General features: G+C 73.2%; 47 protein-coding genes and 1 riboswitch (2 of these 48 running past the window's edge). Of the genes, 33 read left to right on the top strand and 14 right to left on the bottom strand.

Going from position 1 to position 57671, the window contains the following annotated elements:
* Positions 1–1153, top strand: partial view of a cation acetate symporter gene (locus ACIP5O_RS23675; protein WP_401296423.1) — the 3' portion only. 440 nt of this gene lie to the left of the window's left edge; 1153 of the gene's 1593 nt are visible here — the last part of the coding sequence; the start codon falls outside the window, past its left edge; its stop codon occupies positions 1151–1153.
* A gap of 37 nt (positions 1154–1190) precedes the next feature.
* Here ACIP5O_RS23675 and ACIP5O_RS23670 read toward each other — a convergent pair whose 3' ends face one another.
* Positions 1191–1892 (bottom strand): response regulator, encoded by a 702-nt coding sequence (locus tag ACIP5O_RS23670; RefSeq protein WP_401296421.1) that lies wholly within the window; start codon positions 1890–1892, stop codon positions 1191–1193.
* Positions 1889–3607 carry an ATP-binding protein gene (locus ACIP5O_RS23665; RefSeq protein WP_401296420.1) on the bottom strand — a complete coding sequence of 573 codons (1719 nt, stop codon included), beginning with the start codon at positions 3605–3607 and terminating at the stop codon, positions 1889–1891. The genes ACIP5O_RS23670 and ACIP5O_RS23665 overlap by 4 nt, the downstream gene beginning before the upstream one ends.
* Before the next feature lie 317 nt (positions 3608–3924).
* Between ACIP5O_RS23665 and ACIP5O_RS23660 the strand changes: the two genes are divergently transcribed.
* Complete coding sequence (locus ACIP5O_RS23660; protein ID WP_401296418.1) at positions 3925–4980, top strand: CobW family GTP-binding protein; 1056 nt, start codon at positions 3925–3927, stop codon at positions 4978–4980.
* Between the two features lie 39 nt (positions 4981–5019).
* Here ACIP5O_RS23660 and ACIP5O_RS23655 read toward each other — a convergent pair whose 3' ends face one another.
* On the bottom strand, positions 5020–7476 hold the full coding sequence (locus ACIP5O_RS23655; RefSeq protein WP_401296416.1) for a DNA topoisomerase (ATP-hydrolyzing) subunit A: 2457 nt from the start codon (positions 7474–7476) through the stop codon (positions 5020–5022).
* A gap of 181 nt (positions 7477–7657) precedes the next feature.
* Here ACIP5O_RS23655 and ACIP5O_RS23650 point away from each other — a divergent pair, with 181 nt between their 5' ends.
* The 4 genes from ACIP5O_RS23650 (at position 7658) to ACIP5O_RS23635 (ending at position 12485) form a co-directional block, all read left to right on the top strand.
* Complete coding sequence (locus tag ACIP5O_RS23650; RefSeq protein WP_401296414.1) at positions 7658–9004, top strand: M16 family metallopeptidase; 1347 nt, start codon at positions 7658–7660, stop codon at positions 9002–9004.
* A 26-nt stretch (positions 9005–9030) separates the two neighbouring features.
* Entirely contained in the window at positions 9031–10398 is a 1368-nt protein-coding gene (locus ACIP5O_RS23645) for a M16 family metallopeptidase (protein ID WP_401296553.1), read from the top strand.
* A gap of 253 nt (positions 10399–10651) precedes the next feature.
* Positions 10652–10817, top strand: a riboswitch (cyclic di-AMP (ydaO/yuaA leader).
* A 12-nt stretch (positions 10818–10829) separates the two neighbouring features.
* Complete coding sequence (locus ACIP5O_RS23640) at positions 10830–11600, top strand: M23 family metallopeptidase (protein ID WP_356547110.1); 771 nt, start codon at positions 10830–10832, stop codon at positions 11598–11600.
* A gap of 201 nt (positions 11601–11801) precedes the next feature.
* Positions 11802–12485, top strand: a complete 684-nt coding sequence (locus tag ACIP5O_RS23635; RefSeq protein ID WP_401296412.1) for a GntR family transcriptional regulator — start codon at positions 11802–11804, stop codon at positions 12483–12485.
* A 184-nt stretch (positions 12486–12669) separates the two neighbouring features.
* Here the strand turns inward: ACIP5O_RS23635 and ACIP5O_RS23630 are convergent, their stop codons facing one another.
* A complete protein-coding gene (locus tag ACIP5O_RS23630; protein WP_030222698.1) occupies positions 12670–12951 on the bottom strand; it encodes an HPr family phosphocarrier protein in 282 nt (93 codons plus the stop codon).
* 174 nt (positions 12952–13125) lie between these two features.
* Here ACIP5O_RS23630 and ACIP5O_RS23625 point away from each other — a divergent pair, with 174 nt between their 5' ends.
* The 4 genes from ACIP5O_RS23625 to ACIP5O_RS23610 all read left to right on the top strand — a co-directional run bounded on the left by ACIP5O_RS23625 (position 13126) and on the right by ACIP5O_RS23610 (position 18873).
* Positions 13126–16251 (top strand): GNAT family N-acetyltransferase, encoded by a 3126-nt coding sequence (locus tag ACIP5O_RS23625; RefSeq protein ID WP_401296410.1) that lies wholly within the window; start codon positions 13126–13128, stop codon positions 16249–16251.
* Between the two features lie 109 nt (positions 16252–16360).
* Positions 16361–16957 carry a DUF5998 family protein gene (locus ACIP5O_RS23620; RefSeq protein ID WP_401296408.1) on the top strand — a complete coding sequence of 199 codons (597 nt, stop codon included), beginning with the start codon at positions 16361–16363 and terminating at the stop codon, positions 16955–16957.
* Complete coding sequence (locus tag ACIP5O_RS23615) at positions 16957–18162, top strand: alkaline phosphatase family protein (RefSeq protein ID WP_401296406.1); 1206 nt, start codon at positions 16957–16959, stop codon at positions 18160–18162. The genes ACIP5O_RS23620 and ACIP5O_RS23615 overlap by 1 nt, the downstream gene beginning before the upstream one ends.
* Positions 18163–18222: 60 nt before the next feature.
* Positions 18223–18873: a thymidine kinase gene (locus ACIP5O_RS23610; protein ID WP_356547103.1), complete on the top strand. Its 651-nt coding sequence runs from the start codon at positions 18223–18225 to the stop codon at positions 18871–18873.
* Positions 18874–19138: 265 nt separating this feature from the next.
* On the opposite strand, the gene ACIP5O_RS23605 is transcribed toward ACIP5O_RS23610, so the two are convergent.
* Entirely contained in the window at positions 19139–19807 is a 669-nt protein-coding gene (locus ACIP5O_RS23605; RefSeq protein WP_401296404.1) for a TetR/AcrR family transcriptional regulator, read from the bottom strand.
* A gap of 172 nt (positions 19808–19979) precedes the next feature.
* Between ACIP5O_RS23605 and ACIP5O_RS23600 the strand changes: the two genes are divergently transcribed.
* The 4 genes from ACIP5O_RS23600 to ACIP5O_RS23585 all read left to right on the top strand — a co-directional run bounded on the left by ACIP5O_RS23600 (position 19980) and on the right by ACIP5O_RS23585 (position 25922).
* Entirely contained in the window at positions 19980–20597 is a 618-nt protein-coding gene (locus tag ACIP5O_RS23600) for an isochorismatase family protein (protein ID WP_401296403.1), read from the top strand.
* A gap of 164 nt (positions 20598–20761) precedes the next feature.
* Positions 20762–23398, top strand: a complete 2637-nt coding sequence (locus ACIP5O_RS23595; RefSeq protein ID WP_401296401.1) for a YfhO family protein — start codon at positions 20762–20764, stop codon at positions 23396–23398.
* 184 nt (positions 23399–23582) lie between these two features.
* A complete protein-coding gene (locus tag ACIP5O_RS23590) occupies positions 23583–24548 on the top strand; it encodes a glycosyltransferase family 2 protein (RefSeq protein ID WP_401296399.1) in 966 nt (321 codons plus the stop codon).
* Positions 24549–24551: 3 nt separating this feature from the next.
* Entirely contained in the window at positions 24552–25922 is a 1371-nt protein-coding gene (locus ACIP5O_RS23585) for a polysialyltransferase family glycosyltransferase (RefSeq protein ID WP_401296397.1), read from the top strand.
* A 35-nt stretch (positions 25923–25957) separates the two neighbouring features.
* Here the strand turns inward: ACIP5O_RS23585 and ACIP5O_RS23580 are convergent, their stop codons facing one another.
* Positions 25958–26728 carry a VOC family protein gene (locus tag ACIP5O_RS23580; protein WP_401296395.1) on the bottom strand — a complete coding sequence of 257 codons (771 nt, stop codon included), beginning with the start codon at positions 26726–26728 and terminating at the stop codon, positions 25958–25960.
* Between the two features lie 162 nt (positions 26729–26890).
* Here ACIP5O_RS23580 and ACIP5O_RS23575 point away from each other — a divergent pair, with 162 nt between their 5' ends.
* Positions 26891–27718 (top strand): sulfurtransferase, encoded by an 828-nt coding sequence (locus ACIP5O_RS23575; protein WP_401296393.1) that lies wholly within the window; start codon positions 26891–26893, stop codon positions 27716–27718.
* A gap of 154 nt (positions 27719–27872) precedes the next feature.
* Here the strand turns inward: ACIP5O_RS23575 and sepH are convergent, their stop codons facing one another.
* Positions 27873–28931, bottom strand: coding sequence for a septation protein SepH (gene sepH, locus ACIP5O_RS23570; protein WP_401296392.1), 1059 nt, complete (start codon positions 28929–28931; stop codon positions 27873–27875).
* A 451-nt stretch (positions 28932–29382) separates the two neighbouring features.
* Here sepH and ACIP5O_RS23565 point away from each other — a divergent pair, with 451 nt between their 5' ends.
* Positions 29383–30378: a hypothetical protein gene (locus ACIP5O_RS23565; protein WP_401296390.1), complete on the top strand. Its 996-nt coding sequence runs from the start codon at positions 29383–29385 to the stop codon at positions 30376–30378.
* 68 nt (positions 30379–30446) lie between these two features.
* Here the strand turns inward: ACIP5O_RS23565 and ACIP5O_RS23560 are convergent, their stop codons facing one another.
* Positions 30447–31787 carry a D-arabinono-1,4-lactone oxidase gene (locus ACIP5O_RS23560; RefSeq protein ID WP_401296388.1) on the bottom strand — a complete coding sequence of 447 codons (1341 nt, stop codon included), beginning with the start codon at positions 31785–31787 and terminating at the stop codon, positions 30447–30449.
* Positions 31726–32991, bottom strand: a complete 1266-nt coding sequence (locus tag ACIP5O_RS23555; protein WP_401296386.1) for an MFS transporter — start codon at positions 32989–32991, stop codon at positions 31726–31728. Before ACIP5O_RS23555 ends, ACIP5O_RS23560 begins: the two co-directional genes overlap by 62 nt.
* A 291-nt stretch (positions 32992–33282) precedes the next feature.
* On the opposite strand from ACIP5O_RS23555, the gene ACIP5O_RS23550 reads away from it, so the two are divergent.
* Both ACIP5O_RS23550 and ACIP5O_RS23545 read left to right on the top strand, forming a co-directional pair.
* Positions 33283–34410: a ferrochelatase gene (locus ACIP5O_RS23550; protein WP_401296384.1), complete on the top strand. Its 1128-nt coding sequence runs from the start codon at positions 33283–33285 to the stop codon at positions 34408–34410.
* A gap of 170 nt (positions 34411–34580) precedes the next feature.
* A complete protein-coding gene (locus ACIP5O_RS23545) occupies positions 34581–35390 on the top strand; it encodes an inositol monophosphatase family protein (protein WP_356549213.1) in 810 nt (269 codons plus the stop codon).
* Positions 35391–35506: 116 nt separating this feature from the next.
* Here ACIP5O_RS23545 and ACIP5O_RS23540 read toward each other — a convergent pair whose 3' ends face one another.
* The gene (locus tag ACIP5O_RS23540; RefSeq protein ID WP_185893510.1) at positions 35507–35683 is read right to left on the bottom strand and encodes a hypothetical protein; all 177 of its coding nucleotides are present in this window, start codon (positions 35681–35683) and stop codon (positions 35507–35509) included.
* A 360-nt stretch (positions 35684–36043) separates the two neighbouring features.
* Here ACIP5O_RS23540 and ACIP5O_RS23535 point away from each other — a divergent pair, with 360 nt between their 5' ends.
* The 4 genes from ACIP5O_RS23535 to ACIP5O_RS23520 all read left to right on the top strand — a co-directional run bounded on the left by ACIP5O_RS23535 (position 36044) and on the right by ACIP5O_RS23520 (position 39683).
* Positions 36044–36697: a response regulator transcription factor gene (locus tag ACIP5O_RS23535; protein WP_030211224.1), complete on the top strand. Its 654-nt coding sequence runs from the start codon at positions 36044–36046 to the stop codon at positions 36695–36697.
* A 5-nt stretch (positions 36698–36702) separates the two neighbouring features.
* Positions 36703–37941 (top strand): sensor histidine kinase, encoded by a 1239-nt coding sequence (locus ACIP5O_RS23530; RefSeq protein WP_401296381.1) that lies wholly within the window; start codon positions 36703–36705, stop codon positions 37939–37941.
* A gap of 395 nt (positions 37942–38336) precedes the next feature.
* Positions 38337–38633 carry a DUF4193 domain-containing protein gene (locus ACIP5O_RS23525; RefSeq protein WP_003955561.1) on the top strand — a complete coding sequence of 99 codons (297 nt, stop codon included), beginning with the start codon at positions 38337–38339 and terminating at the stop codon, positions 38631–38633.
* Positions 38634–38645: 12 nt separating this feature from the next.
* Positions 38646–39683 carry a hypothetical protein gene (locus ACIP5O_RS23520; protein WP_401296379.1) on the top strand — a complete coding sequence of 346 codons (1038 nt, stop codon included), beginning with the start codon at positions 38646–38648 and terminating at the stop codon, positions 39681–39683.
* 59 nt (positions 39684–39742) lie between these two features.
* Here ACIP5O_RS23520 and ACIP5O_RS23515 read toward each other — a convergent pair whose 3' ends face one another.
* The gene (locus ACIP5O_RS23515; protein WP_401296377.1) at positions 39743–40267 is read right to left on the bottom strand and encodes a DUF3093 domain-containing protein; all 525 of its coding nucleotides are present in this window, start codon (positions 40265–40267) and stop codon (positions 39743–39745) included.
* Positions 40268–40325: 58 nt separating this feature from the next.
* Between ACIP5O_RS23515 and ACIP5O_RS23510 the strand changes: the two genes are divergently transcribed.
* From ACIP5O_RS23510 to ACIP5O_RS23475, 8 genes are all read left to right on the top strand, one after another.
* On the top strand, positions 40326–40910 hold the full coding sequence (locus tag ACIP5O_RS23510) for a PaaI family thioesterase (protein WP_356549218.1): 585 nt from the start codon (positions 40326–40328) through the stop codon (positions 40908–40910).
* Entirely contained in the window at positions 40910–41422 is a 513-nt protein-coding gene (dut, locus tag ACIP5O_RS23505) for a dUTP diphosphatase (RefSeq protein WP_365551614.1), read from the top strand. The genes ACIP5O_RS23510 and dut overlap by 1 nt, the downstream gene beginning before the upstream one ends.
* A 1-nt stretch (position 41423) precedes the next feature.
* Complete coding sequence (locus ACIP5O_RS23500; protein ID WP_356549220.1) at positions 41424–42182, top strand: DUF3710 domain-containing protein; 759 nt, start codon at positions 41424–41426, stop codon at positions 42180–42182.
* A gap of 216 nt (positions 42183–42398) precedes the next feature.
* Positions 42399–43127, top strand: a complete 729-nt coding sequence (locus tag ACIP5O_RS23495; protein WP_401296374.1) for an ABC transporter ATP-binding protein — start codon at positions 42399–42401, stop codon at positions 43125–43127.
* Between the two features lie 135 nt (positions 43128–43262).
* Positions 43263–45809 (top strand): DUF4118 domain-containing protein, encoded by a 2547-nt coding sequence (locus ACIP5O_RS23490; protein ID WP_401296372.1) that lies wholly within the window; start codon positions 43263–43265, stop codon positions 45807–45809.
* A 79-nt stretch (positions 45810–45888) separates the two neighbouring features.
* The gene (locus ACIP5O_RS23485; protein ID WP_356549223.1) at positions 45889–46575 is read left to right on the top strand and encodes a response regulator; all 687 of its coding nucleotides are present in this window, start codon (positions 45889–45891) and stop codon (positions 46573–46575) included.
* 68 nt (positions 46576–46643) lie between these two features.
* Complete coding sequence (locus ACIP5O_RS23480) at positions 46644–47042, top strand: OB-fold nucleic acid binding domain-containing protein (RefSeq protein WP_356549224.1); 399 nt, start codon at positions 46644–46646, stop codon at positions 47040–47042.
* 3 nt (positions 47043–47045) lie between these two features.
* Complete coding sequence (locus tag ACIP5O_RS23475) at positions 47046–47792, top strand: DUF3159 domain-containing protein (RefSeq protein ID WP_401296371.1); 747 nt, start codon at positions 47046–47048, stop codon at positions 47790–47792.
* Between the two features lie 137 nt (positions 47793–47929).
* Here the strand turns inward: ACIP5O_RS23475 and ACIP5O_RS23470 are convergent, their stop codons facing one another.
* Both ACIP5O_RS23470 and ACIP5O_RS23465 read right to left on the bottom strand, forming a co-directional pair.
* Positions 47930–48601 carry a potassium channel family protein gene (locus ACIP5O_RS23470; RefSeq protein ID WP_401296369.1) on the bottom strand — a complete coding sequence of 224 codons (672 nt, stop codon included), beginning with the start codon at positions 48599–48601 and terminating at the stop codon, positions 47930–47932.
* Complete coding sequence (locus tag ACIP5O_RS23465; protein ID WP_030211255.1) at positions 48601–49269, bottom strand: TrkA family potassium uptake protein; 669 nt, start codon at positions 49267–49269, stop codon at positions 48601–48603. Before ACIP5O_RS23465 ends, ACIP5O_RS23470 begins: the two co-directional genes overlap by 1 nt.
* A 234-nt stretch (positions 49270–49503) precedes the next feature.
* Here ACIP5O_RS23465 and ACIP5O_RS23460 point away from each other — a divergent pair, with 234 nt between their 5' ends.
* Positions 49504–51555: an APC family permease gene (locus tag ACIP5O_RS23460; RefSeq protein WP_401296368.1), complete on the top strand. Its 2052-nt coding sequence runs from the start codon at positions 49504–49506 to the stop codon at positions 51553–51555.
* Positions 51556–51627: 72 nt separating this feature from the next.
* Positions 51628–52956, top strand: coding sequence for a class I SAM-dependent RNA methyltransferase (locus ACIP5O_RS23455; protein WP_401296366.1), 1329 nt, complete (start codon positions 51628–51630; stop codon positions 52954–52956).
* 492 nt (positions 52957–53448) lie between these two features.
* Here ACIP5O_RS23455 and ACIP5O_RS23450 read toward each other — a convergent pair whose 3' ends face one another.
* Positions 53449–55644 carry a UvrD-helicase domain-containing protein gene (locus ACIP5O_RS23450; RefSeq protein WP_401296364.1) on the bottom strand — a complete coding sequence of 732 codons (2196 nt, stop codon included), beginning with the start codon at positions 55642–55644 and terminating at the stop codon, positions 53449–53451.
* A 93-nt stretch (positions 55645–55737) separates the two neighbouring features.
* On the opposite strand from ACIP5O_RS23450, the gene ACIP5O_RS23445 reads away from it, so the two are divergent.
* Positions 55738–57671, top strand: the 5' portion of a protein-coding gene (locus ACIP5O_RS23445) for a DUF262 domain-containing protein (RefSeq protein ID WP_401296362.1). Its footprint extends 691 nt past the window's final position; the window shows 1934 of its 2625 coding nt (coding positions 1–1934); its start codon is at positions 55738–55740; its stop codon lies beyond the right edge, outside the window.

Below are 57671 nucleotides of genomic sequence, written 5' to 3'. Positions count from 1 at the left end.
GGTCGCCCTCCTCCTCGGCGGCACCGGCGAGGCGGCCCGCTCCTGGACGGTGATCGGGGTGGGCGCGCTGATGGTGATCTACGTGTCGCTCGGCGGCATGCGGGCCACCACCTGGATCCAGATCGTCAAGGCGGTCCTGCTCATGGCGGGCACGATCACGCTCACCGTCCTCGTCCTGCTCCGCTTCCAGGGCGACGTGAACAGCCTGCTCTCCACCGCTGCCGAACGCAGCGGTCACGGCCTCGACTTCCTCGCCCCCGGACTCCGCTACGGCGGGGACTGGACGGCCCGCCTCGACTTCATCAGCCTCGGCCTCGCCCTGGTCCTGGGCACGGCGGGCCTGCCGCACATCCTGTCGCGCTTCTACACCGTGCCGACCGCCCGGGCCGCCCGCCGCTCCGTCGTCTGGTCCATCGGGCTCATCGGCAGCTTCTACCTGATGACGATCGTGCTCGGCTTCGGCGCGGCCGCCCTGATCGGCCCCGACGAGGTCCGGGCGTCCAACGCGGCCGGGAACACCGCCGTACCGCTGCTCGCGCTCGACCTCGGGGGCGGCGCGGGCTCCACCGGCGGCACGGTGCTCTTCGCGGTCGTCGCCGCCGTCGCCTTCGCGACCATCCTCGCCGTCGTCGCGGGGATCACCCTCGCCTCCTCGGCCTCCGTCGCCCACGACCTGTACGCCTCGCTGCGCCGCAAGCACGCGAAGCAGTACAGCGAGGTGGCCGTGGCCCGGGTCGCCGCGGTGGTGATCGGCGCCGCCGCCATCGGCCTCGGGCTGCTCGCCAGCGACCTCAACGTGGCCTTCCTCGTCGGCCTGGCCTTCGCCGTCGCGGCCTCGGCCAATCTGCCGGTGCTGCTCTACTCGCTGTTCTGGCGGAAGTTCACGACCAGGGGCGCGGTCTGGGCGGTGTACGGCGGGCTCATTCCGGCCGTCCTGCTCGTCCTGGTCTCGCCGGTCGTCTCCGGCAGCCCGGAGTCGCTCTTCCCCGGCGTCGACTTCCACCTCTTCCCGCTGCAGAACCCGGGCGTGGTCTCCATCCCGCTCGGCTTCCTCGCCGGGTGGATCGGCACGGTCACCTCGACCGAGCCGCCCGACGAGGCACGGCACGCGGAGACCGAGGTCCGGGCGCTGACCGGCGCGGGGGCGGTCTGATCCGTACGAGCGCGAGCACGGACCGGTCCGGCGCGTGTCAGGCGGTGGGCGGTGAGCTCGCCCAGGCGTACCGGTGCTCGGGGCGTCCCGTCTCCCCGTACCGGAGGGAGAGGCGCACCCGGCCGGTCCGTTCCAGGAGCTTGAGGTAGCGCTGGGCGGTCTGGCGGCTGACGCCGGACCGCTCGGCGATCTCCTGCGCGGACAGCGGCCCGTCGGCGGCGAGCAGCACCTGCCGGACCAGCTCGGCCGTGGTGGGGGAGTGCCCCTTCGGCAGGTCGGGGGCGACGGAGCCCGCCGCCAGGACCCCGAAGATCCGGTCCACCTCCGCCTGCTCTGCCTCGCCCCCGCCCGCCAGGGCGCGGCGGAGCGTCGCGTACGCCTCCAGCTTGCCGCGCAGACCGGCGAAGTTGAACGGCTTGACCAGGTACTGGAGGGCGCCGTGCCGCATCGCCGCCTGCACCGTGGCCACGTCCCGGGCCGCCGTCACCATGATCACGTCGCACTGGTGGCCGCGCGCGCGGAGCTTCCGTACCGCCGCGAGGCCGTTCTCGTCCGGCAGGTAGTGGTCCAGGAGGATCAGGTCCACCGGCCGTTCCTCCAGGACGGCGAGCGCCTCGGCGGTCGAATGGGCGGTCGCGACGACCCGGAAGCCGGGCACCTTGGCGACGTAGGCGGTGTTGATCCGCGCCACCCGCACGTCGTCGTCCACCACGAGCACGTCGATGGGCACGTCGGTCACCGCGCCTCCTCGGCGGGCTCCGGAGCGGTCGGCTCCGTTGCGGCCGGTCCCGTTGCGGTCGGCTCCGGGACGGACGGAAGGCCGTCCGGAGCGTCGCTCAGGGCGTCGGGGAGGACGACCGTGAACTCGGCGCCCCCGCCGGGGCCCCCGGCCACGGTCGCCGAGCCGCCCCGGCGCTCGGCGAGCCGGCGCACCAGGGCGAGCCCGAGCCCCCGCTTCCCGTGGGACGGGAGGGCCTTCGTCGTCCACCCCTCGGTGAAGATCAGCTCGCGCCGCTCCTCCGGCACCCCCGGGCCGCTGTCCGAGACCCGCAGCACGACCGCACGGCCCGCGCGGCCGAAGGAGACGCCGACACGCGCGTCCGGGGTGCCCGCGGCCGCGTCCAGGGCGTTGTCGACCAGGTTGCCGACGACGGTGACCAGTTCGCGCGGATCGACCAGCCGGTCCGGAAGCAGCGAGTCCGGTGCCAGCCGCAGCGAGACGCCGCGCTCGGCGGCGACGGTGGCCTTGCCGACGAGCAGCGCGGCAAGCAGCGGATCGTGGACCTTCTCCGTGACCTGCTCGGCGGTGGCCCGGTGCACCCCGACCACCTCGGTGACGAACTCCACCGCCTCCTCGTGCATCTCCAGCTCCAGGAGGCCGAGGAGGGTGTGCATCCGGTTGGCGTGCTCGTGGTCCTGGGCGCGCAGGGCGTCGATGAGCCCCCGGGTGGCGTCCAACTCGCGCCCGAGGTGCTCCAGCTCGGTGCGGTCGCGGAGGGTCGCCACCGCGCCCCCGTCGTCCGTGGGCATCCGGTTCGCGATCAGCACCCGGTGCCCCCGGACCGTGACCAGGTCCTCGCCGGTGACCCGGCCCGCGAGGACGTCGGCGGTGCGGCCCCGGCCGAGGACCTCGTCGAGCGGCCGTCCCGCCGCCTCGGGGCCGAGGCCGAGGAGCCGCTGCGCCTCGTCGTTCATGAGCCGTACGGAACCGGTCCGGTCCAGGGCCACCACGCCCTCCCGGATGCCGTGCAGCATGGCCTCGCGCTCGGCGAGGAGCGCGGAGATGTCGGAGAAGGCCAGGTCGTGGGTCTGCCGCTGGAGCCGCCGGGAGATCAGGTACGCGGCCAGGGCCCCGGCCGCGAGCGCGCCGCCCGCGTAGGCGAGGAGACCGGGGATCGCGCCGAGCAGCCGGTCGCGGACGCTGTCGTACTCGATGCCGACGGAGACCGCGCCGACGGTCCGCCCGTCCGCGTCGCGCAGCGGTACCTTGCCGCGCGCCGACCGGCCGAGCGTGCCGCTGTCGATCTCCATGACCTCCCGCCCGGCCAGGGCCTCGCTCGGGTCGGTGGAGACGAGCCTGCCGATCCGCGCGGGGTCGGGGTGCGACCAGCGCATCCCGCGCGCGTCCATGACGACGACGTACTCGGCGCCCGTGGAGGTCCGGACCCGCTCCGCCTCCGCCTGCACCGGGCCCCGTACGGACGGCGGGCCGCCGGTCAGGTCGGCGGCGAGGCGGGGCGACGCGGTGGTCCCGGCGATGGCCAGGGCCCGCCGCATGGCCTGGTCGTCGAGCTGCGCGCTCAGCGGGGCCAGGAACAGGCCGGTGGCGAGGACGGTCACCCCGGTCGCGACGGCCAGCTGCATCAGCAGGACCTGCGAGAACACCCGCCGGGGCCATCCGAACCGCCGGCGGCGCGTGAGGGGGCGCGGGGATCCGGTCCGTACGGGGTTCATGTCCGAAAAGGTACGGGGACACGCCCCGGCACCGGAAATGAGCGGCGGGCGGGGGAGACGACGACCGGGAGGACGACGGCCGGGGAGAAGCGGCGGAGGGGCGCGTGCGGCGCGAGAGCGGCGGCAGAGGGCGTGCGGTACCGGAGCGGGGGTAGGTCCAAGGGGCCGAACCCGTCCCGCGGCGCCCGTTCCACGGCCCGCGCGCCGCCCCCGGAAGCCCGGCAGCGGCCCGGCGCCCGCCTATCCTGGGCCTTCCCCGTGGGGCGGCGCGCCGCAGCCGCGGGGACCACGACCGAGCACGACCGGAGGCACGTCCCTTGACCACGCAGCAGATCCCCGTCGTCGTCCTGGCAGGGTTCCTCGGGGCCGGGAAGACCACGCTCCTCAACCATCTGCTGCGCAGCGCGCGGGGCACCCGCATCGGGGTCATGGTCAACGACTTCGGCGACATCGGCATCGACGCGATGACCGTCGCCGGCCAGGTCGGCTCCACCGTCTCCCTCGGCAACGGCTGCCTGTGCTGCGCCGTCGACGCCAGCGAGCTCGACGAGTACCTGGAGGTCCTGACCCGGCCCGAGTCCCGGCTCGACGTGATCGTGATCGAGGCGAGCGGACTCGCGGAGCCGCAGGAACTGGTCCGCATGGTGCTCGCCAGCGAGAACGAGCGGATCGTGTACGGGGGCCTCGTCGAGGTCGTCGACGCGGCCGAGTTCGGGGCCACCCGGCAGCGGCACCCCGGGACCGACCGGCACCTGGCCGTCGCCGACCTCGTGGTCGTCAACAAGGCCGACCGGGTCTCCGCCGACGAGCTGCGGAGCGTACGGGAGACGGTGGCGGGCCTCGCCGGACGCGCCGCCGTGATCGAGGCCTCCCACGGCCGCGTCGACCCGGAACTGCTCTTCGACCGGGTCGTGCCGGACGGCGAGATCGAGGGCCAGATGTCCATCGAGGACGTCCTGTACGGCTCCGACGACGACGCCGAACACGCGCACGCGTCCTACGAGACCGTCTCGCTGACGGCCTCGACGCCGCTCCACCCGCGCCGTCTGATGGCGTTCCTCGACTCCCGCCCCGAGGGGCTCTACCGGATCAAGGGCTTCGTCGACCTCGGCGCCGCCGACCCGGCCAACCGCTACACCGTGCACGCCGTCGGACGCTTCCTGCGCTTCTACCCGGAGCCCTGGCCCGCCGGCGAGGAGCGCCTCACCCAGCTCGTCCTGATCGGCTCCGGCGTCGACGCGGCCGGTCTGCGCAAGGAGCTGGCCGCCTGCGAGCTGAGCGGTCCGCGGGACGTCCCCGACGAGTCCAGCATGTGGGGCCTCCTGCGGTACGTGCAGCAGACGGAGGAGGAGCCGGAGGAGACCCTCTTCTAGGCCTCCTCCGGCTCCTGTTCCCGCTGTTCCCGGCGGGTCCTAGCCGACCGGGCCCGCCAGGACCTCCACCGGCTTCGGCAGGGGCGTGCCCGAGCCGTCGCGGCGGGGGTCGATCTCCGGGAGTTCGACCGGGGTGCCGTTCTTCTGGGCCGCGCGGGCCGGGGAGGCGCCCGCCCAGGCCAGGATCAGGACGTCCTCGCCCTTCAGGAAGCGCTGGCAGCGGACGCCGCCGGTCGCGCGTCCCTTGCGCGGGTACTGGTCGAAGGGCGTCAGCTTCGCCGACGTGCCGGCGGGGTCCAGGGTGCCCGTGGAGCCCGCGACCGTGAAGACCACCGCCTCCGCCGCCGGGTCGACCGCCGTGAACGAGAGGACCTCGGCGCCCGCGGTCAGCTTGACGCCCGCCATGCCGCCCGCGGGCCGGCCCTGGGGCCGCACCTGGGACGCCGGGTAGCGCAGCAACTGGGCGTCGGAGGTGATGAAGACCAGGTCCTCCTCGCCCGTCCGCAGCTCGGTCGCGCCGACGATCCGGTCGCCGTCCTTGAGGGTGATGACCTCCAGCTCGTCCTTGTTCGCCGGGTAGTCCGGCACCACCCGCTTCACCACGCCCTGGAGCGTGCCGAGGGCGAGCCCCTGCGAGGCCTCTTCGAGGGTCGTCAGGCAGACCACCGTCTCGTCCGCCTCCAGCGAGAGGAACTCCGACAGCGGCGCGCCGCCCGCCAGGTTCGGGACGGACGCGGTGTCCGGTAGCTGCGGCAGGTCGATCACCGCGATCCGCAGCAGCCGGCCGGCCGAGGTCACCGCGCCGACGTCACCGCGCTGGGTGGCGGCCACCACCGACACGATCACGTCGTGCTTGACCCGCTTCGCGTCCGGGTCGGTGGGCGGCAGGTCCTCCGTCGCCGTGCGCGCCAGCAGGCCGGTCGAGGACAGCAGGACCCGGCACGGGTCGTCCGCGACCTGGAGGGACGTGGCCGCGACGGGCGTGCCGGCCGATTCGAGCAGGACGGTCCGGCGGTCCGTGGCGAACTTCTTGGCGACCGAGGCCAGCTCCGCCGAGACCAGCTTGCGCAGCTCCGCGTCGGACTCCAGGATCCCGGTCAGCTCATCGATCTCGCCGTTGAGGCGGTCGCGCTCGCCCTCCAGCTCGATCCGGTCGAACCTGGTGAGGCGGCGCAGCGGGGTGTCCAGGATGTACTGCGTCTGGATCTCGCTCAGGGAGAAGCGCTCCATCAGGCGCTCCTTGGCCTGCGCGGAGTTGTCGCTCTCCCGGATGAGGCGGATGACCTCGTCGATGTCGAGCAGCGCCACGAGCAGGCCCTCGACCAGGTGGAGCCGGTCGCGCTTCTTGGTGCGGCGGAACTCGGAGCGGCGGCGGACCACGTCGAAGCGGTGGTCCAGGTAGACCTCCAGGAGCTCCTTGAGGCCGAGGGTGAGCGGCTGGCCGTCGACGAGCGCCACGTTGTTGATGCCGAAGGACTCCTCCATCGGCGTCAGCTTGTAGAGCTGCTCCAGGACGGCCTCGGGCACGAAGCCGTTCTTGATCTCGATGACCAGGCGCAGGCCGTGGCTGCGGTCGGTGAGGTCCTTGACGTCCGCGATGCCCTGGAGCTTCTTGGAGCCGACCAGGTCCTTGATCTTGGAGATGACCTTCTCGGGGCCGACCGTGAAGGGCAGCTCGGTCACGACGATGCCCTTGCGGCGCGCCGTCACGGTCTCCACGGTCGCGGTGGCGCGGATCTTGAAGGAGCCGCGCCCCGACGCGTACGCGTCCTTGATGCCGGAGAGGCCGACGATGCGGCCGCCGGTCGGCAGGTCCGGGCCGGGCACGAAGCGCATCAGCGTCTCGAGGTCGGCGTTCGGGTGCCGGATCAGGTGGCGGGCGGCCGCGACGACCTCGCCGAGGTTGTGCGGGGGCATGTTGGTCGCCATGCCGACCGCGATGCCGGACGCGCCGTTGACCAGCAGGTTCGGGTAGGCGGCGGGCAGCGCCGCCGGCTCCTGCTCCTGGCCGTCGTAGTTCGGCGCGAAGTCGACCGTGTCCTCTTCGATGGACTCGGTCATGAGCAGCGCGGCCGGGGCCATCCGCGACTCGGTGTACCGCATGGCGGCCGGCGGGTCGTCGTTGCCGAGGGAACCGAAGTTGCCGTGGCCGTCGACGAGCGGGAGGCGCATGGAGAAGGGCTGTGCCATGCGGACCATCGCGTCGTAGATCGACGCGTCGCCGTGCGGGTGCAGCTTGCCCATCACCTCGCCGACGACCCGGGCGCACTTCACGAAGCCGCGGTCGGGGCGCAGCCCCATCTCGTTCATCTGGTAGACGATGCGGCGCTGGACGGGCTTCATCCCGTCGCGGGCGTCCGGGAGCGCGCGCGAGTAGATCACCGAGTACGCGTACTCGAGGAAGGAGCCCTGCATCTCGTCGACGACGTCGATGTCGAGGATCCTCTCCTCGTACGCGTCGTCCGGCGGCGGTGTCTTCGTGCTGCGGCGGGCCATCGCGGCTGCGGCTCCTTCACCAACAAGGTTGATCTGACGCGGACCATTGTGGACCGTGCCACCGACAACGCCGACCGCGACCCGGAAGAGGGACATCTCGAAGGGACGGGAACTTCGCCAGGTGTCGGCGCGCTTGCATACAGTGGCAGGACTTTTTCACACCGCCATCGAAGGGACGTACATGCCCATGGGTCACACGGCCACGGCCGAGGCCGGCTCCGGCGGCCTGACAGCGACCGAGCACCGGTTGGCGAACGGCCTGCGCGTGGTGCTCTCCGAGGACCACCTGACCCCGGTCGCCGCGGTCTGCCTCTGGTACGACGTCGGCTCGCGCCACGAGGTCGAGGGCCGCACGGGCCTCGCCCACCTCTTCGAGCACCTGATGTTCCAGGGCTCGAAGCAGGTCCACGGCAACGGCCACTTCGAGCTGGTGCAGGGCGCGGGCGGCTCGCTGAACGGCACGACGAGCTTCGAGCGCACCAACTACTTCGAGACCATGCCCACCCACCAGCTGGAGCTCGCGCTCTGGCTGGAGGCGGACCGCATGGGCTCGCTGCTCGCCGCCCTGGACGACGAGTCCATGGAGAACCAGCGGGACGTCGTCAAGAACGAGCGCCGCCAGCGCTACGACAACGTGCCGTACGGCACGGCCTTCGAGAAGCTGACCGCGCTCGCCTACCCGGAGGGCCACCCCTACCACCACACGCCCATCGGCTCCATGGCCGACCTGGACGCGGCCACCCTGGAGGACGCGCGGGACTTCTTCCGCACGTACTACGCCCCGAACAACGCGGTGCTCTCCGTCGTCGGCGACATCGACCCGGCGCAGACCCTCGCGTGGGTCGAGAAGTACTTCGGCTCCATCCCGTCCCACGACGGCAAGCCGGCCCCGCGCGACGGCTCGCTGCCCGACGTCATCGGCGAGCAGCTGCGCGAGGTCGTCGAGGAGGAGGTCCCGGCGCGCGCCCTGATGGCCGCCTACCGGCTGCCGCACGACGGCACGCGCGAGTGCGACGCCGCCGACCTGGCCCTGACGGTCCTGGGCGGCGGGGAGTCCTCCCGGCTGCACAACCGCCTGGTCCGCCGGGACCGCACGGCCGTCGCCGCCGGTTTCGGGCTGCTGCGGCTCGCCGGGGCGCCCTCGCTCGGCTGGCTGGACGTCAAGACGTCCGGCGGCGTCGAGGTCCCGGAGATCGAGGCCGCCGTCGACGAGGAGCTCGCCCGGTTCGCCGCCGAGGGCCCCACTCCGGAGGAGATGGAGCGCGCGCAGGCCCAGCTGGAGCGCGAGTGGCTGGACCGGCTCGGCACCGTCGCGGGCCGCGCCGACGAACTGTGCCGGTTCGCCGTGCTGTTCGGCGACCCGCAGCTCGCCCTCACCGCCGTCGACCGCGTCCTCGGCATCACCGCCGAGGAGGTGCGGGAGGCCGCCGCGGCCCGGCTGCGCCCGGACAACCGCGCGGTCCTGGTCTACGAGCCGGTGGCCACCCAACAGAGCGACAGCGACGAGGAAGAGGGAGCGGACCAGTGACCGACGCTGCCGCGTCTTTGACGAGCATGGAGTTCCACCCGCAGCCGGCGCCGGGCACCGCCCGCCCCTGGGCCTTCCCGGCCCCGGACCGCGGCACCCTGGAGAACGGCCTGACCGTCCTCACCAGCCACCGCCCCGGCCAGCAGGTCGTCGCCGTGGAGCTCTTCCTGCCGGCCCCGCTGGACGCCGAGCCCGCCGGTCTCGACGGCGTGGCCACCATCATGGCCCGCGCGCTCTCCGAGGGCACCGACCAGCACGGCGCCGAGGAGTTCGCGGCCGAGCTGGAGCGCTGCGGCGCCACCCTCGACGCGCACGCCGACCACCCGGGCGTACGGGTCTCCCTGGAGGTCCCGGTCTCCCGGCTGCCCAAGGCGCTCGGGCTGCTCGCCGAGGCCCTGATCGCTCCGGCGTTCCTGGACACCGAGGTCGAGCGCCTGGTGCGCAACCGCCTCGACGAGATCCCGCACGAGACGGCCAACCCGGCCCGGCGCGCCGCCAAGCAGCTCTCCAAGGAACTGTTCCCGGCCGACTCCCGGATGTCCCGGCCGCGCCAGGGCACCGAGGAGACCGTCGCGGCGATCGACGCCGCTGCGGTCCGCGCCTTCTACGAGGCGCACGTGCGGCCCGCCACGGCCACCGCCGTGGTCGTCGGCGACCTGACCGGCGTCGACCTGGAGAAGGTCCTCGCGGAGACGCTGGGCGCCTGGACCGGCGAGCCCGGCGAGGCGCTGCCGATGCCGCCGATCACCGCCGACGACACCGGCCGGGTCGTCGTCGTGGACCGCCCCGGCGCCGTCCAGACCCAGCTCCTCATCGGCCGGATCGGTCCGGACCGGCACGCCCGCGCCTGGCCGGCCCAGGTCCTCGGCACGTACTGCCTCGGCGGGACCCTGACCTCGCGTCTGGACCGGGTCCTGCGCGAGGAGAAGGGCTACACGTACGGCGTGCGGGCCTTCGGGCAGGTGCTCCGCTCGGACGCCGGGGGGAACGGCGCCGCGATGCTCGCCATCAGCGGCTCCGTCGACACCCCCAACACGGGCCCGGCCCTGGACGACCTGTGGAAGGTGCTGCGCACCCTGGCCGCCGAGGGGCTCACGGACGCCGAGCGGGAGACCGCCGTGCAGAACCTGGTGGGGGTGGCGCCGCTCAAGTACGAGACGGCCGCCTCCGTCGCCGGGACGCTCGCCGACCAGGTGGAGCAGCACCTCCCGGACGACTTCCAGGCCCAGTTGTACGCGCGCCTGGCCGAGACGGGCACCGTCGAGGCGACCGCGGCCGTGGTCAGCGCCTTCCCGGTGGACCGGCTCGTCACGGTCCTGGTGGGCGACGCGGCGCAGATCGCGGAGCCGGTGCGGGCGCTCGGCATCGGTGAAGTGACCGTCGTCACCGGCTGATTGGGCCCTGCCCGGCCGGGCGCACGGAGGACCCCGACGTGACGGATCGTCGGGGTCCTCCGTCCGTCCGCGCGAGAGGCGCACGAGAAGCGCACGAGGGACGCCTCGGTGAATTGTCCGTATTGGCGCCAAGAGTGATCATCTGGCCTGTGGCATGCCTTACAAAAGGTCATGTTCGGTTGGTGATCGACTGGCGGTCCGCATAGCGTCGGTGCGGCTGTCCGCCAGTTGCACCCGCCGCATCCGCGGCACCGGACAGTCATCGCCGAGTCCCCGTCAGGCGCGAGCCTGGGGAGCCGGGGACCCACACGTAGTCCCTGGGGTGAATCGGACGCCTTCGCCTCGCGCGGAGGGGCCCGTAGGAGACCTTCCTGCTCCGAACCCGTCAGCTAACCCGGTAGGCGAGAAGGAAGGAAAGGAACAACGTCTTCATGGCGTTCACCCGTGCCACCGGGAAGCATCGTGGTTCGAGCCGGATGGCGCGCCGCGGCGCGGGCATCGCGGGCGTGGCGACGCTCGCCACCACCGGCGTCATCGGAACCCTGGCCTCCCCGGCGCTCGCCGCCGACACGGACAACCGCTCCCCCGAGGACACCGGCCTCACCAAGGTGATCGCCGAGGACTCCCTCGTCGACCGGCTCAACGCCCAGGCCGACGCCCAGGACCGGGAGGCCTTCGAGGCCGTCGCCCAGCAGAAGGCCCGCGCCGAGGCGAAGCGCAAGGCCGAGGCCCGCGCCAAGGAGATCCGCGAGGAGAGGGCCCGCGCCGCCCGCGAGGCCGAGCGCCGCCGTCTGAACTCCTTCCAGCTCCCCGTCTCCGGCTCGTACGTGTCCACCGGCTACCAGACCGGCGGCTCGCTCTGGTCCTCCGGCAGCCACTCCGGCGTCGACTTCCACGCCGCCTACGGCAGCCGGGTCGTCTCCGTCGGCTCCGGCACCGTCGTCGAGGCCGGCTGGGGCGGCGCGTACGGCAACAACATCGTCATCCGGATGCACGACGGCACGTACACCCAGTACGGTCACCTCTCCTCCATCGGGGTGTACGTCGGCCAGACCGTCGAACCGGGCCAGCAGATCGGCGTCTCGGGCTCGACCGGGAACTCGACCGGGCCGCACCTCCACTTCGAGGCGCGCACGAGCGCCGAGTACGGCTCCGACATCGACCCGGTCGCCTACCTCCGCGCCCGCGGCGTCACCGTCTGACCCGCCCCGCCGCCCCACTCGCGTCGCAAAAGCCCCGGCTCGTGCTGAGCCGGGGCTTTTCGCCGCCCCCGCGTCGACCAAAAGGTGGCCATGGATTCCATGGGGGCATCGGAAATTCCGGCATGCTGCAATAGAGTCGCGGATCAGGCGCAGAACAGGCGCCGCTCGCATTGTCTCGCGCGACCAAGGCGGAGGTCGGACATGCGCATTCCCGCGCATTCGGTATGCACGGCGATCCGGGACGACATCGTCTCCGGCGTCTTCGAGCGGGGCAGCCGGCTGACCGAGGAGCAGCTCGCCCGCCGGTACGGGGTCTCCCGCGTCCCGGTCCGCGAGGCGCTGCGCACCCTGGAGTCCGAGGGCTTCGTCCTCACCCGCCGCCACGCGGGCGCGCACGTCGCCGAGCCCACCGAGCAGGAGGCGGCCGACCTGCTCGACATGCGGGCGCTGCTCGAACCGCTGGGGGCCGCGCGGGCCGCGCAGCGGCGCACCGACGCCCACCTCAAGGTGCTGCGCGGCCTGGTCAGGCTGGGGCAGGAGCGGGCCAGGCGCGGCCAGGGCGAGGACCTGCGCTCGCTCGGAGGCTGGTTCCACGAGACGCTCGCGCAGGCCTCCGGCAGCCCGCCGCTGACGGCGCTGCTCACCCAGCTGCGGCACAAGATCGCCTGGATGTACGCCGTCGAGCAGCCCGAGCGGCCGGTGGAGGCCTGGGCCGAGCACGGCGCGATCGTGGACGCCGTGGCGCGCGGGGACGCCGAGCGGGCGAGGGCCCTCACCGCGCTGCACGCGGAGCGCTCGATGTCGCTGCACCGGCTCAAGGGGCCGGAGCGCGGACGCGTGAGGGTTTCGCAACACGTCGTCAACACGACGAGTGCCCGGAATTAACACGCGCACCGTATACAAAGAATGGGAATTGCGCGGGGCCTTTCGTGCTGCCCGAAAACCCTGTGTCGCCCGAAAACTTCGTGCCGCCCGGAAACGGGGGTGGCGGGGGAGCGGAAAAGAAAAAGGCCGCGGCCACCGGAATTCCGGCGGCCGCGGCCTTTCGAAGTGCGGGAACCGCGAGGGGTCAGACGGTCTCGGGAAGCTCGTCCAGACCCTCGGCGACCAGCTTCGCCAGACGGTCCAGGGCGGCCTCGGCGCCCTCGGCGTCCGACGCGAGCACGATCTCCTCGCCGCCCTGCGCGCCCAGGCCGAGCACCGCGAGCATGGAGGCGGCGTTCACGGGGGTGCCGTCGGACTTGGCGATCGTCACCGGAACGCCGGAAGCCGTGGCGGCACGGACGAAGATGGACGCGGGGCGGGCGTGCAGGCCCTCGGCCCAGCCGACGTTGACGCGGCGCTCAGCCATGGTGTTGCCCTTCAAGTCTCAAGCGGGTTGTCTAGACCAGTCTCTCACGGGATGCGCGGTGCTCACGCCGACCTCCGGCCCGGACCGGACCGCCCTTCGGCCCTCCCACCTTGCAACGCCCGCCCCCACCGCGCGACCGGTGCCCCAGGCGTGCCGCGGCCGTAGGCTGACCCCATGCAGAGCGCGTCGGAGCAGTCGGAAGCGGCGGAACCGCAGACCACGCCGGCACGGCCGGCACCACCGGAGCACGCCTATCCCGACCACTGGGAGGCGGACGTGGTGCTCCGCGACGGCGGCACCGCGCGCATCAGACCCATCACCGCCGACGACGCCGACCGGCTCGTCAGCTTCTACGAGCAGGTCTCGGACGAGTCGAAGTACTACCGCTTCTTCGCCCCCTATCCGCGCCTCTCCGCCAAGGACGTGCACCGCTTTACCCACCACGACTTCGTGAACCGGGTGGGACTCGCGGCGACCGTCGGGGGCGAGTTCATCGCCACCGTCCGCTACGACCGCATCGACGACCGCGGACTGCCCGCCTCCGCCCCCGCCGACGAGGCCGAGGTCGCCTTCCTCGTCCAGGACGCGCACCAGGGGCGGGGCGTCGCCTCCGCCCTGCTCGAACACATCGCGGCGGTCGCCCGCGAGCGGGGCATCCGGCGCTTCGCCGCCGAGGTGCTCCCCGCCAACAACAAGATGATCAAGGTCTTCACCGACGCGGGCTACACCCAGAAGCGCAGCTTCGAGGACGGCTCCGTACGGCTCCACCTCGACCTCGAACCCACCGACCGGTCCCTCGCCGTCCAGCGCGCCCGCGAACAGCGCGCCGAGGCCCGCTCCGTACAGCGGCTGCTCACCCCCGCCTCCGTCGCCGTGGTCGGCGCCGGCCGCGCACCCGGCGGCGTCGGCCGGACCGTCCTGCGCAACCTCCTCGGCGCGGGCTTCACCGGACGCGTGTACGCGGTGAACGCGGCGCTCCCCGAGACCGGCGACGGCGACGGCGGTCCGGTCGAGCTCGACGGCGTCCCCGCGTACCGCTCCGTCGGCGCCGTCGGCGAGCCCGTGGACCTGGCGATCGTCGCCGTTCCCGCCGAACGGGTGCCGGAGGCCGTCGCGGACTGCGGCGCACACGGGGTGCGGGGCCTCGTCGTGCTCTCCGCCGGATACGCCGAGAGCGGCCCCGAGGGCCGCGAGCGGCAGCGCCGGCTCGTCCGGCAGGCCCGCTCGTACGGCATGCGGATCATCGGGCCCAACGCCTTCGGCATCATCAACACCGCCGACGACGTCCGGCTCAACGCCTCGCTCGCGCCGCAGATGCCGGCCGCCGGGCGGATCGGCCTCTTCACCCAGTCCGGCGCGATCGGGATCGCCCTCCTTGCCGGACTGCACCGGCGGGGCGCCGGGCTCTCCTCCTTCATCTCGGCCGGCAACCGCGCCGACGTCTCCGGCAACGACTTCCTCCAGCACTGGTACGACGACCCCGGCACCGACGTCGTCCTCCTCTACCTGGAGTCGATCGGCAACCCCCGGAAGTTCACCCGGCTCGCCCGCCGCACCGCCGCCGTCAAGCCGGTCGTCGTCGTCAAGGGCGCCCGGCACAGCGGCAGCGCCCCGCCCGGCCACCGGGTGCCCGTCACCCGCATCCCGCACGCCACGGTCTCCGCGCTGCTCCGGCAGGCCGGGGTGATCCGCGTCGACACCGTCACCGAGCTCGTGGACGCCGGGCTGCTCCTCGCCGCCCAGCCGCTCCCCGCCGGGCCCCGGGTCGCGATCCTCGGCAACTCGGAGTCGCTCGGCCTCCTCACGTACGACGCCTGCCTCACCGAGGGACTGCGTCCGCTGCGGCCTCTCGACCTGACGACCGCGGCGGTCCCCGCGGACTTCCGGGACGCGCTGGCGGCGGCCCTCGCGGACGAGACGTCCGACGCGGTCGTCGTGACCGCGATCCCGTGGGTCGGCGAGGACGGCGCCACCGAGTTCGGCGACGGCGAGGTCCTCGCGGCCGCCCTCCGCGAGGCCGTCGCCTCCGCCCCCGCCCCGGCGAAGCCGGTCGTCGTCGTCCACGTCGAGATGGGAGGCCTCGCGGAGGCCCTGGCGGTGGCGACGAGCACGAGGCCGCCCGCGGCGGGGCGGGGGGCGGTGACGAGTACGGGTACGGACACGAGTACGGCTCCGGAGCCGGGGGCCGGGCCCGAAGCCGTGTCGGCGGCCGCGTCCGCCACCGAACCGGCCCCGTCGCCCGGCCGGCCCCAGCCCCCCGGCCAGGGCCAGGCCCTCGACTCGGTCCAGCCCCCCGGCCAGGGCCAGGCCCCCGACTCGGTCCAGCCCCCCGGCCAGGGCCAGGCCCTCGACTCGGTTCCGGCCGCCGACCCGGTCCAGGACCCCGCACCGGTCACGGCCATCGACCCGGCCCGGTCCCCGGTCACCGTCACCATCCCCGCCTACCCCGCCGCCGAGCGGGCCGTGCGGGCGCTCGCCGAGGCCGTGCGGTACGGGCAGTGGCGGCGGCAGGCGGCCGAGCCCGGGCGGGTGCCCGAGTACGAGGACATCGACGAGGCGGGGGCCGCCGCCCTGATCCGGCGGGTGCTCGGCGGCGCGGACGCGGACGCGCGGGGCGTCACCCTCGGCACCGACCAGGCCGGCGAGCTGCTCGCCCGTTACGGGATCACCGCCCTGCCCACCCTGCCCGCGCCCACGCCCGACGCCGCCGTCGCGGCCGCCGCCCGGCTCGGCTACCCCGTCGCCCTCAAGACGACCGCGCCGCACCTGCGCCACCGCCCCGACCTCGGCGGGGTCCGGCTCGACCTGGCCACCGAGGAACAGCTCCGCACCGCCTACGCCGAGCTGACCGAGGTCCTCGGCAAGCCCGAGGAGCTCCAGCCGGTCGTCCAGGCCATGGTCCCCCGGGGCGTCGACACCGTCGTCCGCTCCGCCATCGACCCGGCCGTCGGCGCCGTCCTCTCCTTCGGCCTCTCGGGCGCCCCCTCCGAGCTGCTCGGCGACACGGCCCACCGGCTTGTCCCGGCCACCGACCGGGACGTCGCGGAGCTGGTCCGCTCCCTCCGGACCACCCCGCTGCTCTTCGGCTGGCGCGGCTCCGCCCCCGTCGACACCCCGGCCCTGGAGGAGCTCCTGCTCCGGGTCTCCCGGCTCGTCGACGACCACCCCGAGGTGGTCGCCGTCTCCCTGGAGCCGGTGGTCGTGGCGCCCCGGGGCCTCTCCGTCCTCGGCGCGACCGTCCGCCTGGCCCCGCCCCCGCCCCGCACCGACCTCGGCCCGCGCAGCCTGCCGAACTACTGAACGCGACCGCCGCGAGGGAGGCGGATGTCACAGCCCCGGCCCTTCCCCACCGCCCCGCCGTCCCCGCAACCGGCCGAGCCGTCCTTACCCGGGGCTTAGGATGGAGTCCATGGCGAAGACCGGTACGACGACCCAGGGGCTGCGCGCGGCGATCGAGCGCAGCGGCTACTACCCGGCCCTCGTGGCCGAGGCGGTGGAGGCCGCCGTCGGCGGCGAGGCCGTCGCGTCGTACGTGGTGCACCAGGAGACCACCTTCGACGCGAACGAGGTCCGCCGCCACGTCACCGTCCTCGTCCTGACGCCGAACCGCTTCATCGTCAGCCACACCGACGAGCAGGCCGCCGACACCAGCTCCCCGACCCCGTACGCCACGACCTCCACCGAGTCCGTGAAGCTCGACCGGATCTCGTCGGTCGTCGTCAGCCGCGTGGTCGCCAACCCCGAGTCGTACACGCCGGGCACCCTGCCCCGCGAGGTCGTCCTCACCATCGGCTGGGGCGCCGTCTCCCGCATCGACCTGGAGCCCGCCGCCTGTGGCGACGCCAACTGCGACGCCGACCACGGCTACACGGGCAACGCCACCGCCGACGACCTCAGCCTGCGGGTGAGCGAGGCCGGGGACGGCCCGGACACCGTCCGGCAGACCCTCGCCTTCGCGCAGGCGCTCTCCGAAGCCACCGCGGCCACCGCCGCCACCACCCGCTGATGGCGCAGTCCGCCGCCGTGTCCCACGGCTGGCCCGACGACCCGGTCCCGCTCGCCCCCGAGACCGCGCCGGTGCCCGAGTACGCCACCGGCTCCCTCGGCGACCTGCTCCCCACGCTCGTCGCGGGCCAGGAGGTCCCCGGGTTCGCCCCCCGGATCGCCGAGCTCACCCCGGCCGACCGGAACTGCGTCTTCCTGATCGACGGGCTCGGCTGGGAGCAGATCAAGGACCACCCGGACGAGGCGCCCTACCTGACCTCGCTCCTCGGCTCCTCGCGGGGCGGCACGGGCCGTCCGGTCACCGCCGGGTTCCCCGCCACCACCGCGACCTCGCTCGCCTCCGTCGGCACCGGCCGCTACCCCGGCACCCACGGGCTGCCCGGCTACGCCGTGCGCAACCCCGACACCGGCGAGCTGATGAACCAGCTCCGCTGGAAGCCGTGGACCGCGCCGCACGCCTGGCAGCCGTACCCCACCGTCTTCCGGCTCGCCCACGAGGCCGGGGTCCACACCGCCCAGGTGTCCTCCCCGATCTTCGAGCACACCCCGCTCACCAAGATCGCGCTCAGCGGCGGAACGTTCCACGGGCGGCTCTCCGGCGAGGAGCGCATGGACTTCGCCGCCGAGCAGCTCGCCGCCGGCGACCGCTCGCTGGTCTACACGTACTACAGCGAACTCGACGGCGCCGGGCACCGCTTCGGCATCGACTCCGACGCCTGGCGCGGCCAGCTCATGTTCGTCGACCGGCTCGTGCAGCGGCTCGCCGAGCAACTGCCGCCCCGCTCGGCCCTGTACGTCACGGCCGACCACGGCATGGTCGACATCCCCTTCGACGAGCGGCACCGCATCGACTTCGACGAGGACTGGGAGCTGCGCGCCGGCGTCGCCCTCCTCGGCGGCGAGGGACGCGCCCGCCACGTCTACGCCGTGCCCGGCGCCGAGGCGGACGTCCTCACCTGCTGGCGCGAGGTCGTCGGCGAGCAGTTCTGGGTCGCGGGCCGCGACGAGGCGATCTCCCTCGGCTGGTTCGGGGACGAGGTCGACGAGCGCGTGTACGGGCGGATCGGGGACGTCGTCGCGGCGGCCCACGACGATGTGGCCATCACGGCCTCCGTCAACGAGCCCCACGAGTCCGCGATGGTCGGCATGCACGGGTCCATGACCCCGGCCGAGCAGTTCGTCCCGCTGCTCGAAGTGCGCTCCTGACCCTCCTCCCCCGTCCCTCCCCTCCACGTCCTCCCCGCCCCGAAAGGTCCCCGCCCCGTCATGCCCGAGCTGGTCTTCTTCTCCGGAACCATGGACTGCGGGAAGAGCACCCTGGCGCTCCAGATCGCCCACAACCGCGACGCGCGCGGCCTCCAGGGCGTGATCTTCACCCGTGACGACCGCGCGGGCGAGGGGAAGCTGTCCTCCCGGCTCGGCCTGGTCACGGAGGCGGTCGAGGCGCCGCGGGGCATGGACCTGTACGCGTACCTCGTCGGCCAGCTCTCCCAGGGCGGCAAGGCCGACTACGTGATCGTGGACGAGGCGCAGTTCCTCGCCCCCGAGCAGATCGACCAGCTCGCCCGCATCGTCGACGACCTGGGCCTCGACGTCTTCGCCTTCGGCATCACCACGGACTTCCGCACGAAGCTCTTCCCCGGCTCGCAGCGGCTGATCGAGCTGGCGGACCGCATAGAGCAGCTCCAGGTCGAGGCCCTGTGCTGGTGCGGCGCCCGGGCCACCCACAACGCCCGTACGGTGGGCGGCGAGATGGTCGTCGAGGGCGAACAGGTCGTGGTCGGCGACGTGAACCGCCCGGCGGAGGAGATCGGTTACGAGGTCCTCTGCCGCCGTCACCACCGCAAGCGGATGACCGCGGCCTCGGCCCGCGCCGGCGCCCTCTCCCCGGACGTCCTGCCCGTCAACCACGCCTGAGGCCCCTGCCCGGCCGGGGGCCGTCCGCAGCCCGTACCGGCTGTCGTCCAGGCACTCGTCGGTCGCCGTGTTCCGGAGCCGACGGGTCCCGTCGTTCCGCACGTGCACGTTCCACCGCTGGTGGATACCGCCGTTGCAGCCGTACCCGTCCAGGACCGTCGGCCGTCCAGGCGACGGGACCGGGCAGGGAGGCTGCGGCGAACTCCGAACCGGGCACCAGGGCGAACCGGATGGCGACGAGCAAGGCCCGCTGCCCGCAAATGGTTCATTCCTCCGGAAACGCCGTCAAATCGTCGAGCGCAGTGGCGTTCACGGGCGCCGTCCCCGTCAGGGTGCCGAGCAGGGCCTGGGCGAGGGCGGTCGCGGTGGCGATGCGGGTGTCCTCCCGCTCGTCGCCGGTGGCGCGGCCGATCACGGCGTCCCGTACGGACCGCGAGACGTCGGGCTCCTCGAAGAGGTCGGGGAAGGAGAGCGCCATCATGCACACGCCCACGTTGGCGGAGAGGATCGACCGGCCGGCCAGCTCGGGGGGCATGCGCAGGCGTCCGGCGTCGCGGCAGCGCTCCACGGCCTTCAGCAGGATCGCCTGCGCCTCCTTGATGGCCTGCGGCTTGGCGTCGCCCGTCGGCGCGAACATCAGGCGGTAGAGGTGCGGGTTGCGTAGCGCGAACGTGACGTGGCTGTCCCAGGCCGCGCGCAGGTCCGCCACCGGGTCGTCGGTGAGCGGGTTCCGCCGCTTCTCGGCGAGGAAGCGCGCGAAGCCGATGTCGGCCACCGCCGTGAGCAGCCCCTGCTTGTCGCCGAACTGGCGGTAGATCTCGGGCATGCCGACCTTCGCTCGGTCGCAGATGGCCCGGGTCGAGATCGCCAGCGCGTCCTTGGTGGCGAGCAGTTCCCCGGTGGCTTCCAGGATGCGCTCTCGGGCCGTCGACATGCTCCAACGGTAGCAGCGCTAACAGTCCGGACCTGGGTGGATCCCCCGTCCGGTGTGCGATTCCGTAGCGGTGTGCGCCGCGCTGTAATCACTGATTACAAAGTGTGTTAGCGTCATAAACGTTCGCGGGTGGCCCCGCCGGAGCCGTCCCGCCCGACCGAAAGGAACCGCCATGACCGCGTCCACCACCCTGCGCGACGTGATCGGCCTTCCCCAGGAGCCGCCGCGTCTGAGCGAGTCGGTCCTGATCATGATCGACTTCCAGAACACCTACCGCACCGGCGTCATGCGGCTCGACGGGGCCGAGGAGGCCGTGGCCGCCGGCGCCCGGCTGCTCGCGGCCGCCCGCGCTGCCGGCACCCCGGTCGTCCACGTCGTCAACGACGGCGGCGAGGGCACCCCGTACGACATCCGGGCCGAGATCGGCTCCATCAGCGACGAGGTCGCCCCGGTCGCGGGCGAGAAGGTGGTCGTCAAGCAGTTCCCCGACGCCTTCCACGCCACGGACCTGGAGGAGACCCTGAAGGACCTCGGCGCCGGGCGCGACCTCGTCCTCGCCGGGTTCATGACCCACATGTGCGTCCTGTTCACCGCCCAGGGCGCCTTCAACCTCGGCCACCGCCCGACCGTCGTCGCCGAGGCCACCGCCACCCGCCCCCTGGAGGCCCCCGACGGCACCGTCCTGCCGGCCGACGCACTGGCGGCCGCGAGCCTGACGACGGTCTCCGACCTGTTCGGCACCGTGGCCCGCACGGTCGACGACCTCGTGGCCCCGGCGCCGGTCGCCTGACCTGTCGTACCGGAGGGCGTACGGCACCGGGAGTTCACCCGGGGTGCGCCCGGGCATCTCCTGCCGCTCGGTTGTGGGTCGCCCGCCTCGGCGGTAATGGCGTCGGCCCGTGCGTGACGACCCCGCCTCCGGGCGTCCCGCGCCGTACGACCCCTGGAGGATGCGTGCCCCCCGCCGCCGACACCGTGCTCGACGAGGTCGCGGACGAGGAGGACGCGGGTCCCGGCCCCCGGGCCGGGGCACCGGCCCGGGGGGCGCGGGCCGCGGGCGCCGCCGGTCTGCTCACCGCCGTCCTCTTCTGCCTCGCCACCGCGCTCTCCCGCAGCCACCCCTTCGGCCCGGTGACCAGGAACGTCGTCGACCTGGGCCAGCAGTACCTGCCGTACCACGCCTACTGGCGCTCCCTCCTCCGCGGGGAGACGCACGGCGACGCCTTCCTCAACTGGAACTCCGGCTTCGGCACCGGCTTCCTCGGGGACATCGGCACCTACCTGAGCAGCCCCGTCGACCTGCTCGTCGTGTTCTTCCCGGCCGGCCGGATCGAACTCGCGCTGTACGTGGTCACCGCCGTCAAGGTCACCGCCGCCGGTGCCGCCATGGCGCTGCTGCTCCTGCGGCTGCGCCCCGGGCCCTGGCCGGTCGCCGCCGTGCTCGGCACCGCGTACGCCCTCTCGGGCTGGACCTTCAACTTCGGCTCCACCGTCCCGATGTGGCTCGACGGCCTCGTCGCCTTCCCGCTGCTCTGCCTGGTCGGCGAGTGGGCCCGCACCGGCCGCCGCCCCGTCCTCGGGCCGCTCGTCGTCGCCCTCGCCTGGACCGCCAACTTCTACACCGCGTACATGGCGACCCTCGGTGCGGCCGTCGTCCTCGTCGTCCGGCTGCTCACCGCCGAGAAGACCGCCACCGCCCGGCAGCGCCTCGCCGGGGCGCTGCGCGCCGCCCGGGGCGTCCTCCTCGGCGTCGGACTCGCCGCACCGCTCGTCGCGGTCGTCTTCCTCGGCACGAGGACCGCCGACCCCACCCCGGAGGTCACCTTCGCGCCCGCGGCCTGGACGGACGTCCTCGCCCGGTTCCTGCCCGCCACCGCGAGCACGTCGAGCCCCGCCCTCTTCATCGGCACGCCCGCCCTGCTCCTCGCCCTGACGCTGCCCTTCAACCGGGCCGTCGCCCCGCGCGTCCGGGCCGCCCTGACGGCCGCCGTCGTCCTGGTGACGCTCTCCCTCCAGTGGGAGCCCACCCATCTGCTCTGGCACGCGGGCGCCTCGCCCAACGGCGTTCCGTACCGCCAGGCCTTCGTCCTGTGCGGCCTGCTGCTGATCGCGGCCTGGTCCTCGGTCGCCGGGGGAGTGCCCCGCCCTGCCGCGCTCCTCGCGGGCGGCGCCCTGCTCGGCGGCCTCGCGTGGGCGGCCCGGGGGAGCGCCGACGTCGACCGGTGGACCTTCCCCGCCCTCGGCACGGCCGCGCTCCTGGCGCTGGTCGCCGCCCTCCTCGCCCTGACGGCTTCCGGGGCCGGCGGCCGTGCTCCTGCGCTGACGGCTTCCGGGGCGGGCGGCCGCGTCCCCGCCCCGACGGCCTCCAGGACCGGTGGCAGTACCCCCGCCCCGACGGCCTCCAGGGCCGGCAGCGGTCTCCCCGCCCGTCTCCTGCCCCTCCTCGCCGTCGTCCTGCTCGTCGCCACCCAGGCGGGCGAGGCGGCCGTCACCGGGAAGCGGATCGAGGAGCAGCAGCGCGGCGAGGTCGCCTGGTCGCCCCGGATCGGCCCCTGGCACGAGGCCGTGGCGCGCGAGACGGCCCGCGCGGACGCCTGGCCCCGACACCGTACGGAACCCGGGGAGGTCCCCGGCGGCAACGACGTCCTGCTCGTCGGCGGACAGGGCGCCGACTACTACAGCAGCCTCACCTCCGAGGCGACCTCCCGGACCCTCGTCTCCCTGGGCTTCGGCGCCTACGCCAAGGGCCGGCACCCGGTCACCCTCGACAACCCCGTGACCGACGCCCTCTTCTCCGTCGGCACCCGGATCCGCTCCGCACCCACGGAGCCGGTACGGCAGGACGCGCCGCCCCGCGCCACGGTCACCGTCACCACCACCCCCGTGCCGCCCCTGGTCACCGTCCGCCCGTCGCCGCGCCCCACCGGCCCCGCCGGGGACTCGGCCTTCGCCCGGCAGGAAAGCCTGCTCGGCGCCTCCGTGTACGAGCGGCCCGCGCCCCGCCGCACCGGACGGACCCTCACCGCCCGCTGCCCGGCCGGCTCCCAGGTCTGGTTCTGGGCGCCCGAGTACCACGGCACGGCGGTCCTCGCGGGGCGGGAGCCGGTGGACTTCGACGGCAGGCCGCCCGCCGTCACCGCCCCCATGGGCGCCCTCGGCACCGTGCCGGACTCCGGCGAGGTACGGATCGCCCTCGCGCCCGAGGGCCGGGCGCGGCTGCCCCGGGAACCGGTCGGCTGCCTGGTCCGCGCCCGTCTCGACGCCGCCGTGGACCGGCTCACCGCCACCGGCGCCACCCGGGTCCGCGCCACCGGACACACCGTCACCGCCGGGCTCCCGCCGGGCAGCAAGGGCGTCGCCGTCCTCGCCGTACCCCGCACCTCCGGCTGGAGGTGCGCCGCGGGAGACGCCGACCTCCGCCCCGCGCGCGCGTACGGGGGCCTCGTCGCCGTCCCCCTCGACGGGCGGGCGGACACGGTCCACTGCTCCTTCCGGCCGCCGGGCCTCCGCATCGGCGGCGCCGTCGGCGCGGCCGCGCTCCTCGCGCTCATGGCGACGGGGGTCCTGCACCGCGGGCGGACCCGTGGATGACGGGCCGTCCCGGCTTCTCCGAGAGGACGGGAAGAGTTCACCCGGCGTGCACACGGGGCTCGTTCGACCGGAGGAACGGGGCATTACCGTACCCGCCGTCCACGACGTCCAACAGTCCGACGACAACCCGGGCAAGAGCCCGACGACAACCCGACAACAGCCCGATCCAGCATGGGGAACCCGAGTGCCGAAACTGTCCGTCGTCGTACCGTTCCACAACGTCGGGGCCTACGCCCCCGACACCCTGCGCAGCCTCGCCAACAACGCGGATCCCGCATTCGAGTTCCTGCTGGTCGACGACTGCTCGACGGACGACACCCCGGAGATCCTCGACCGCTGGCGCGACCGCCTGCCGAACGCCACCGTCATCCGGCACGAGACGAACCTCGGCGTCGCCCAGGCGCGCAACACCGGGATCGACGCGGCGCGCGGCGACTACCTCACCTTCCTCGACGGGGACGACTGGTACGCGCCCGGCCACCTGAGCGCCGCCGTCGCCGGAATCTCCCGCCTGGGCTGCGACTTCGCCCGCACCGACCACGTCCTGTCGGAGGGCCGGAAGCGGCAGATCCGCTACGCGCCCGCCAAACGGCGCGACACCGTGATGGACCCCAGGGACGGCATCTCGCCGGCCGGCATGGTGACGATGGTGGACTACCCCTTCGTCCCCTTCGGCATCTACGGCAGCCGCCTCTTCGCGGACGGCGCGTCCCGTTTCGAGACGTCCCTGAGGACCGCCGAGGACCGCCTCTGGGTCTGGCGGCTCCACCTCAAGGCCCGCACCTTCGCGGCGCTCTCCCTGCACGGGGTCTTCTACCGGCGGGGCGTCACCACCTCGCTCACCCAGATCACCGACAACCGGCAGCTCGACTTCATCCCCTCGTACGACCTCCTGCTCGACGAGGTCTCCCGGGACGCCGAGGCCGACCGGTTCCTGCCGAAGGCGGTCCGCACGTACTGCGCGATGATCGCCTTCCACATGGGCAAGGCCGAGAAGTACGACCCCGCCGTCGCCAAGCGGCTGCGCGCCGACGTCGGCGACGCGATGCGCCGCATGCCGCAGCGGGTCCTCGACGAGACCCTCGCCACCATGGACACCCGCCGCAGCACCCTCCTCCGGAGCCTGCGCGAGACCGGAAGGACCGCCTGACCCATGGCCCCCGACACGGCCTCCGTCCCCGTCCGGGACGCCCGTCCCGTCCAGATCTTCCAGGTGTCCACCCTCTACGGCGCCGCCACCCTGGCCGCCGCCCTCGACGCCGGGCTGTTCGGCCCCCGCGAGGACGTCCGCCGGCTCCTCCTCGTCTCGCACAACGCCGAGATCCCGGAGACCGCGCTGCGCCTGGAGACCATGACCGGCTACGGACGGATCGCCGCCCGCTTCGACGGCACCCTCGACTGGAACGAGACGATCCACCCGTACCACCCCGCCGCCTGGGCCCCCCGCCCCGAGGAGGCCCCGCTCTGGCAGCGCGTGCTGCGCACCGCCTGGGACCTCGGCGACGCCCCGGTGGAGCTGGTCGTCGAGTCCATCCAGGTCAACCCCGCGAAGGCGCTCGCCGGGACCTTCCCCGAGAGCTCCCTGCACGTCTACGCCGACGGCCTGATGAGCTACGGCCCCACCCGCAACGACCTGGCGCAGTCGATCGCCTGCCGCATCCGGCGGGTCCTCCACCTCGACCTCGTGCCGGGCCTGCGCCCCCTGCTCCTGAGCGAGTACGACGTCGAGCCCGAGCTCGTCCCCGACGACGCCTTCCGCGCCGTCCTCGCCGAGATCGCCGAGGAGGCGGCCGACGACCCGGTGATCACGCGGGCGGCCGCCGCCGGACCCACGGCCCTCCTGCTCGGCCAGTACCTCGCCGCGCTCGGCCTCCTCACCGCCGAGGAGGAAGAGGAGCTGCACGTACGGATGCTGCGCGGGGCGGCCGCCGCCGGGCACCGCTCGATCGTCTTCAAGCCGCACCCGACCGCTCCCGCGCGCTACTCCCGGGCCCTCGACGAGGAGGCGGAGCGGACCGGCGTGCGCCTGACGGTCCTCGACGGGCCGCTGCTCGCCGAGACCTTCTACGAGCGGTGCCGGCCCCGGCTCGTCGTCGGCTGCTTCTCCACGGCGATGCTCACCGCCGCCGTGTACTACGGCGTGCCCGTCGCGCGCGTGGGCACGGCCGAGGTCCTCGAACGGCTCACCCCCTTCGAGAACAGCAACCGCATCCCGCTCACCGTCGTCGACCACCTCGTCGCGGACCTGGAGGGGGGCGAGGAGCCCGCCGTCCCCGGCCCGGCCCCCGCCTCGCTCACGCCCCTGGTCCGGGCCGTCGGCTACTGCATGCGGCACGGAAGCCACCCGGAACTCCGGGAGGAGGCCATCCGCTTCCTGTCCGCCCACCACGACGCCCCCGGCACCGCCCACCACTTCGACGCCGAACGGCTGACCCTGCTCGGCCTGCCGGGCGGAACGGCGGCCCCGGCCCCGGGCGGCGCGTCCCGGCTGCGCCGCGGCCTCGCGCGGAGCCGCCGGGGCTGAGCCACCGGGCCGAGCGGACGGGCGGACCGCCCGGGTCAGTGCCCGACCGACCTGACCAGGGTGAAGACCGCGCCCTCCGGGTCCGCCACCACGGCGAGCCGCCCCGCCGTGCCGTCGCGCGGCGGGGACAGCACCCGGCCGCCGAGCTCCCCGACGAGCCGGGCGGCCGCGTCCGCGTCGGCCACCTCGAAGTACGTCATCCAGTGCGGGCCCCGGTCCCGGGGCAGCGCGTCGCCGACGCCGTGCAGGGAGGCCACCGGGGACCCGTCCACGAAGAGCGTCGCGTAGTCGTGCTCGGGCGAGCCGGCCGTCTCCAGGTCGAAACCGAAGACCGACCGGTAGAACTTGCCGATCGACGTCTCGTACGTGAGCAGCTCGTTCCACACCGGGGTCCCCGGCGGCCCCGCCGTCGCCGTGCCGTGGTGCGCCTCCGCCTGCCAGACGCCGAAGACCGCGCCCATCGGGTCGGAGCAGATCGCCATCCGGCCCGCCTCGCCCGCGTCCAGCGGGCCCACCGCGACGGTGCCGCCGCAGCTCCGGATGGACTCGGCGGTCCCGTCGGCGTCCTCGGTGGCCAGGTAGGGGGTCCAGGCGATGCGCAGGTGCCGGTCGACCGGCAGCCGGCCGATGCCCGCCACCTCCCTGCCGCCGAGCAGGGCGCGGACGTACGGGCCGAGCTGCTCGGGACCGGGTACGAACTCCCAGTCGAAGAGCGCCTTGTAGAACTCCTGCGTGGCGTCAAGCCCGTGCACCATCAGGCTCACCCAACAGGGTGTGCCGGGTGGGCGCCGAGTCGCCTCGGTCATCGTCACCCTCTCCTCGGACCATCGTCGTGGCCGTGCCCCCTTCCGGCGGTGAAACCGGTGGTGGCGCGGTGCGCCCCGGACGCACCACGTCGTGGCGCGCTCCCGCGGGGAAGACGCCGGGTCCGTCCCGCGCGGCCGTGCGGCTGCGCGAGTATGGCATCCATGAAGCCCATCATCTCCGCAAGCGAACTGCTGAGCGAGTCGGCCGGGGCCCGGCCGCCGGTCCTCCTGGACGTCCGCTGGGCGCTCGGCGGGCCGCCCGGACGGCCCGCCTACGAGGCCGGTCACCTGCCCGGCGCGGTCTACGTCGACCTGGACGCGGAACTCGCGGGACCGCCCGGGAGCGGCGGCCGCCACCCCCTGCCCGACCCGGAGGCCTTCGGCGCCGCGATGCGCCGTGCGGGCGTCTCGGCGGACCGGCCGGTCGTCGTCTACGACGGAGGCTCCGGCTGGGGCGCCGCCCGCGCCTGGTGGCTGCTCCGCTGGGCGGGCCACCCGGACGTGCGGGTCCTGGACGGGGGCCTCGCGGCCTGGACGGGCGAGCTCACGGAGAAGGTCCCCGCGCCCGAGCCGGGCGACTTCCGGCCCGCACCGGGCGCCCTCGGCCTGCTCGACGCCGACGGGGCGGCGGCCCTGGCCCGCTCGGGGCTGCTCCTGGACGCGCGGGCGGCCGAGCGCTACCGCGGGGACGTGGAGCCGATCGACCGCGTCGGCGGGCACATCCCGGGCGCGGTCTCGGCACCGACGACCGAGAACGTCGACGCCGGGGGCCTCTTCCTGGCCGCCGACGCCCTGCGGGACCGGTTCACCGCCCTGGGCGCGGCCGAGGGGACCCCGGTCGCCGTCTACTGCGGCTCCGGCGTCTCCGGCGCCCACGAGGTGCTCGCCCTGGAGATCGCGGGCATCCCGGCGTCCCTCTACGCCGGCTCCTGGTCGGAGTGGTCCGCCGACCCGTCCCGCCCGGTGGCCACGGGCCCGGACCCGCGGTAGCGCGGCCGGGCCCCCCGCACGCGCGTAGCCCGGCCCGCCGACCGGTGAACGTCCGTACGCGAAGGGAAGGGGCCCGCGCCGTGACGACGACGCGGGCCCCTCTCCGTACACCCCGGTACGTCTCCGTACACCTTCGTACGTCTCCGTACGGAGGTCAGTCCTGCTTCTTCCTCCGCGTGCCGAAGACGATCTCGTCCCAGCTCGGCACCGCCGCGCGCCGCCCCGGGCGGACGCCGTCCGCCTCGGCCTGGCGGTCCGTGGTGCCGGTGAGGCGGTCGCGGTGGCCCGAGACCGCGCGGGGCATGAGCACGTCGGCGTACGCGGCGCCCGCGCCCGCCGAGGCGGCCGGGGCCGGCGGCTCCTCCGCCTCGGGCTCGTCCGAGGGCTCGGAGGAGTCCGGCTGCTCGGGCACGACCATGTCGCCGCGGAAGCTCGGCACGGCTTCCAGGAGGCTCGTCAGGGAGTCCCGCTCGTCCTCCCCCTCGGACGGCGGCGCGGGAGCCCGCTCCAGCTGGCGGTCCAGGGCGCGGTCGAGCGGCCGGTCCCGGGGCAGCCGGGCGATGCGCGGCACGAACGGGAAGCTGGGCTCCGGCGCGGCGGCGATCGTGTCGTCCGTCTCGCCGATCAGGGCCCGCGCCTCGTCGTCCACGGCCTGGACGAGCCGCCGGGGCGGGTCGTACGTCCAGCTCGCCGTGTGGATCTCGCCCGCGACGCGGTAGACGAGCAGCACCTCCCAGGTGCCGTCGTCCCGCCGCCAGGAGTCCCACTGCACGGTGTCCTTCTCGGCGCCGCGCAGCAGCAGCCGCTCCTGCACCGCCTCGCCGAGCTGGGGGCCGCTGTTCTCCCCGGGCCTGCGGACCGGGGTCTTGCGGGCCCGCTCCGCCATGAAGGCGCGCTCCGCGAGCACGGGGCCCTCGAAGCGGCGCACGCGGTCGACGGGGATGCCGGCGAGCTGGGCGACCTCCTCGGCGGAGGCACCGGCTCGTATCCGCGCCTGGATGTCGCGGGGGCGGAGGTGGCTCTCCACCTCGATCTCGATCTGGCCGAGGCGCGCGCGGTCGTTGCGCACGGCGGCGCGGAGCCGCTCGTCGATCGGAAGTGTGTACTCCGTGCTGTCAGCAGCCTTCAGCACCAGTCGTGTGCCGTCGTTGGAGACGGCCACGACACGCAGTTCGGGCATGGGGACCTCCCGGGTGGTGCCTGCCGACGTCACGTGCGTCGCTGCTTCCGCTAGTCGAGTGTGGCCTGCCCGGGTGCAGCCTGCCACTACCTTGCCGAGTTGCCCGCGTGTCGGGCGTGGACCCTGGAACGCCGTTATGGCACGGTGACCTGTTGACTACCCGGAGTGACTGGCGGTCACTCTGTGCAGCCGGTTCCCGTGCGATGCCGAGCGCCGCCGGTTCGAGCGCCGTCTCCGGCTCCCTTCCCGTGACCCCGGGCACCCGTGAGGGCGTCCGGACCCAGGGTTCGTCAATGTACTCCATTCGGGCCACCTGGGTGGACCGGCGCGCCGCTCAACTTCTCGGGCGGTGCGGGAGTTGAGTCTCCGTGATCTTCCCCCGTACGTGTCGCTCTTCACAGAAGGACCGGAAACGGAACTATTCCCTTCCCCCATTTGTCCCTTCTGGGTGCAAGGCACTCGGATGAGTCAGCAGGGGTTGGAGATGCGCCACAGGCCGGAGACCGACACGGACGAGCCGAAGGAGGCGAAGGCGGAGGAGCGCGAGAAGGAGCGGGAGGGGAACGAAGGGAACGAAGAGAACGAGGAGAGCGACAGGAGAAGGATCGACCTGAGCGTGGCCCAGGTCTCGGGCAGCGCCCTGGCCGCGGTCATCGCCGCCAAGCTCGCCTCGACCCTGGGGGTGTACGGCACGATCATCGGCGCGGGCGTGATCAGCGTGATCGCCACCTGCGGAGGCCCGTTCTTCCAGTACGTCTTCCGGCGCACCGGCGAGCAGGTCCGCGGCGCGACCGCCGCCGCCAGGCCGAAGGCCCGCCGGGTCCCGCTCGCGACCGGCGCCGCCGCCCGGCGGGACGACCCCACCCTGCTGCTCGCCGCGGTCCCGTCACCCCTCCCCGAGCGGGAGGAGTTCGGCGCGGCGACCACCCACGGCACCCGGGTCCGGGGCTGGAGGCGCCCGGCGATCGCCGCCGCCCTGGTCTTCGGCGTCACCATGGGCGGCATCACCACCTACGAACTGGTCGCCGGGGAGGACTTCAGCGGCCGGCAGGGGACCACGACCTTCGGCTCGGCCGTCCGGGGCGGCGGGCACGACGGACGGGACGCGCCGGACCCGGGCGGGGAGACCGCCCCCGCGCCCTCCGGCTCCTCCGACGGCACCGGCCGGCCGGGGGACGGCGCCGGCTCCGGGACCGGACCCACCCCGAGCGGGAACGGCCGGAGTTCCGGGCAGCCGGACGGCGGACGGACCGGGACCGGGACCCCGTCGGCCGAGCCGACCCCGTCCCTCCCCACCGACGGCGGGACGACGTCCGCGCCGGTGCCGACCGGCCCCACCACGGGACCGACCCTCCCGACCGGGGAGCCGTCCACGGGCACGGGACCGACCGGCGTCCCGACCGCCCCGTCGGTCCCGGCACCGGCGGGACCCGACACCGACACAGACACCGGCGCCGGCCCGGAGCCCGGAACCGAATGACGCCGAAGGAACGGTAAACGGCCGCCACGCACCCGCGTGGCGGCCGTTTTCACACGCCGGCCGTCGCATCAGTCGCCCAGGACCCGCCGCAGGTAGTCGTTGGCGAAGAGCCGGTCCGGGTCGAGCCGGTCGCGCAGCGCCGTGAACTCGGCGAAGCGCGGATAGACCTCGGCGAGGTGGGCGGCGTCGCGGGTGTGCAGCTTGCCCCAGTGGGGGCGGCCGCCGTGCGCCGTCATGATGCGCTCCACCGCGGTGAAGTACGCCCGGTGGGGCGTCCCCTTGTAGAGGTGGACGGCGATGTAGGCGGTCTCCCGCCCCGAGGCCGTGGACAGCGGGATGTCGTCCGCCGGGGCCGTGCGCACCTCCACCGGGAAGCTCACCTTGAGCGGCGACCGCTCCACCATCGCCTTGACCTCGCGCAGCGCGGCGACCGCCGCCTCGCGCGGCAGCGCGTACTCCATCTCCACGAAGCGCACCCGGCGCGGCGAGGTGAAGACCTTGTACGGGATGTCGGTGTACGTACGGGCCGACAGGGCCCGGCTGGAGACCCTGGCGAGCGCGGGGACGACCGGCGGCACCGCCCTGCCCAGCGAGCAGGCGAGCTGGAAGACCCCGTTCGAGAGGAACTCGTCCTCCACCCAGCCGCTGATCCGTCCGGGGGGAGCCGCGGGACCCGCGCTGCGGTTGTTGCGCTTGGTGTTGCAGTTGTCCGTGTGGGGGAACCAGTAGAACTCGAAGTGCTCGTTCTCCGCGTGCAGCGCGTCGAACTCCGAGGTGACCCGGTCGAAGGTCATCGGCTCCTCGCGCGCGGTGAGCAGGAAGACCGGCTCCACCGCGAAGGTGATCGCGCTGATCACGCCGAGGGCGCCGAGCCCGATCCGGGCGGCCGCGAAGACCTCGGGATTCTCCTTCTCCGAACAGGTCAGCAGCTGCCCGTCGGCCGTCACCAGTTCGAGGGCGCGGATCTGCGCCGCCGTCGACGCCGAGTCGCGGCCCGTGCCGTGCGTACCGGTGGAGGTGGCCCCGGCGACGGTCTGCTCCATGATGTCGCCCATGTTCGTGAGCGACAGGCCCTCCCGGGCCAGCGCCACGTTGAGCCGCTTCAGGGAGGTGCCGGACTCGACCGTCACGGTCATCGCCTCGCGGTCGATCCGCCGGATCCCGGTCAGCAGCCCCGGCCGGATCAGCACGCCGTCGGTGGCCGCGATCGAGGTGAAGGAGTGGCCGGTGCCGACCGTCTTCACCCGCAGCCCGTCCTCGGCCGCCCGGCGCACCGCCTCGGCGAGCTCCTCGGCCGAGGCCGGGCTCACCTCGCGGACCGGGCGGGAGGTGACGTTCCCCGCCCAGTTACGCCACGGACCGCTCGCCGTCCTGCTGCTCCCCGACCCCGCTGTCGTCGTCCCGCTCACGCTGCCCCTCCCGCTTCGGCGCCGGCCTGCGCAGCCGGCGGTGTCCGAGGAGACCCACCGCGACCGCGACCGCGCCCGAGACGACGGGCACCACGTACCCCGCTTCCGCTCCCGACGCGTCGACCACCCAGCCGGCGGCCGAGGAGCCGAGCGCCACGCCGATCGCGAGACCCGTACCCGTCCAGGTCATGCCCTCGGTCAGCTTGGTGCGCGGTACGTGCGCTTCGACGAGGGCCATCGTGGTCACCATCGTAGGTGCGATGGAGAGGCCCGCGACGAAGAGCGCCACGGCCAGCAACGGCAGGTTCCCGGCCAGTAGGAGGGGGATCATACTCACGGCCATCGCGCAGACGCCCAGCAGCCACCTGCGGGACGGCTCGCCCTTGAGGTGGAGCAGTCCGAAGACGGCCCCGGCCAGGCAGGAGCCCAGCGCGTAGACGGCCAGGACGAGGCTGGCGGCGGCCTTGTGCCCCCGCTCCTCGGCGAAGGCCACGGTCACCACGTCCACCGAGCCGAAGATGGCGCCGGTGGCGACGAAGGCGAGGACCAGGACCCGCAGACCGGGGGAGCGGAGCAGGGAGGCGTCCCGCTCGCCGCCCCGCCGGGGGTGCGGCCGGGGCTCCGTGGCGCGCTGCGCGGTCAGCCAGAAGACGCCGATCGCGAGGAACACCCCGGCGAGCAGCGGACCGGCCTCGGGGAACCAGGTCGTCGACAGGCCGATGGAGATGATCGGGCCGAAGATGAAGCACACCTCGTCGACGATCGACTCCCAGGAGTACGCCGTGTGCAGGCTCCGCCCCTCGCCCCGGTAGATCTCCGCCCAGCGGGCCCGGATCATCGCCCCGACGCTCGGCACGCAGCCGATCAACGCGGTGAACAGGAAGAACGTCCAGTCCGGAGCCCCCTCCCGCACACAGAGGAGCAGCCCGGCGCCCGCGGCGAGCGACACCAGCGTCACCGGCCGGAGCACCCGGCGCTGTCCGTGCCGGTCGACCAGGCGCGAGACCAGGGGGCCGAGGACCGCGGCGGACGTCGCGAGCGTCGCCGAGAGCGCGCCGGCGAGCCCGTACCGGCCGGTGACCTGCGAGATCATGGTGACGATGCCGATGCCCATCATGGACAGGGGCATCCGGCCGAGGAGACCGGCGACGGAGAACGACGCGGTTCCGGGCGCCGCGAAGATCGCGCGGTAGGGACTGGGCAAGGGGGTCTCCGGAAATCTCCGTGCTTCGGAGCTGGCTCCGCGCGACGACTCGGCACGCGCCCGCGACCGCCGGACACGTGTAGTTAACAGCTAAAGCCTACGGCGTTGAAGTGAGTGGGGCATCCCCCTTTTCGGACGGCCGGCGACGACGGCCGCCTTGCTCCTTCCGACGGGCCCCGCTCCTTCCGACGGGCCCCGCTCCTTCCGACGGGCCCCGCTCCTTCCGACGGGCCCCGCCCCTTCCGACGGGCCGCGCCCCTGCCGCCGGGGACGGGTGGGAGGATCGGTGTCATGTCCGATCAGCACGATCCCGCCCCGTACGACGCCCTGCTGCTGCTCTCCTTCGGCGGTCCCGAGGGCCCGGACGACGTGGTCCCGTTCCTGGAGAACGTGACGCGCGGCCGCGGCATCCCGAAGGAACGGCTCAAGGAGGTGGGGCAGCACTACTTCCTCTTCGGCGGCGTCTCCCCGATCAACGACCAGAACCGCGCGCTCCTCGACGCGCTGCGCAAGGACTTCGCGGAGGCCGGACTCGGCCTCCCGGTCCACTGGGGCAACCGGAACTGGGCGCCGTACCTCACCGACACCCTCCGGGAGATGATCACCGACGGGCGGCGCCACATCGCCGTGCTCACCACCAGCGCGTACGCCTCCTACTCCGGCTGCCGCCAGTACCGCGAGAACCTCGCCGACGCGCTCGCGACCCTGGAGGCGGAGGGGCTCCCGCTGCCCCGGGTCGACAAGCTCCGGCACTACTTCAACCACCCCGGCTTCGTCGAGCCCATGGTCGAGGGCGTCCTCGCCTCCCTCGCCGACCTCGACCCGGCCGTCCGCGACGGCGCCCACCTCGCCTTCACCACCCACTCCATCCCCGACTCCGCCGCCGACACCTCGGGACCGGCCACCGGGCACGGCGAGGGCGGGGCCTACGTGCGCCAGCACCTCGACGTGGCGCGCACGATCGCCGACGCCGTCCGCGAGCGGACCGGCACCGACCACCCCTGGAAGCTCGTCTACCAGTCCCGCAGCGGCGCCCCCCACGTCCCGTGGCTGGAGCCCGACATCTGCGACCACCTGGAGGAGCTGCACGGCGCCGGGGCGCCCGCGGCCGTCATGGTCCCGATCGGCTTCGTCTCCGACCACATGGAGGTCCTGTACGACCTCGACACCGAGGCCACGGCCAAGGCGGCCGAGCTCGGCCTGCCCGTCCAGCGCTCGGCCACCGTCGGCTCCGACCCGCGCTTCGCCGCCGCCGTCCGCGACCTCGTCCTGGAGCGGGCCGCCGGGGAGCGGGGGAGCCGGGTGGAACGGTGCGCCCTGGGCGCGCTCGGGCCCTCCCACGACCTGTGCCCGATCGGCTGCTGCCCGGCCAGGACGGAGCGGCCCGCGGCGGCCGGCGCCGACAGCCCGTACGCCTGAGCACCGGGGCCCGTACGCGCAGGGCCCCCGGCGCGCGGGCGAAGCCGTACGCGCGCGTGCGGCCCGCGGCCCGTCCGCACGTACGCGCGTGAAGCCCGCGACCCGGTCCGTACGCGCACCCGTACGCGCAAGAGAGACCCGTGACCCGTCCGTACGCGCAAGGAGATCCCATGACCGAGGTTCCCGACCCCCTCCTCACCGAGCTGCACGACCTCGCCCTGGAGGCCGCCCGGCGGGCCGGAGCGCTGCTGCGCGACGGCCGGCCCGACGACCTGACCGTGGCGAAGACCAAGACGAGCCCCATCGACGTGGTCACCGAGATGGACATCGCCGCCGAGAAGCTGATCACCGGCTTCCTCGCCGAGCACCGCCCGCAGGACGGCCTCCTCGGCGAGGAGGGCGCCGCCAGCCCCGGCACCAGCGGTGTCCGCTGGGTCATCGACCCGCTCGACGGCACCGTGAACTACCTCTACGGCCTGCCCACCTGGGGCGTCTCGATCGCCGCCGAACGGAACGGCGAGACCGTCGTCGGCGTGGTCGAGGCGCCGCTGCGCGGCGAGACGTACCACGCGGTCCTCGGCCGCGGCGCGTACGCCGGGGACCGGCGGCTCGCCGTCCGCCCCTCGCCCGCGCTCGACCAGGCCCTGCTCGGCACCGGCTTCGCCTACGTGCAGACCCGGCGCGCCCACCAGGCCGACGTCGCCCGGCAGGTGATCCCGCTCGTCCGCGACATCCGGCGCGGCGGCTCGGCCGCCCTCGACCTCTGCGACGTCGCCGCGGGCCGCCTCGACGCCTACTACGAGCGCGGCCTCAACCCCTGGGACCTCGCCGCGGGCGCGCTGATCGCCCGCGAGGCGGGCGCCCTGACCGGCGGCCGCCCCGGGGAGCCGGAGTCCGGCGACCTGACGGTCGCGGCCTCCCCGGGCCTCTTCGCACCCCTCCAGGAGCTCCTGGAGGAGCTGGGCGCCTGGCACGACTGACCCCGGTCCCGGCGGGCCGGGAGGGGACGGACGAGGGCCCCGGCGCCGGGACGGCACCGGGGCCCTGCGCGGGTGTACGGCTCCACCGGCGGGAGCGGTGGCAGCGGCGGGCCGGGTCAGGCCGCTCCCGGTACGGCCACCTCCACGCCGTACTCGGCGGCCAGGCGGTGCAGGTCCTCCAGCTCGGCCTGCTCCACCTCCACCAGGTAGTCGTCTCCCGTCTCACGCGCCCGCGTGAGGTCCGTCTGCGTGGTCCTGATGCGGTGCAGCAGGCCTGCGGTGAAAGCGTCCATCGTGCGCCCCCTCGTCGTGGGTCAGGTGGCACGGGGGTGTGCCGAGGGTGTTCGGATCACGCGCTGCGGTCTCTGGGGGACAGAGAGCGTCGGGTGGCGTGCCACATACAGGGCGTGATCGCGGGGTGTGCAGTCGTCCTCCCCACCCCCTTCCTCAGAGAAACCTCAACTGGCCCGCGAACCAGATGAATTCTCGGTGCCCCTCCCCGGGACGTCGCCGGGGCGCCGTCCGGCCCCCGGGCCCGCACCGCCGCCTTACAGCCGGTTTACGCGCGTACGGGGCAGGATGGACACCCACAGTCAGCTCAGGTCTCGGCCGCTCCCCGCCCCGGGACGCGGCTCAAGGGAAGGATGTACGACGTGCGCGTACTCGTCGTCGAGGACGAGCAGCTGCTCGCCGATGCGGTGGCCACCGGACTGCGCCGGGAGGCCATGGCCGTCGACGTCGTGTACGACGGCGCGGCGGCCCTGGAGCGCGTGGGGGTCAACGACTACGACGTCGTCGTCCTCGACCGCGACCTCCCCCTCGTGCACGGCGACGACGTCTGCCGCCGGATCGTCGAGCTGGGCATGCCCACCCGCGTCCTGATGCTCACCGCCTCCGGCGACGTCAGCGACCGCGTGGAGGGCCTGGAGCTGGGCGCGGACGACTACCTCCCCAAGCCCTTCGCCTTCACCGAGCTCACCGCGCGCGTGCGGGCCCTCGGCCGCCGCACGACCGTGCCGCTCCCGCCGGTCCTGGAGCGCGCCGGCATCAAGCTCGACCCGAACCGCCGCGAGGTCTTCCGCGACGGCCGCGAGGTCCAGCTCGCGCCGAAGGAGTTCGCCGTCCTGGAGGTCCTCATGCGCAGCGAGGGCGCCGTCGTCTCGGCCGAGCAGCTCCTGGAGAAGGCCTGGGACGAGAACACCGACCCGTTCACCAACGTGGTCCGCGTCACCGTCATGACCCTGCGCCGCAAGCTCGGGGAGCCCCCCGTCATCGTCACCGTGCCCGGCTCCGGGTACCGGATCTGAACCCGATGGCCACGACTCCCGCGCCCCACCCCCAGGCGCCCCCCAAGCCGACCTGGGACCCCAGGGACCCCGTCCGCCCGCTCCTGCGCCCGACCATCCGGATACGGCTCACCCTGCTGTACGGCGGGATGTTCCTGATCGCGGGCATCCTGCTGCTCTCGATCATCTACCTCTTCACCGCGCAGGCCCTCAGCGACAGCGCGGCCCGGCTGCCCTTCAAGGTGATCGACGGCACGGTCCAGCCGACCACCTCCGGGTGCCAGCTGCCCGCGAAGGGCACCGGCGACCAGCTCAACGACGCGGTCACGCTCTGTCTGCGGCACCAGGGCGACCAGGCCCTGGACGACCTGCTGCGCCGCTCGCTCTTCGCCCTGCTCGGCCTGAGCATCATCGCCTTCGCCTTCGGCTACGCCATGGCGGGGCGGGTGCTCTCCCCGCTCGGCCGGATCACCCGCACCGCCCGCCAGGTGGCCGGTTCGGACCTGTCCCGGCGGATCGAGCTGGACGGCCCGGACGACGAGCTCAAGGAGCTGGCCGACACCTTCGACGAGATGCTGGAGCGCCTGGAGCGGGCCTTCACCGCCCAGCAGCGGTTCGTCGCGAACGCCTCGCACGAGCTGCGGACCCCGCTCGCGATCAACCGCACCCTCCTGGAGGTGCACCTCTCCGATCCCGGGGCGCCCGTGGAGCTCCAACAGCTCGGCAAGACCCTGCTCGCCACCAACGAGCGCAGCGAGCAGCTCGTCGAGGGCCTGCTGCTGCTCGCCCGGAGCGACAACCAGATCATCGAGCGCAAGGCCGTCGACCTCGCCGAGGTCGCCGAGCGGGGCGTCGACCAGGTGCACGCCGAGGCCGAGGCCAGGGGCGTGGAGATCCGCGGCGAGCGCGCGCCCGCCGTCGTCCAGGGCAACGGCGTCCTGCTCGAACGGATCACGCTGAACCTGCTCCAGAACGCCGTGCGGTACAACGTGCCGGAGGGCGGCTGGGTGGAGGTCACCACCGAGGTCGAGCACGGCCAGGCGGTGCTGCTCGTCTCGAACACGGGACCCGTGGTCCCCGCGTACGAGATCGACAACCTCTTCGAGCCGTTCCGGCGGCTCCGGCAGGAGCGGACCGGCAGCGACAAGGGGGTCGGCCTCGGCCTGTCGATCGCCCGGTCCGTGGCCCGCGCCCACGGCGGCCGTATCATCGCGGAGCCCCGCGAGGGCGGCGGGCTCGTGATGCGCGTCACTCTGCCGATCTGACACACTGCACGGGCCGACCGGTTCCGTTCGCTTTGCGCGGAATTCCGCGCCCCCATCCCTGAGGCGCTCATGTGTGATCGATCACAGGGGAGGGTGCCCGGGCGTCCACTCTCCGTGACCGGGAAATCCCTCCGAAAACCAGGAAAAGTCCGGGTTTTCGGGACCCCCGATGACGGGAAGTACACGGGGTGGCGCCTGCAAGGGACGCCCGCCGGACCGTGTACGGTCCGGTTCGCCACCCGAAGCCGATCACTCGTGAGAGGGCGCGACGGGTGTCGATTGAGTAACAGACCTTGATGTGAGGCAAAATCTCCGCCTCAGGTCGGGCACAAGTCCGACCTCTCACGCGTTACGTGCGCTGGAGACACCGCAACCACCCAGAGGGGGAGAGCGACATGGCAACGGATTACGACACCCCACGCAAGACCGACGACGACGTCGACTCGGACAGCCTTGAGGAACTGAAGGCCCGCCGGAACGACAAGTCGACCTCGACCGTCGACGTCGACGAGTTCGAGGCCGCCGAAGGCCTGGAGCTTCCCGGCGCCGACCTCTCGAACGAGGAGCTGGCCGTCCGGGTCCTGCCCAAGCAGGCCGACGAGTTCACGTGCATGAGCTGCTTCCTCGTGCACCACCGGAGCCAGCTGGCCCGGGAGAAGAACGGTCAGCCCATCTGCCGCGACTGCGACTGAGAACGCTCGACCGTGGCAGGCGACACACCGTCCCGGAAGCGGCGTCCGCGGCTCTTCGGGAGCCCGCGGACGGACAAGGGCGGACAAGGCCCGGCAGGGGGCGCCCAGGAGGCCCCCGACGCCGAGCCCACCGCCTCCCTGCCCTCCCTCGGCGCACGTGACGACGAGCGGGGCCTACCGGCCTCGCTCGAAGCGGCCACCGCGCCGGAGGAGGCACCCCTTCCCGCGGAGCGGGGCACGGGGCAGGACGACGGGTCGCCCGTCGAAGCACGACGGGCCGGGCGCCTCGGCGCCGTCAGACGGCTCGCCGACCCGGCGCGCAGCCGGCTCGACAAGATGAAGATCGACTCCGGTCGCGTCGACGCCGTCCGGCGCGGCGTCGCCCAGGGCGTCAAGCGCGGCGGAGACGGCGCGAAAGCGGGCATCGGCCATCTGGCCGACCGGCTGATCGACCTCGCCCCCCGGATCCCCGTCCGCGACCTGGCGACCCTCCGCAGGCACTTCCCCGGGCTCGGCCCCGAGGAGATCGCCGACAAGCTCGTCACCGGCGCGGCGAACGCGTCCTCGACCGTGGGCGCGGGCATCGGCGTCGCCGCCATGCTCCCCGTACCCCCGGCCCTGCCCGCCGAGCTGGCGGCCGAGATCACCGGCGTCGCCGCCGTGGAGCTCAAGCTCGTCGCCGAACTGCACGAGGTGTACGGGCTGCGTCCCCCCGGCCGGCTCACCCAGCGCTCGGCGGCCTATCTGGCCTCCTGGGCCGAGGAGCGGGGCATCGACCCCACCAAGCCCACCACCGTCAACGCGGCGCTCGGCGGACAGCTCAAGCGCGAACTGCGCCAGCAGATCATGAAGCGCATGGTGCGCAACCTGCCGAACCTCATGCCGTTCATGGTGGGCGCCGCCGTCGGCGCCGTCATGAACCGCCGCGACACCAAGAAGCTCGCCGCGCACATCCGCAAGGACCTGCGCGAGCGCCAGGTGCCCTGGAGCGCCCTCCCGGAGCTGCCCCTGCTGGACCAGCCCGAGAACCCCGAGGAACTGGGCTTCTAGGGGGTGTCCGGCTTCACGGGCCCGGCGGCCGTTCCCGGCCGCCCGGCACCCCGCCGCCGTCAGTCCCCGGCGCCCGTCCGTGCGGACTCGACCGCGGCGACCAGCGCCTCCGGCTCGCGGCTGGACAGGTACACGTACGGCGTCGGGTCCGCCGGGTCCGTCACCTCGATCCGCACCGCCCGCGGCACGTAGCCGCGCATCAGCATGAAGGCGCGCGTATCCGCCTTGTACGTGCGCCAGGCGCGCGCCTCCTCCGCGTCGAGCACCTCGGCCGCCCCCAGGGCGGAGACCGGGATCCGCGCGTCGCCCGCCACCAGCGAACCGGCCACCACCCGGATCCGGGCGGAGCCGTACGAGGAGACCGCGACCCCGGCGAGCACCGCCGCCACGATCAGACCGCCCAGCATCGGGACCGTCCCGAACGGGAACATGATCAGACCGCCGGACAGGCCCAGCAGGCCCGCGATCACCCACCAGGAGCCGGGCGCCGTCAGCCGCTCGTCGAAGCGCGGCGCGGCCGGGGCGGCGGAGGGCTCGGCGGAGGACTCGGGGGAGGGGGCCGGGGACGGTACGGAAGGCTGCATGCGTCCAAGCTTGGCACGGCGCGACCCGCGTCCGTCCGCGCGGGTAAGGTCTGCGCCTGTGACTGCAACATCTGCCGCCCTCACCCCGCCGGCCGACGCCATACCGCCGGTACGCCACCCCGACGCACCGGCCCCCGGCGAGCTGCTCGGCTCGCACTACGGGCACTGTTTCGGGTGCGGCGGCGGACAGCCCCACGGCCTCCACCTGGAGGCGCGGGCGGGCGAGGGCGTGACCGTCACCGCCGAGTTCACGGTGACCGCCGACCACCAGGGCGCCCCCGGCCTCGCGCACGGCGGCGTCCTCGCCACCGCGCTCGACGAGACCCTCGGCTCCCTCAACTGGCTGCTGCGGGTCATCGCCGTGACCGGACGCCTGGAGACCGACTTCCTGCGGCCCGTGCCGGTCGGCACCGTGCTCCACCTGGAGGCCGCCGTCACCGCCGTGCACGGCCGCAAGCTCTACTCGACCGCCGTCGGCCGGATCGGCGGGCCGGAAGGCCCCGTCGCCGTCCGCGCCGACGCCCTCTTCGTCGAGGTCAAGGTCGACCACTTCATCGACAACGGGCGCCCGGAGGAGATCCGGGCGGCCATGTCCGACCCCGACCAGCTCAGGCGCGCCCGCGCCTTCGAGGTGAACCCCTGATGCGCAACCCCGTCGACGTACTGATCCGGCGTGTGGACCCCGAGGTCCCCATCCCGGCCTACGGGCACCCCGGCGACGCCGGCGCCGACCTCGTGACCACGGAGGCCGCCGTACTGGCCCCCGGCGAGCGCGCCGTCCTGCCCACCGGCGTCTCCCTGGCCCTCCCCGACGGGTACGCCGCCTTCGTGCACCCGCGCTCCGGTCTCGCGGCCCGCTGCGGAGTGGCGCTCGTGAATGCCCCGGGGACGGTGGATGCCGGGTACCGTGGAGAGATCAAGGTGATCGTGGTCAATCTCGACCCGCACGAGAGCGTGCGGTTCGAACGATTCGACCGGATTGCCCAACTCGTCGTCCAGCAGGTCGAGAAGGTGCGCTTCCACGAGGTGGCGGAACTTCCCGGTTCGGCGCGGGCCGAGGGGGGCTTCGGGTCCACCGGCGGCCACGCCGCCGTGGACGGCACAACGGGTGGGAATCGATACGCTTCGGTCGTATCCGACCGGGAAGGACAGTGACGTGTTCGGACGTCGCAAGAAGAGCGGTGCCGCCGAGGACGCGGCGGGCGAGGCCGAGCAGGTCGTCGACGCGGTGGAGGACGAGGACGCGGCCCGGCCGCGTCGGGTGAACCTCCCGCCCGCGCCCCGGCCCGACGGGCCCTGGGACATCTCCGAGGTCACCAAGCCCGACGAGGGCCGCGTGGACCTCGGCGGGATCTTCGTACCCGGCGTCGAGGGCATGGAGCTGCGGGTCGAGGTGGCGGGCGACGCGATCGTCGCGGCCACCGTCGTGCTGCGCGACAGCGCCGTACAGCTCCAGGCCTTCGCCGCCCCCAAGAACGAGGGCATCTGGGGCGAGGTCCGTGACGAGATCGCCACGGGCATCGTCCAGCAGGGCGGTGTCATCGACGAGGTCGAGGGGCCGCTGGGCTGGGAGCTGCGCGCGCAGGTCCCCGTGCAGCTGCCGGACGGCAACCGGGGCGTGCAGCTCGTGCGCTTCGTGGGCGTCGACGGGCCCCGCTGGTTCCTGCGCGGAGTGATCTCCGGCCAGGGCGCGGTCCAGCCCGAGGCGGCCGGGCTCCTGGAGCAGATCGTCCGCGACACCGTGGTCGTCCGCGGCGAGGGCCCGATGGCCCCGCGCGACCCGATCGTCCTCAAGCTGCCGAACGACGCGCAGATGGTGCCGGACGGCGTGCAGCAGGAGGAGCAGGAGAACTCCCGCTTCTCCGGCGGCATGGGCCAGCTCCAGCGCGGCCCGGAGATCTCCGAGATCCGCTGAACCGCGGGGCCGGAAACTCACGGAAAGGCCGGTGGGCCGTTCCCGTACCTCGCGTACGGGAACGGCCCACCGGCCTTTCCGGTCCCTCCTCCCGGCGGCCCCCGGCTCCCCGGCGGCCCTCCCGGTTTTCCACAGGCCGCGACCCCGCCCCTGGTCCTCCGGACCCGCGCCGGACCATACTGGCGAGCGCACACGTTCGAAGAGGGGGAGCGCAGGGTGAGCGAGAGCAGCACGGGGTCCGCGACGGCCGTCGTCGAGGAGCCGGCGGACCCGCCCATGATCCGCGTCGAGGACCTGCGCCGCTCGTACGGCACGGGCGAGGCCGCGGTCCACGCCCTGCGCGGCGTCTCCTTCGACATCCCGCGCGGCGAGCTCGTCGCCCTCAAGGGCCGCTCCGGCTCCGGCAAGACGACGCTGCTCAACCTCGTGGGCGGCCTCGACACCGCCGACGGCGGCCGGATCGTCATCGACGGCACCGACCTCTCCACGCTCGGCGAGAGCGGCCTCCTGGAGCTGCGCCGCGACCGGATCGGCTTCATCTTCCAGTCCTTCGGCCTCCTCCCGATCCTCTCCGCCGCGGAGAACGTGGGCGTGCCCCTGCGGCTGCGCAGGGCGGACCCGAAGGAGCGCGAGGAGCGGGTGGCCCTGCTGCTCGGACTGGTGGGCCTCGCCGACCACGCGGCCCAGCGGCCCGGCGAGCTCTCCGGCGGCCAGCAGCAGCGCGTGGCCATCGCCCGCGCCCTCGCCAACAAGCCGGCCCTGCTCATAGCCGACGAGCCGACCGGCCAGCTCGACGCGGAGACCGGCCTCGCCGTCATGCAGCTGCTGCGGGCCGTGGTCCGCAGCGAGGGCTGCACGGCCCTGGTCGCCACCCACGACCCCCAGCTCCTGAGCCTGGCGGACCGGGTCCTGGAGCTGCGCGACGGCGAGATCCTGGAGGCCTGAGGACACCCGGGACCCGTCCGGCGGATCAGGGCCGGGCAGACCCCGGACGCGGGCGGGCATCAGGATCACGTCAATACCGCCCGCGGCCGTTCTCCGCGTGCGGGACACCCGATCGGCTGGACGTATGGTCGATCCATGGGACGCGGCAAGCTACGCATCTACCTCGGCGCTGCGCCGGGCGTCGGCAAGACCTACGCGATGCTCTCCGAGGGCCACCGCCGGGTGGAGCGCGGCACGGACTGCGTGGTCGCGTTCGTCGAGCACCACGGACGGCCGCGCACGGAGACGGTGCTGCGCGGCCTGGAGCAGGTCCCGCGCCGCACCCTGGAGCACCGGGGGGCCGCCCTCACCGAGATGGACGTCGACGCGGTCCTGGCCCGCCGCCCCGCGGTCGCCCTCGTCGACGAGCTCGCCCACACGAACGCGCCCGGCTCCCGCAACCCCAAGCGCTGGCAGGACGTCGCCGAACTGCTCGCGGCCGGCATCGACGTCGTCTCCACCGTCAACATCCAGCACCTGGAGTCGCTCGGCGACGTCGTCGAGGCGATCACGGGCGTGCGCCAGCGGGAGACCGTCCCCGACGAGGTCGTGCGCCGGGCGGACCAGATCGAACTGGTCGACATGAGCCCGGAGGCGCTGCGGCGCCGGATGGCCCACGGCAACGTCTACACCTCGGACAAGGTCGACGCGGCCCTCTCCAACTACTTCCGCCCCGGCAACCTCACCGCCCTGCGCGAACTGGCGCTGCTCTGGACCGCCGACCGGGTCGACGAGTACCTCCGCAAGTACCGGGGCGAGCACAACATCCGCTCCACCTGGCAGGCCCGGGAGCGCATCGTCGTCGGCCTGACCGGCGGACCCGAGGGCCGCACCCTCATACGCCGGGCCACCCGCCTCGCCGAGAAGGGCGCCGGCGGCGAGGTCCTCGCCGTCTACATCGCCCGCAGCGACGGGCTCACCGCGGCCTCCCCGAAGGAGCTGGCCGTCCAGCGCACCCTCGTCGAGGACCTCGGCGGAACGTTCCACCACGTCATCGGCGACGACGTCCCCACCGCGCTCCTGGAGTTCGCCCGCGGCGTCAACGCCACCCAGATCGTCCTCGGCTCCAGCCGCCGCCGGACCTGGCAGTACGTCCTCGGCCCCGGCGTCGGGCAGACCGTCGCCCGCGAATCCGGGCCCGACCTGGACGTCCACATCGTCACCCACGGCGAGGTCGCCAAGGGGCGCGGCCTGCCGGTCGCGCGCGGCGCCCGCCTCGGCCGCTCCCGGATCCTCGCCGCCTGGACGGTCGGCGTCGCGGGGCCCGCCTGCCTCGCCCTGCTCCTCACCCACGTCGACGCCGACCTCGGCCTCGCCAACGACATGCTGCTCTTCCTCGCCCTGACGGTGGCCGCCGCGCTGCTCGGCGGGTTCCTGCCGGCGCTCGCCTCGGCCGCCGCCGGCTCGCTCCTCCTCAACTGGTTCTTCACCCCGCCCGTCCACCGGCTGACCATCGCCGACCCCAAGAACATCGTCGCCCTCGCCGTCTTCCTCGGCGTCGCGATGTCGGTCGCCTCGGTGGTCGACCTGGCCGCCCGCCGCACCCACCAGGCCGCCCGGCTGCGCGCGGAGTCCGAGGTGCTCTCCTACCTCGCGGGCAGCGTGCTGCGCGGCGAGACCAGCCTGGACGCCCTCCTCGAACGGGTCCGCGAGACCTTCTCCATGGAGTCGGTCGCCCTCCTGGAGCGCGAGGACGAGGTCGAGCCGTGGACGCCCGTCGCGAGCGTCGGCCCCCACCCGGCGGCCCGGCCGGAGGAGGCGGACGCCGACATGCCGGTCGGGGACCGCCTGGCGCTCGCCCTGTCCGGCCGGGTGCTGCCCGCCGAGGACCGGCGCGTCCTCGGCGCCTTCGCCGCCCAGGCCGCCGTCGTCCTCGACCGGCAGCGGCTCGTCGGCGAGGCGGAGGAGGCCCGGAAGCTGGCCGAGGGCAACAAGATCCGCACCTCCCTGCTCGCCGCCGTCAGCCACGACCTGCGGACCCCGCTCGCGAGCATCAAGGCATCGGTCTCCTCCCTCCGCTCCGACGACGTCGAGTGGTCCGAGCAGGACCGGGCCGAGTTCCTGGAGGGCATCGAGGCCGGGGCCGACCGCCTCGACCACCTCGTCGGCAACCTCCTCGACATGTCCCGCCTGCGGACCGGCACCGTCGCCCCCCTCATGCGGATCGTCGACCTCGACGAGGTCGTCCCCATGGCCCTCGGGGGAGTGCCGGACGGCAGCGCCGAGCTCGACATACCCGAGACGCTGCCCATGGTCGAGGTCGACAAGGGCCTCCTGGAACGGGCCGTCGCCAACATCGTGGAGAACGCCGTGAAGTACAGCCCCGGGGGCGTGCCCGTCGCCGTCGCCGCCAGCGCCCTGGGGGACCGGGTCGAACTGCGGGTCGTGGACCGCGGCCCCGGCGTCCCCGACGAGGCCAAGGACGGCATCTTCGAGCCCTTCCAGCGCTTCGGCGACGCCCCGCGCGGCTCCGGCGTCGGCCTCGGCCTCGCCGTGGCCCGCGGCTTCGTCGAGGCGATGGGCGGCACCCTCGGCGCCGAGGACACCCCGGGCGGCGGCCTCACCATGGTCCTCACCCTGCGGGCCGCGCGGGGCGCGCCCCCGGCACCGGTCGCCGACCTGCCGGCCCACGCGGTGACCTGAGCCGCGCCCCTCCCCGTATCCGTACCCGTACCACCGTCCCGTCCGCCCGTACGGCGGCCGAAAAGGAAGGCACCCCTCCATGACCCGGGTCCTCGTGGTCGACGACGAGCCGCAGATCGTCCGCGCCCTGGTGATCAACCTCAAGGCGCGGAAGTACGAGGTCGACTCCGCCCCCGACGGCGCCACCGCCCTCCGCCTCGCCGCCGACCGGCACCCCGACGTCGTCGTCCTCGACCTCGGCCTGCCCGACATGGACGGCGTCGAGGTCATCAGGGGCCTGCGCGGCTGGACGCGGGTGCCGATCCTGGTCCTCTCGGCCCGCCAGACCTCCGACGAGAAGGTCGAGGCCCTCGACGCGGGCGCCGACGACTACGTCACCAAGCCCTTCGGCATGGACGAGCTGCTCGCCCGGCTGCGCGCCGCCGTGCGCCGCAACGAGCCGGTCGGCGTCCCCGAGGGCGGGGTCGCCCTCGTCGAGGCCGAGGCCTTCACCGTCGACCTGGCCGCGAAGAAGGTCCACCGCGACGGCCGGGACGTCCGGCTCACGCCCACCGAGTGGCACCTCCTCGAAGTCCTCGTCCGCAACGGCGGCCGCCTGGTCGGCCAGAAGCAGCTCCTCCAGGAGGTCTGGGGCCCCTCGTACGGCACCGAGACCAACTACCTCCGGGTGTACATGGCGCAGCTGCGCCGCAAGCTGGAGCGCGACCCGTCCCACCCGCGCCACTTCGTCACCGAACCGGGCATGGGGTACCGCTTCGAACGCTGAACCGGGCGCCGTACGGAGGGGCGCCCCGGGCCCCCTCCCGTGACGGTGGCGGCCGGTACGCTTTCTGTATGAGTGCTGCACCGCGTACAGAGAAGCCGGCCGGCAGGTTCCGCCGGATGCTCGACCGGCTCTCCTCCTCTCCCGAGGACCTGGAGTCCGAGGAGCTCCAGGAGGACGCCCAGGCGTCGGGGTGCACGCGTATCTCCGAGTGCTCCGACCGCCAGATAGTCAAGGTGACTGGTACCTTGCGCACGGTCACGCTGCGCCCCCGGGCCGGTGTGCCCGCCCTCGAGGCCGAGCTCTTCGACGGAACGGCCCCGCTCGACGTCGTCTGGCTCGGCCGCCGCTCCATCGTGGGCATCGAACCGGGCCGCAAGCTGATCGCCTCCGGCCGCGTCTCCATGAGCCACGGCCGGCGGGTCCTCTTCAACCCCAAATACGAGCTCCGACCGCTCGGACAGGAGTAGCCGGTGACGTCCCTCGACAAGCCGACCAGCACGGACCAGGACGCCCAGGACGCCCGCGCCTCGAAGGAGGTCACCGAGGCCGCGCTGTTCGAGGCGTTCGGCGGCCTGCGGGGCATGGTCGAGACGGTCCTGCCCGGCCTGCTCTTCGTCACGATCTTCACGATCGACAAGGACCTGAAGACCTCGGCGATCGCCGCGCTCGGCGTCTCGCTGGCCCTCGTCGCCGTCCGGCTGATCCGCCGCGACACCGTCAAGCACGCCTTCAGCGGCGTCTTCGGCGTCGCCTTCGGCGTGGTCTTCGCGATGATGACCGGCAACGCCAAGGACTTCTACCTGCCGGGCATGCTCTACACGCTCGGCCTCGCCCTCGCGTACCTCGTCACCGCCCTCGCCGGAGTCCCCCTGATCGGCCTGATCCTCGGCCCGGTCTTCAAGGAGAACCTCTCCTGGCGCACCCGCAACCCGGGCCGCAAGAAGGCGTACACGAAGGCGAGCCTGGCCTGGGGCCTGATCCTGCTCGGCAAGTGCGCGGTCCTCTTCCCGCTGTACTGGTGGGCCGACCCGACCCGGTTCGGCTGGGTCTCGGTCGCCCTGAAGATCCCGCCGTTCCTGCTCGCGGTCTACCTCACCTGGGTGTTCCTGGCGAAGGCCCCGCCGCCGATCGACGTCTTCGCCGAGATGGAGGCGGAGGAGCGCGCGGAGAAGGCCCGCGAGGAGGCCGCGGCGGCCGAGGGCCGGCCGGAGGCCTGAGGCCGCCCGCCCCCGGCGCGTACACCGCGTACACCGCGTACACGAAGAAGGGCCCGGACCTGGTCACCAGGTCCGGGCCCTTCCCCGTACGACATGCGACATGCGACGTACGGGACGCATCGTGCGACAACCGGCCGTCAGGGCGTCTCGCGGCGCACCTGGAGCAGGTCCTCCAGCTGTTCCTCGCGGGCCTGCGCGGCCACGAACAGCAGCTCGTCACCGGCCTCCAGGGTCTCCTCGGCGCTCGGTGTGAGCACCCGCGAACCGCGGATGATCGTCACCAGTGAGGTGTCCTGCGGCCAGTCCACGTCCCCGACCGAGATGCCGGCGACGGCCGACTCCGGCGGGAGCGTCAGCTCGACCAGGTTCGCGTCGCCGTGGCTGAAGCGCAGCAGCCGGACCAGGTCGCCGACGCTCACCGCCTCCTCCACCAGGGCCGACATCAGGCGCGGCGTCGAGACGGCCACGTCCACGCCCCAGGCCTCGTTGAACAGCCACTCGTTCTTCGGGTTGTTCACCCGGGCGACCACCCGCGGCACGCCGTACTCGGTCTTGGCGAGCAGCGAGACGACCAGGTTCACCTTGTCGTCGCCGGTCGCCGCGATCACCACGTTGCAGCGCTGGAGCGCCGCCTCGTCCAGAGAGGTGATCTCGCAGGCGTCGGCGAGCAGCCACTCCGCCTGCGGCACCCGCTCCACCGAGATGGCGGTCGGCGCCTTGTCGACGAGGAGGACCTCGTGCCCGTTCTCCAGGAGCTCGCCCGCGATGGAACGGCCCACCGCACCCGCGCCCGCAATGGCGACACGCATCAGTGACCACCCTCCTCGGGGCCCTCGGCGAAGGCCTCCTCGACCTTCGCGATCTCGTCCGTACGCATCATCACGTGCACCAGGTCACCCTCCTGGAGCACCGTCTGCGACGAGGGGATGACGGCCTCGCCGAGCCGGGTCAGGAACGCGACGCGCACGCCCGTCTCGTCCTGGAGCCGGCTGATCTTGTGGCCGATCCAGGCCGGCGAGGTGTGCACCTCGGCGAGCTGCACCCCACCGCTCGGGTCCGTCCACAGCGGCTCGGCGCCCGAGGGCAGCAGGCGCCGCAGCATCTGGTCGGCGGTCCAGCGGACCGTCGCGACCGTCGGGATGCCCAGGCGCTGGTAGACCTCGGCACGGCGGGGGTCGTAGATCCGCGCCGCCACGTTCTCGATGCCGAACATCTCGCGCGCGACCCGCGCCGCGATGATGTTCGAGTTGTCGCCGCTGCTCACCGCGGCGAAGGCACCGGCGTCCTCGATCCCGGCCTCGCGCAGCGTGTCCTGGTCGAACCCCACGCCCGTGACGCGCCGACCGCCGAAACCGGACCCCAGGCGGCGGAAAGCCGTCGGGTCCTGGTCCACGACCGCGACCGTGTGCCCCTGCTGTTCGAGGGTCTGCGCGAGAGCGGCTCCCACTCGCCCGCAGCCCATGATGACGATGTGCACGTCCCCTTACCCCGCACTCCTGATCGCCCTGCTGACCTGCGAAAACAACCTGCTCACAACTTTCCTCGCCCGCTCCGCCCGGGCCGCGGCGGGCGACGCCCTGCCGGGTCGCCCGCTCCGAGCTTAAGCGGCAACGCTGGCGGGGACCGCATCCGAGGTGGTACTCAGGGAGATTCCGTGCGGGTCGGGGGTGCCGGTGCGCGTGGCTCTTTTCGAACGCTTACGATCCTCTCCGTGTCCAAACTGACCGACGTGCCCAAACGGATCCTGATCGGGCGGGCCCTGCGCAGCGACAAGCTCGGCGAGACCCTCCTCTCGAAGCGGATCGCCCTCCCCGTCTTCGCCTCCGACCCGCTGTCCTCGGTGGCGTACGCGCCCGGCGAGGTCCTGCTCGTCCTCTCCGTAGCCGGTCTGTCGGCCTACCACTTCAGCCCCTGGATCGCGTTCGCGGTCGTCGTCCTGATGTTCACGGTCGTCGCCTCCTACCGGCAGAACGTGCACGCCTACCCGAGCGGCGGCGGCGACTACGAGGTGGCCACCACCAACCTCGGCCCGAAGGCCGGGCTCACCGTGGCGAGCGCCCTGCTCGTCGACTACGTCCTGACCGTCGCCGTCTCGATCTCCTCGGGCATCGAGAACCTCGGCTCGGCCGTCCCCTTCGTCGTCGAGCACAAGGTGGTCTCCGCGATCGCGGTCATCGTGCTGCTCACCCTGATGAACCTGCGGGGGGTGAAGGAGTCCGGCACCCTCTTCGCCATTCCGACGTACGTCTTCGTCGCCGGCGTCTTCCTGATGATCGCCTGGGGCGCGTACCGGGGCGTCGTCCTCGGCGACACGATGAGGGCCCCCACCGCCGACTTCGAGATCAAACCCGAGCACCAGGGCCTGGCCGGCTTCGCCCTCGTCTTCCTGCTGCTTCGCGCCTTCTCCTCCGGCTGCGCCGCCCTCACCGGCGTCGAGGCCATCTCCAACGGCGTCCCCGCCTTCCGCAAGCCCAAGTCGAAGAACGCCGCCACCACGCTGGCGCTCATGGGCGGCCTGGCCGTCACCATGTTCTGCGGCATCATCTTCCTGGCCATGGCCACCGACGTGCGGATGGCCGAGAAGCCCGCCCACGACCTGATCCACAACGGCGTCCCGGTCGGCCCGGACTACGTCCAGGACCCGGTCATCTCGCAGGTCGCGGCCGCCGTCTTCGGCGACGGGACGTTCTTCTTCGTCGTCCTGGCCGCCGCCACCGCGCTCGTCCTCTTCCTGGCCGCGAACACCGCGTACAACGGCTTCCCGCTCCTCGGCTCGATCCTCGCCCAGGACCGCTACCTGCCGCGCCAGCTCCACACCCGCGGCGACCGCCTCGCCTTCTCCAACGGCATCGTGCTCCTCGCCGGCGCCGCCATCCTCCTCGTCTGGCTCTACGGGGCCGACTCGACCCGGCTGATCCAGCTCTACATCGTCGGCGTCTTCGTCTCCTTCACCCTCAGCCAGATCGGCATGGTCCGGCACTGGAACCGGCACCTGAAGACCGAGCGGGAGCCCGCCCAGCGCCGCCACATGATCCGCTCCCGCGCGATCAACGCCTTCGGCGCCTTCTTCACCGGCCTCGTCCTGGTCGTCGTCCTGGCCACCAAGTTCACCCACGGCGCCTGGGTCGCCCTGCTCGGCATGGTGATCTTCTACGGAACGATGACCGCGATCCGCAGGCACTACGACTCGGTGGCCGCGGAGATCGCCGCCGCCGAGGAGCGGCCCGACGAGTACGTGCGCCCCTCCCGGGTCCGCTCCCTCGTCCTCGTCTCCAAGCTCCACAAGCCCACTCTGCGCGCCCTGGCCTACGCCAAGCTCATGCACGCGAGCGAGCTGGAGGCGCTGACCGTCAACGTCGACCCGGCCGAGACGAAGGCGCTCAAGGAGGAGTGGGAGCGGCGCGGCATCAACGTCCCGCTCAAGATCCTCGACTCGCCGTACCGCGAGATCACCCGCCCGGTGATCGAGTACGTGAAGAGCCTGCGCCGCGAGAGCCCGCGCGACGCCGTCTCCGTCTACATCCCCGAGTACGTCGTCGGCCACTGGTACGAGCACCTGCTGCACAACCAGAGCGCCCTGCGCCTCAAGGGCCGGCTCCTCTTCACGCCGGGCGTGATGGTGACCTCGGTCCCGTACCAGCTCCAGTCCTCCGAGGTCGCGCGCAAGCGGGCCAGGAAGCGCCAGGAGTGGAACGCGCCGGGCGCGGTCCGCCGGGGCCCGGTCGAGAAGGGCCACAAGGAACCGGCCGGAAAGAACAACTGAGAAACACCAACTAGACTGGTGGGCTGCCGTCCGAACGGCAGCCCACACCCCTTCCCCTTGGAGCTCCCCGCCATGCAGAACACGCCTGTCTCGTCGCTGGTCGGGGAGGAGTACGAGGTCGAGGTCGGCCCGGTCGCCCACGGAGGCCACTGCATCGCCCGTACGGAGGCCGGCCGGGTCCTCTTCGTCCGGCACGCCCTGCCGGGGGAGCGGGTCGTCGCCCGCGTCACCGAGGGCGAGGAGACCTCCCGCTTCCTGCGCGCCGACGCGGTCGAGATCCTGGACCCGTCCAAGGACCGGATCGAGGCCCCCTGCCCCTTCGCGGGCCCCGGCAGGTGCGGCGGCTGCGACTGGCAGCACGCCAAGCCGGGCGCGCAGCGCCGCCTGAAGGGCGAGGTGATCGCGGAGCAGCTCCAGCGGCTGGCCGGGCTCACCCCGGAGGAGGCCGGCTGGGACGGCACGGTCATGCCGGCCGAGGGCGACAAGCTGCCCGCCGGCGAGGTCCCGCAGTGGCGCACCCGCGTCCAGTACGCGATCGACCCCGAGGGCCGCGCGGGCCTGCGCAAGCACCGCTCCCACGACGTCGAGGTCATCGACCACTGCATGATCGCGGCGGAGGGCGTCTCGGAGCTGGGCGTCGAGAAGCGCACCTGGGAGGGCATGGCCTCGGTCGAGGCGATCGCGGCCTCGGGCTCGAACGACCGCCAGGTCATCCTGACCCCGCGCCCGGGCGCCCGGCTTCCGCTGGTGGAGCTCGACAAGCCGGTCTCGGTGATGCGGGTCGACGAGAAGGACGGCGGGGTCCACCGGGTCCACGGCCGCGCCTTCGTCCGCGAGCGCGCCGACGAGCGCACCCACCGGGTGGGCAGCGGCGGCTTCTGGCAGATCCACCCGAAGGCCGCCGACACCCTGATGAAGGCCGTCATGCAGGGCCTCCTGCCGCGCAAGGGCGACACCGCCCTGGACCTCTACTGCGGCGTCGGCCTCTTCGCGGGCGCCCTCGCCGACCGGGTCGGCGACCAGGGCGCGGTCCTCGGCATCGAGTCCGGCAAGCGCGCGGTGGAGGACGCCCGCCACAACCTGCAGCACTTCGACCGGGTCCGCATCGAACAGGGCAAGGTCGAAGCGGTCCTCCCGCGCACGGGCATCACCGAGGTCGACCTCATCGTCCTCGACCCCCCGCGCGCCGGCGCCGGCAAGCAGACCGTCCACCACCTCGCGGGCCTCGGCGCCCGCCGCATCGCCTACGTCGCCTGCGACCCGGCGGCCCTGGCCCGCGACCTGGGCTACTTCCGGGAGCGGGGGTACCGGGTGCGGACGCTGAGGGCGTTCGATCTGTTTCCGATGACGCACCATGTGGAGTGCGTGGCGATCCTTGAGCCCGCCGAAAAGGGCCGCTGACCTGGCGTTTCTCCGAGTGTGCGTTAGGGGCGTTACGTGCGTCAGGTGCGATATCTCGACGCATGTTCGAGGCATGCTCGACGCATGTGACGCACGTTTGACGCACGGACGACCCCCTGCCTGACGGGACGTCATGTGCGGTTAAAGGCTGCCATTCGGTGCACTCGCTGTTGTGGAGCCGGTTCTTGCGGTGGGGTGGCGTGGCGCCGTGCCACTTCCCGGGCCTCGAAGTGCCTGAGACGGTTGGCTTCGGCGTACTGGATGCCGGTTTCTTCCATGGCCGCTTCCCAGGGGACGTGCTTCTGACGCGCCGCTTTGATTTTGTCGAGACGTCTGCGTTCGGACCGGCGCCGGCGAGTGGCTCACCCTCGCCGACGAGTCCAGCCCCTGGCGATGCCCTCACCGCATATCTCCGCCCGGCAGCCCGGTAGGAGCAGTGAACCAGGGCCGACAGGCCGTTCCGATGTCGCTCTGCCCCATGGGCCGACGGCCTCAGGCCGTGACCCGTTCGGGGAGGAAGGGGCTCGGGATGCCGTGCCAGGAGACGCGCAAGGCGTCCCTTGCCCGCGTGCAGGCGACGAACAGCAGACTCAGTTCGCCCATGAGATCCTCCCGGTGCTGCTGGGGGTCGACCTCCTCCGGGGTGAGGGCGCTCTGCATCGGCACGACCGTGTCGCTCACGCCGGCGACGGCGACGCAGCGGAATTCGAGCCCCTTCATTCGATGCATGGTCCCGATCCGGACTCCGTCGCCGACCGCCGCCGACGCCCCCAGGACGAGCGAGGGAATCCCCGCCTGCTCCAAGGCCTGGGCGATGTCCTTGCCCAGCTGGACGTAGCGCACGGCGACACCGATCTCGTGCGGCGCGACCCCCGTCCCGATCCACTCCGAGATCCGGGTGACCAAGCCCGCGATCTCCTCCGGCTTGGTGGCTGCGCCTCCGAGTTCCGGCCTGGCGCCCCGGTACGCGGACCGGTAGCCGACGAGTGAGTCCTGCCCGCCGTCCATGTCGTCCACGCTCGCGTCCGCCAGGAGCCGGGTCGACCAGGTCAGGATCTCCTTCGTCGTGCGGTAGTTGATGCGCAGCCGGGTCGACCGGCCGGCCACCGAGATGCCGAGACCGCGCAAGGACACCCGGTTCCCGTAGATCCGTTGGTGGGTGTCGCCCGCGATGAAGAGGTCGTTCGGCCCCGGGGCGACCAGAGCGCGCAGCATGCGCCACTGGGCGGGGTGGAGATCCTGCGCCTCATCGATCACCACATGGCGGAAGGGGCGGTCCCCGCCTCGGTCCTGAAGGATGCGTGCGGCCTCCGCGCACACCTGGAGGAAGGTCCACTCGTCGGCCCGGCGCAGTTCCTGGGTGAACGCTTCGACGGCGCGCCATACCTGGGCCCGCTTGAGCGGGCTGAGCGCGGCTCCGCGTCCGGAGCGGGAAGCCTTCAGGTACGTCTCCGGCGACCGGAGGTCCTGGGCCAGGATGACGTGCCGCCATTCCTGGTCGAGGAAGACGTCGGGGAAATCGATCTCCAGCCTCTGGGCTGTCCGGCTCCAGCGGGTGAGGATCTCCTTCTGCGCGGCCACCAGCGCCAGCGGTGCGCCGCGGTCCTCCCGGACGATCTGGTTGGCCAAGGCGTCCACGTTGACGACCCGGATCTTCGCCCGCAGTGCGGGCTCGGGGATCAGCAGTTCGAGGTTGCTGCGCAGGTCGGCCGCGAGGTCGCGGGTGAAGGTGGTCAGGAGGATCGACTCGTCGGGTGCGTCCGCCGGCAGCTGCTGGGCGAGGTGCAGGGCGCGGTGCAGGGCGACCACAGTCTTCCCGGTGCCGGGGCCGCCGGTGACGCGTGCCGGACCCGTGTACGAGGAACGGTAGGCGAGTTTGCGCTGGCTGGGGTGGAGGAAGATCCGCCAGGCGTCGAAGGGCCGGGACAGGATGTCCGTCAACTCGTCGGGGCCGGAGACGAGCGCGATGCGCCCCTGGGACCGTGCCATGGCCGCGGAGAACTCGTCCTGCTCGACCGGGGCCGCGGACGGCTCGGTCCGTGGCGCCCGGGCCTCGCGCGGGGCCGCGGAGCGCTGCTCCAGCTGTACGGCGACGACCTCGCGCCACACGTCCTCCGGTGTCATGCCCGCCGCAAGCCCGGCCAGTACGTCGTACTGCTGCTCGGGCAGGACCTTGTGCAAGGCGTCGAGATGGGCCTCGGTGCCGAGATGCCGGACCAGGGGAAGCAGATCGGCGTCGATGCCCAGCTTGATCAGGTCCTTGTCGGCGACCTCTCCGAACAGCTGCCCGGTTTTATCGGCGGCACCGGGCCGGTCGCCCGGAAGGGCGTCGATGCCCGCCGTCACGCGTTCCAGAGCGACGTCGTCACGCAACTCGATGCCGTGTGTGGCCGAGTTGACGGTCGCCCGGTGCTTGACCGCCCAGGCGATGGCGTCGTCGTGAGGCATGACCTTGAGCAGGAGGAAGCTGTCCCCCACCTCCGGGGCCAGCACCACACCGCGCATGAACTGGTTGATGCGGATGGTCCGGATGCGCGGGTCGCGGGACTTCTCCAGCTTCTCCAGGTGCAGGCCCGCGTGCCGGTGCTCCCGGAACTTGTCGAAGACCTCGTGCACACGTTTCTGGACAGGCTTCTCCAACTTGGCGAATTCCAGAAGGAAGTCCTTGTGGATTCCCAGTGTCGCCATGGCGCGCCCCCGGTCGTACAGTCGTCGATTCTGCTGATCACCGTACCCGGGTACGGCACAATGGCGGGCCGACGGGCAAGAGTCGGCGAGGGGATGGGCGTGCACGCTCAGGAGACGACGTTCAGCAAGCTGGTCCACGGCGAGACGCAGTTCCAGGTTCCGCTGTACCAGCGCACCTACACCTGGCAACGTGACGAGCTGCGGCAGTTGTGGGACGACGTGCTGGAACTCGTCGAGGACAAGCTGGAGGACAGGGAGCCGGCGGCTCACTTCCTCGGGTCGGTGGTGCTCGCCCCCGAGCGGGTCGCGGCGGGTGGGATGCAGCGCTGGCTCGTCGTGGACGGTCAGCAGCGGCTGACCACGCTGATGCTCGCCTTCACCGCCCTGCGGGACCGCCACCGGGCCCGGGGGCGGGAGAAGAAGGCGGCTCGCATTCACGACCTCATCCTGGTCAACGGTTACCAGGACGGGAACGACCACTACCGTCTCCTGCCGACGCAGGCCGACCGTGAGGCGTTCGTCGCCTGTGTGGAATCGCTCCCCACCGCCGGCGGTCCCGGCAACATCGGTGGCGCGTACCGGTTCTTCCTGGCGGCTCTGACCGAGGGCGAGGAGCGCATCGGCGAGGAATGGACCGGCGCCGTGGAGTCCGTGCTCAGGAACTTCCTCTCCATCGTCTCGATCACCGCCGCCGAGGGCGACAACGTGTACCGGATCTTCGAGTCCATCAACAACACGGGTGTCGGCCTCAGCCAGAGCGATCTGCTGCGCAACTACCTCTTCATGTGCCTCCCCAAGCGCGGCGAGGCCGTCTACCGGACCTTGTGGCTGCCGATGCAGGAGCTGCTCGGTCCGGCCAGGCTGGAGCTGCTCGTCTGGCTCGACCTGGTCGTCGACGGTGACAACCGGGCCAAGCAGAGCGAGATCTACCGGGACCAGAAGAGGCGTCTCGAGCCGATCAGTTCGGACGAGGACGCACTGGAGGCGGAGGTCTCGCGGCTGTACGTGCGGGCCGGTCGCCTCATGCGGATCGTCGAGCCGTCGCGGGAGAGCGACCCCGGTCTGCGCGAGGTCCTGGAGCGGCTCGCCCGCTGGGGCGGCCAGACCCACTACCCGCTCGCGCTCCAGCTGCTCGACCGGCTGGACCAGGGGGACTGCGACCCCAAGGAGGCGACCGCGGCTCTCGCGTACGCCGAGAGTTACATGGTGCGTCGTCTATTCGCCGGCAACTCCACCACGGGCAACAACCGCACCTTCATGGAACTGCCCAAGGAGGTGGAGAAGGAGCTGGAGAACGGGCGCTCGCTCGCGGACGCGGTGCGACGCGCCCTGTCCGCCAAGACGGGGACACGGGTCTGGCCCTCCGACGCGGTGACGCGGGAGTCGATCCGCAGCCGCCCCTTCTACAAGTCGGGGCGTTCGCACCAGCGCTTCGAGATCCTGCGCCGCTTCGAGGAGAGCTACGCCGCCAGCGAGCCCGTCGACTACGGCAAGGCGAAGCTCACCGTGGAGCACGTGCTGCCGCAGCACCCCGCCCAGCAGTGGTTCGACCTCCTCGCGGAGGAGGCAGGGGAGACCGAGAGCCCGGAGGAGCTGCACACCCAGCTGGTCCATACCCTCGGCAACCTCACGCTCTCCGGCGACAACACCCGCCTCTCCAACCATCCCTTCCACCGCAAGCAGCAGATCCTCGACTCCAGCGCCCTGCGCATGAACCAGCGCATCGCGGCCCAGGAGCGCTGGGGGAGGGCGGAGATCCTCGCGCGCGCCGAGGAGATGAGCGACCGGGCCGTGGAGCTGTGGCCCGGTCCCATCGACGGGGTGGTCCACGCGGACGCCGAGTGGGTCGGCTGGGGAGAGCTCCGTCAGGCACTGATGAACATGCCGGCAGGTACGTGGACGACGTACGGCGACCTCGCCGCCCTCATCGGCACCCATGCCGTCGCGGTCGGCAACCACATCAGCACCCGTCCCGCGCTGCACGGGGCCTATCGCGTGCTGATGGCCGACGGCAAGATCTCGCCCGG

The sequence above is a fragment of the Streptomyces sp. NPDC088915 genome, from assembly GCF_044749825.1.
Classification (GTDB): domain Bacteria; phylum Actinomycetota; class Actinomycetes; order Streptomycetales; family Streptomycetaceae; genus Streptomyces.
This window is presented reverse-complemented; position numbering and strand designations above follow the sequence as displayed.

Coding starts and splice junctions, on each gene's coding strand:
- ACIP5O_RS23665 (WP_401296420.1), bottom strand. CDS start 3,607: ATGAACCCCGTACGGACCGGATCCCCGCGCCCCCTCACGCGCCGCCGG.
- ACIP5O_RS23655 (WP_401296416.1), bottom strand. CDS start 7,476: ATGGCCCGCCGCAGCACGAAGACACCGCCGCCGGACGACGCGTACGAG.
- ACIP5O_RS23650 (WP_401296414.1), top strand. CDS start 7,658: ATGCCCATGGGTCACACGGCCACGGCCGAGGCCGGCTCCGGCGGCCTG.
- ACIP5O_RS23645 (WP_401296553.1), top strand. CDS start 9,031: ATGGAGTTCCACCCGCAGCCGGCGCCGGGCACCGCCCGCCCCTGGGCC.
- ACIP5O_RS23640 (WP_356547110.1), top strand. CDS start 10,830: ATGGCGTTCACCCGTGCCACCGGGAAGCATCGTGGTTCGAGCCGGATG.
- ACIP5O_RS23635 (WP_401296412.1), top strand. CDS start 11,802: ATGCGCATTCCCGCGCATTCGGTATGCACGGCGATCCGGGACGACATC.
- ACIP5O_RS23630 (WP_030222698.1), bottom strand. CDS start 12,951: ATGGCTGAGCGCCGCGTCAACGTCGGCTGGGCCGAGGGCCTGCACGCC.
- ACIP5O_RS23625 (WP_401296410.1), top strand. CDS start 13,126: ATGCAGAGCGCGTCGGAGCAGTCGGAAGCGGCGGAACCGCAGACCACG.
- ACIP5O_RS23620 (WP_401296408.1), top strand. CDS start 16,361: ATGGCGAAGACCGGTACGACGACCCAGGGGCTGCGCGCGGCGATCGAG.
- ACIP5O_RS23615 (WP_401296406.1), top strand. CDS start 16,957: ATGGCGCAGTCCGCCGCCGTGTCCCACGGCTGGCCCGACGACCCGGTC.
- ACIP5O_RS23610 (WP_356547103.1), top strand. CDS start 18,223: ATGCCCGAGCTGGTCTTCTTCTCCGGAACCATGGACTGCGGGAAGAGC.
- ACIP5O_RS23605 (WP_401296404.1), bottom strand. CDS start 19,807: ATGTCGACGGCCCGAGAGCGCATCCTGGAAGCCACCGGGGAACTGCTC.
- ACIP5O_RS23600 (WP_401296403.1), top strand. CDS start 19,980: ATGACCGCGTCCACCACCCTGCGCGACGTGATCGGCCTTCCCCAGGAG.
- ACIP5O_RS23585 (WP_401296397.1), top strand. CDS start 24,552: ATGGCCCCCGACACGGCCTCCGTCCCCGTCCGGGACGCCCGTCCCGTC.
- ACIP5O_RS23580 (WP_401296395.1), bottom strand. CDS start 26,728: ATGACCGAGGCGACTCGGCGCCCACCCGGCACACCCTGTTGGGTGAGC.
- ACIP5O_RS23575 (WP_401296393.1), top strand. CDS start 26,891: ATGAAGCCCATCATCTCCGCAAGCGAACTGCTGAGCGAGTCGGCCGGG.
- ACIP5O_RS23565 (WP_401296390.1), top strand. CDS start 29,383: ATGCGCCACAGGCCGGAGACCGACACGGACGAGCCGAAGGAGGCGAAG.
- ACIP5O_RS23550 (WP_401296384.1), top strand. CDS start 33,283: ATGTCCGATCAGCACGATCCCGCCCCGTACGACGCCCTGCTGCTGCTC.
- ACIP5O_RS23545 (WP_356549213.1), top strand. CDS start 34,581: ATGACCGAGGTTCCCGACCCCCTCCTCACCGAGCTGCACGACCTCGCC.
- ACIP5O_RS23540 (WP_185893510.1), bottom strand. CDS start 35,683: ATGGACGCTTTCACCGCAGGCCTGCTGCACCGCATCAGGACCACGCAG.
- ACIP5O_RS23530 (WP_401296381.1), top strand. CDS start 36,703: ATGGCCACGACTCCCGCGCCCCACCCCCAGGCGCCCCCCAAGCCGACC.
- ACIP5O_RS23525 (WP_003955561.1), top strand. CDS start 38,337: ATGGCAACGGATTACGACACCCCACGCAAGACCGACGACGACGTCGAC.
- ACIP5O_RS23515 (WP_401296377.1), bottom strand. CDS start 40,267: ATGCAGCCTTCCGTACCGTCCCCGGCCCCCTCCCCCGAGTCCTCCGCC.
- dut (WP_365551614.1), top strand. CDS start 40,910: ATGCGCAACCCCGTCGACGTACTGATCCGGCGTGTGGACCCCGAGGTC.
- ACIP5O_RS23490 (WP_401296372.1), top strand. CDS start 43,263: ATGGGACGCGGCAAGCTACGCATCTACCTCGGCGCTGCGCCGGGCGTC.
- ACIP5O_RS23485 (WP_356549223.1), top strand. CDS start 45,889: ATGACCCGGGTCCTCGTGGTCGACGACGAGCCGCAGATCGTCCGCGCC.
- ACIP5O_RS23480 (WP_356549224.1), top strand. CDS start 46,644: ATGAGTGCTGCACCGCGTACAGAGAAGCCGGCCGGCAGGTTCCGCCGG.
- ACIP5O_RS23470 (WP_401296369.1), bottom strand. CDS start 48,601: ATGCGTGTCGCCATTGCGGGCGCGGGTGCGGTGGGCCGTTCCATCGCG.
- ACIP5O_RS23455 (WP_401296366.1), top strand. CDS start 51,628: ATGCAGAACACGCCTGTCTCGTCGCTGGTCGGGGAGGAGTACGAGGTC.
- ACIP5O_RS23450 (WP_401296364.1), bottom strand. CDS start 55,644: ATGGCGACACTGGGAATCCACAAGGACTTCCTTCTGGAATTCGCCAAG.